54 protein-coding genes, 1 pseudogene and 1 riboswitch (2 of these 56 cut by a window edge) are annotated in these 57,671 nt (G+C 67.5%); of the genes and pseudogenes, 16 read left to right on the top strand and 39 right to left on the bottom strand.

The window, feature by feature from the left end:
• The 3 genes in view from FOE78_RS18150 to FOE78_RS18160 are tightly spaced (each overlapping or abutting the next) and all read right to left on the bottom strand, a layout consistent with a single transcriptional unit that may run on beyond the window.
• A protein-coding gene (locus FOE78_RS18150; RefSeq protein ID WP_143987537.1) for an RluA family pseudouridine synthase crosses the window boundary here: on the bottom strand, positions 1–93 show its start. It extends 834 nt beyond the left edge of the window; the window shows 93 of its 927 coding nt (coding positions 1–93); the start codon lies at positions 91–93; the stop codon falls past the left edge of the window.
• The gene (gene lspA / locus FOE78_RS18155; protein ID WP_143987538.1) at positions 90–764 is read right to left on the bottom strand and encodes a signal peptidase II; all 675 of its coding nucleotides are present in this window, start codon (positions 762–764) and stop codon (positions 90–92) included. Before lspA ends, FOE78_RS18150 begins: the two co-directional genes overlap by 4 nt.
• On the bottom strand, positions 737–1,138 hold the full coding sequence (locus FOE78_RS18160; protein WP_210415045.1) for a TraR/DksA family transcriptional regulator: 402 nt from the start codon (positions 1,136–1,138) through the stop codon (positions 737–739). Before FOE78_RS18160 ends, lspA begins: the two co-directional genes overlap by 28 nt.
• Before the next feature lie 196 nt (positions 1,139–1,334).
• On the opposite strand from FOE78_RS18160, the gene FOE78_RS18165 reads away from it, so the two are divergent.
• A complete protein-coding gene (locus tag FOE78_RS18165) occupies positions 1,335–1,769 on the top strand; it encodes a hypothetical protein (protein ID WP_143987540.1) in 435 nt (144 codons plus the stop codon).
• Between the two features lie 269 nt (positions 1,770–2,038).
• On the opposite strand, the gene FOE78_RS18170 is transcribed toward FOE78_RS18165, so the two are convergent.
• The 17 genes and pseudogenes from FOE78_RS18170 to mraZ all read right to left on the bottom strand — a co-directional run bounded on the left by FOE78_RS18170 (position 2,039) and on the right by mraZ (position 21,526).
• A complete protein-coding gene (locus tag FOE78_RS18170; RefSeq protein WP_143987541.1) occupies positions 2,039–2,875 on the bottom strand; it encodes a DivIVA domain-containing protein in 837 nt (278 codons plus the stop codon).
• 117 nt (positions 2,876–2,992) lie between these two features.
• The gene (locus tag FOE78_RS18175; RefSeq protein WP_143987542.1) at positions 2,993–3,298 is read right to left on the bottom strand and encodes a YggT family protein; all 306 of its coding nucleotides are present in this window, start codon (positions 3,296–3,298) and stop codon (positions 2,993–2,995) included.
• A gap of 130 nt (positions 3,299–3,428) precedes the next feature.
• On the bottom strand, positions 3,429–4,073 hold the full coding sequence (locus FOE78_RS24855) for a cell division protein SepF (protein WP_143987543.1): 645 nt from the start codon (positions 4,071–4,073) through the stop codon (positions 3,429–3,431).
• Positions 4,074–4,780: 707 nt separating this feature from the next.
• Positions 4,781–6,091: a cell division protein FtsZ gene (gene ftsZ / locus FOE78_RS18185; protein WP_143987544.1), complete on the bottom strand. Its 1,311-nt coding sequence runs from the start codon at positions 6,089–6,091 to the stop codon at positions 4,781–4,783.
• Between the two features lie 425 nt (positions 6,092–6,516).
• A complete protein-coding gene (locus tag FOE78_RS18190) occupies positions 6,517–7,257 on the bottom strand; it encodes a cell division protein FtsQ/DivIB (RefSeq protein ID WP_143987545.1) in 741 nt (246 codons plus the stop codon).
• Positions 7,254–8,774 (bottom strand): UDP-N-acetylmuramate--L-alanine ligase, encoded by a 1,521-nt coding sequence (gene murC / locus FOE78_RS18195; RefSeq protein ID WP_143987546.1) that lies wholly within the window; start codon positions 8,772–8,774, stop codon positions 7,254–7,256. Before murC ends, FOE78_RS18190 begins: the two co-directional genes overlap by 4 nt.
• A 1-nt stretch (position 8,775) precedes the next feature.
• On the bottom strand, positions 8,776–9,951 hold the full coding sequence (gene murG / locus FOE78_RS18200) for an undecaprenyldiphospho-muramoylpentapeptide beta-N-acetylglucosaminyltransferase (RefSeq protein ID WP_143987547.1): 1,176 nt from the start codon (positions 9,949–9,951) through the stop codon (positions 8,776–8,778).
• Entirely contained in the window at positions 9,948–11,267 is a 1,320-nt protein-coding gene (ftsW, locus tag FOE78_RS18205) for a putative lipid II flippase FtsW (RefSeq protein WP_228265880.1), read from the bottom strand. Before ftsW ends, murG begins: the two co-directional genes overlap by 4 nt.
• 5 nt (positions 11,268–11,272) lie before the next feature.
• Positions 11,273–12,745, bottom strand: coding sequence for a UDP-N-acetylmuramoyl-L-alanine--D-glutamate ligase (gene murD / locus FOE78_RS18210; RefSeq protein WP_407662595.1), 1,473 nt, complete (start codon positions 12,743–12,745; stop codon positions 11,273–11,275).
• Positions 12,746–12,773: 28 nt separating this feature from the next.
• On the bottom strand, positions 12,774–13,853 hold the full coding sequence (mraY, locus tag FOE78_RS18215) for a phospho-N-acetylmuramoyl-pentapeptide-transferase (RefSeq protein ID WP_143987549.1): 1,080 nt from the start codon (positions 13,851–13,853) through the stop codon (positions 12,774–12,776).
• Positions 13,854–13,856: 3 nt separating this feature from the next.
• Complete coding sequence (locus FOE78_RS18220; protein WP_143987550.1) at positions 13,857–15,296, bottom strand: UDP-N-acetylmuramoyl-tripeptide--D-alanyl-D-alanine ligase; 1,440 nt, start codon at positions 15,294–15,296, stop codon at positions 13,857–13,859.
• Positions 15,293–15,823, bottom strand: coding sequence for a glutamate ligase domain-containing protein (locus FOE78_RS24910; protein WP_456082852.1), 531 nt, complete (start codon positions 15,821–15,823; stop codon positions 15,293–15,295). The genes FOE78_RS18220 and FOE78_RS24910 overlap by 4 nt, the downstream gene beginning before the upstream one ends.
• Positions 15,824–15,856: 33 nt before the next feature.
• A pseudogene (locus tag FOE78_RS18225) lies at positions 15,857–17,080 on the bottom strand (Mur ligase family protein); the annotation flags it as partial.
• Between the two features lie 5 nt (positions 17,081–17,085).
• Positions 17,086–19,083 (bottom strand): peptidoglycan D,D-transpeptidase FtsI family protein, encoded by a 1,998-nt coding sequence (locus FOE78_RS18230; protein ID WP_143987551.1) that lies wholly within the window; start codon positions 19,081–19,083, stop codon positions 17,086–17,088.
• A gap of 6 nt (positions 19,084–19,089) precedes the next feature.
• Positions 19,090–19,776: a hypothetical protein gene (locus FOE78_RS18235; protein WP_143987552.1), complete on the bottom strand. Its 687-nt coding sequence runs from the start codon at positions 19,774–19,776 to the stop codon at positions 19,090–19,092.
• A gap of 85 nt (positions 19,777–19,861) precedes the next feature.
• Entirely contained in the window at positions 19,862–20,872 is a 1,011-nt protein-coding gene (gene rsmH, locus FOE78_RS18240; protein WP_143987553.1) for a 16S rRNA (cytosine(1402)-N(4))-methyltransferase RsmH, read from the bottom strand.
• 225 nt (positions 20,873–21,097) lie between these two features.
• Entirely contained in the window at positions 21,098–21,526 is a 429-nt protein-coding gene (gene mraZ / locus FOE78_RS18245; protein WP_143987554.1) for a division/cell wall cluster transcriptional repressor MraZ, read from the bottom strand.
• Positions 21,527–21,926: 400 nt separating this feature from the next.
• On the opposite strand from mraZ, the gene FOE78_RS18250 reads away from it, so the two are divergent.
• Genes FOE78_RS18250 through FOE78_RS18260 form a run of 3 tightly spaced genes read left to right on the top strand, consistent with a single transcriptional unit; the run spans position 21,927 to position 26,415 of the window.
• A complete protein-coding gene (locus FOE78_RS18250; protein ID WP_143988915.1) occupies positions 21,927–22,847 on the top strand; it encodes an AAA family ATPase in 921 nt (306 codons plus the stop codon).
• Positions 22,844–24,175: a DUF58 domain-containing protein gene (locus FOE78_RS18255; protein ID WP_143987555.1), complete on the top strand. Its 1,332-nt coding sequence runs from the start codon at positions 22,844–22,846 to the stop codon at positions 24,173–24,175. Before FOE78_RS18250 ends, FOE78_RS18255 begins: the two co-directional genes overlap by 4 nt.
• Positions 24,175–26,415, top strand: coding sequence for a transglutaminase family protein (locus FOE78_RS18260; RefSeq protein WP_143987556.1), 2,241 nt, complete (start codon positions 24,175–24,177; stop codon positions 26,413–26,415). Before FOE78_RS18255 ends, FOE78_RS18260 begins: the two co-directional genes overlap by 1 nt.
• A gap of 22 nt (positions 26,416–26,437) precedes the next feature.
• Here the strand turns inward: FOE78_RS18260 and FOE78_RS18265 are convergent, their stop codons facing one another.
• From FOE78_RS18265 to FOE78_RS18280, 4 genes are all read right to left on the bottom strand, one after another.
• A complete protein-coding gene (locus FOE78_RS18265) occupies positions 26,438–26,830 on the bottom strand; it encodes a DUF3040 domain-containing protein (RefSeq protein ID WP_143987557.1) in 393 nt (130 codons plus the stop codon).
• 234 nt (positions 26,831–27,064) lie between these two features.
• On the bottom strand, positions 27,065–28,237 hold the full coding sequence (gene dinB / locus FOE78_RS18270) for a DNA polymerase IV (protein WP_228265881.1): 1,173 nt from the start codon (positions 28,235–28,237) through the stop codon (positions 27,065–27,067).
• A 34-nt stretch (positions 28,238–28,271) separates the two neighbouring features.
• A complete protein-coding gene (locus FOE78_RS18275) occupies positions 28,272–28,994 on the bottom strand; it encodes a class I SAM-dependent methyltransferase (protein ID WP_143987558.1) in 723 nt (240 codons plus the stop codon).
• A 381-nt stretch (positions 28,995–29,375) separates the two neighbouring features.
• The gene (locus FOE78_RS18280) at positions 29,376–30,005 is read right to left on the bottom strand and encodes a PIG-L deacetylase family protein (RefSeq protein ID WP_266094984.1); all 630 of its coding nucleotides are present in this window, start codon (positions 30,003–30,005) and stop codon (positions 29,376–29,378) included.
• A 264-nt stretch (positions 30,006–30,269) separates the two neighbouring features.
• On the opposite strand from FOE78_RS18280, the gene FOE78_RS18285 reads away from it, so the two are divergent.
• The 3 genes from FOE78_RS18285 to FOE78_RS18295 all read left to right on the top strand — a co-directional run bounded on the left by FOE78_RS18285 (position 30,270) and on the right by FOE78_RS18295 (position 35,512).
• Positions 30,270–31,565 (top strand): cytochrome P450, encoded by a 1,296-nt coding sequence (locus FOE78_RS18285; RefSeq protein WP_143987559.1) that lies wholly within the window; start codon positions 30,270–30,272, stop codon positions 31,563–31,565.
• Positions 31,566–31,631: 66 nt separating this feature from the next.
• On the top strand, positions 31,632–32,897 hold the full coding sequence (locus FOE78_RS18290; protein WP_143987560.1) for a phytoene desaturase family protein: 1,266 nt from the start codon (positions 31,632–31,634) through the stop codon (positions 32,895–32,897).
• Between the two features lie 344 nt (positions 32,898–33,241).
• Positions 33,242–35,512 carry a HelD family protein gene (locus FOE78_RS18295; protein ID WP_228265883.1) on the top strand — a complete coding sequence of 757 codons (2,271 nt, stop codon included), beginning with the start codon at positions 33,242–33,244 and terminating at the stop codon, positions 35,510–35,512.
• Here the strand turns inward: FOE78_RS18295 and metF are convergent.
• Entirely contained in the window at positions 35,463–36,428 is a 966-nt protein-coding gene (gene metF / locus FOE78_RS18300; RefSeq protein ID WP_210414658.1) for a methylenetetrahydrofolate reductase [NAD(P)H], read from the bottom strand. The genes FOE78_RS18295 and metF overlap by 50 nt on opposite strands.
• An 83-nt stretch (positions 36,429–36,511) precedes the next feature.
• Here metF and FOE78_RS18305 point away from each other — a divergent pair, with 83 nt between their 5' ends.
• On the top strand, positions 36,512–37,645 hold the full coding sequence (locus FOE78_RS18305) for a polyprenyl synthetase family protein (protein WP_143987561.1): 1,134 nt from the start codon (positions 36,512–36,514) through the stop codon (positions 37,643–37,645).
• Here the strand turns inward: FOE78_RS18305 and FOE78_RS18310 are convergent.
• Entirely contained in the window at positions 37,581–38,363 is a 783-nt protein-coding gene (locus FOE78_RS18310) for a Stf0 family sulfotransferase (protein ID WP_143987562.1), read from the bottom strand. The two genes, FOE78_RS18305 and FOE78_RS18310, sit on opposite strands and share 65 nt — an antisense overlap.
• A 42-nt stretch (positions 38,364–38,405) precedes the next feature.
• On the opposite strand from FOE78_RS18310, the gene FOE78_RS18315 reads away from it, so the two are divergent.
• Positions 38,406–39,287 carry an alpha/beta fold hydrolase gene (locus tag FOE78_RS18315; RefSeq protein ID WP_143987563.1) on the top strand — a complete coding sequence of 294 codons (882 nt, stop codon included), beginning with the start codon at positions 38,406–38,408 and terminating at the stop codon, positions 39,285–39,287.
• Between the two features lie 142 nt (positions 39,288–39,429).
• The gene (locus FOE78_RS18320; RefSeq protein WP_168207580.1) at positions 39,430–39,987 is read left to right on the top strand and encodes a Uma2 family endonuclease; all 558 of its coding nucleotides are present in this window, start codon (positions 39,430–39,432) and stop codon (positions 39,985–39,987) included.
• A 5-nt stretch (positions 39,988–39,992) separates the two neighbouring features.
• On the opposite strand, the gene FOE78_RS18325 is transcribed toward FOE78_RS18320, so the two are convergent.
• Positions 39,993–41,105 (bottom strand): DUF4185 domain-containing protein, encoded by a 1,113-nt coding sequence (locus tag FOE78_RS18325; protein WP_228265884.1) that lies wholly within the window; start codon positions 41,103–41,105, stop codon positions 39,993–39,995.
• An 86-nt stretch (positions 41,106–41,191) separates the two neighbouring features.
• Here FOE78_RS18325 and FOE78_RS18330 point away from each other — a divergent pair, with 86 nt between their 5' ends.
• Entirely contained in the window at positions 41,192–41,527 is a 336-nt protein-coding gene (locus tag FOE78_RS18330; protein ID WP_143987565.1) for an ArsR/SmtB family transcription factor, read from the top strand.
• A complete protein-coding gene (locus FOE78_RS18335) occupies positions 41,520–41,996 on the top strand; it encodes an SRPBCC family protein (RefSeq protein WP_143987566.1) in 477 nt (158 codons plus the stop codon). Before FOE78_RS18330 ends, FOE78_RS18335 begins: the two co-directional genes overlap by 8 nt.
• A 137-nt stretch (positions 41,997–42,133) precedes the next feature.
• Here the strand turns inward: FOE78_RS18335 and FOE78_RS18340 are convergent, their stop codons facing one another.
• From FOE78_RS18340 to FOE78_RS18350, 3 genes are read right to left on the bottom strand one after another with little or no spacing between them, the layout of a single operon-like run.
• The gene (locus FOE78_RS18340) at positions 42,134–42,970 is read right to left on the bottom strand and encodes a sugar phosphate isomerase/epimerase family protein (RefSeq protein WP_143987567.1); all 837 of its coding nucleotides are present in this window, start codon (positions 42,968–42,970) and stop codon (positions 42,134–42,136) included.
• Complete coding sequence (locus tag FOE78_RS18345) at positions 42,967–44,151, bottom strand: dihydrodipicolinate synthase family protein (protein ID WP_143987568.1); 1,185 nt, start codon at positions 44,149–44,151, stop codon at positions 42,967–42,969. The genes FOE78_RS18340 and FOE78_RS18345 overlap by 4 nt, the downstream gene beginning before the upstream one ends.
• Complete coding sequence (locus tag FOE78_RS18350; RefSeq protein WP_228265885.1) at positions 44,148–45,293, bottom strand: Gfo/Idh/MocA family protein; 1,146 nt, start codon at positions 45,291–45,293, stop codon at positions 44,148–44,150. Before FOE78_RS18350 ends, FOE78_RS18345 begins: the two co-directional genes overlap by 4 nt.
• Positions 45,294–45,425: 132 nt before the next feature.
• Between FOE78_RS18350 and FOE78_RS18355 the strand changes: the two genes are divergently transcribed.
• The gene (locus FOE78_RS18355) at positions 45,426–46,514 is read left to right on the top strand and encodes a LacI family DNA-binding transcriptional regulator (RefSeq protein ID WP_228265886.1); all 1,089 of its coding nucleotides are present in this window, start codon (positions 45,426–45,428) and stop codon (positions 46,512–46,514) included.
• On the opposite strand, the gene FOE78_RS18360 is transcribed toward FOE78_RS18355, so the two are convergent.
• The 5 genes from FOE78_RS18360 to FOE78_RS18380 all read right to left on the bottom strand — a co-directional run bounded on the left by FOE78_RS18360 (position 46,515) and on the right by FOE78_RS18380 (position 49,569).
• Positions 46,515–46,889 carry a barstar family protein gene (locus FOE78_RS18360; RefSeq protein ID WP_143987569.1) on the bottom strand — a complete coding sequence of 125 codons (375 nt, stop codon included), beginning with the start codon at positions 46,887–46,889 and terminating at the stop codon, positions 46,515–46,517.
• Positions 46,886–47,269 carry a ribonuclease domain-containing protein gene (locus FOE78_RS18365; protein ID WP_143987570.1) on the bottom strand — a complete coding sequence of 128 codons (384 nt, stop codon included), beginning with the start codon at positions 47,267–47,269 and terminating at the stop codon, positions 46,886–46,888. Before FOE78_RS18365 ends, FOE78_RS18360 begins: the two co-directional genes overlap by 4 nt.
• Positions 47,270–47,346: 77 nt before the next feature.
• Positions 47,347–48,045 carry a thiamine phosphate synthase gene (locus tag FOE78_RS18370; RefSeq protein ID WP_143987571.1) on the bottom strand — a complete coding sequence of 233 codons (699 nt, stop codon included), beginning with the start codon at positions 48,043–48,045 and terminating at the stop codon, positions 47,347–47,349.
• Between the two features lie 97 nt (positions 48,046–48,142).
• Complete coding sequence (locus FOE78_RS18375; RefSeq protein ID WP_228265887.1) at positions 48,143–48,691, bottom strand: flavin reductase family protein; 549 nt, start codon at positions 48,689–48,691, stop codon at positions 48,143–48,145.
• Between the two features lie 2 nt (positions 48,692–48,693).
• A complete protein-coding gene (locus FOE78_RS18380; protein ID WP_168207581.1) occupies positions 48,694–49,569 on the bottom strand; it encodes a DUF1684 domain-containing protein in 876 nt (291 codons plus the stop codon).
• A 325-nt stretch (positions 49,570–49,894) separates the two neighbouring features.
• Positions 49,895–50,005: riboswitch (SAM riboswitch) on the bottom strand.
• Between the two features lie 128 nt (positions 50,006–50,133).
• Between FOE78_RS18380 and FOE78_RS18385 the strand changes: the two genes are divergently transcribed.
• Both FOE78_RS18385 and FOE78_RS18390 read left to right on the top strand, forming a co-directional pair.
• Entirely contained in the window at positions 50,134–50,997 is an 864-nt protein-coding gene (locus FOE78_RS18385; protein ID WP_143987573.1) for a hypothetical protein, read from the top strand.
• A 403-nt stretch (positions 50,998–51,400) separates the two neighbouring features.
• Positions 51,401–52,087, top strand: coding sequence for an SAM-dependent methyltransferase (locus tag FOE78_RS18390; RefSeq protein WP_143988923.1), 687 nt, complete (start codon positions 51,401–51,403; stop codon positions 52,085–52,087).
• A gap of 114 nt (positions 52,088–52,201) precedes the next feature.
• On the opposite strand, the gene FOE78_RS18395 is transcribed toward FOE78_RS18390, so the two are convergent.
• Entirely contained in the window at positions 52,202–52,702 is a 501-nt protein-coding gene (locus FOE78_RS18395) for an NUDIX hydrolase (RefSeq protein WP_168207582.1), read from the bottom strand.
• Between the two features lie 616 nt (positions 52,703–53,318).
• On the opposite strand from FOE78_RS18395, the gene FOE78_RS18400 reads away from it, so the two are divergent.
• Entirely contained in the window at positions 53,319–54,707 is a 1,389-nt protein-coding gene (locus FOE78_RS18400) for an IS1380 family transposase (RefSeq protein ID WP_323125687.1), read from the top strand.
• Between the two features lie 197 nt (positions 54,708–54,904).
• Here the strand turns inward: FOE78_RS18400 and FOE78_RS18405 are convergent, their stop codons facing one another.
• The 3 genes from FOE78_RS18405 to istA form a co-directional block, all read right to left on the bottom strand.
• Complete coding sequence (locus FOE78_RS18405; RefSeq protein ID WP_168207583.1) at positions 54,905–55,468, bottom strand: dihydrofolate reductase family protein; 564 nt, start codon at positions 55,466–55,468, stop codon at positions 54,905–54,907.
• Between the two features lie 761 nt (positions 55,469–56,229).
• The gene (locus FOE78_RS18410) at positions 56,230–57,057 is read right to left on the bottom strand and encodes an ATP-binding protein (RefSeq protein WP_143984871.1); all 828 of its coding nucleotides are present in this window, start codon (positions 57,055–57,057) and stop codon (positions 56,230–56,232) included.
• Positions 57,054–57,671, bottom strand: the end of a protein-coding gene (gene istA / locus FOE78_RS18415; protein ID WP_210414660.1) for an IS21 family transposase. Its footprint extends 1,077 nt past the window's final position; only the last 618 of its 1,695 coding nucleotides appear in the window; its start codon lies off the right edge, out of view; its stop codon occupies positions 57,054–57,056. Before istA ends, FOE78_RS18410 begins: the two co-directional genes overlap by 4 nt.

Here is a 57,671-nt window from a genome sequence, read left to right on the forward strand (position 1 = left end):
GTTGCGAGACAGGCCGAGCATCCGCGCCACCGCGCTGTCCACCCGTTCGCCTTCCAGACCTTCGGGCACCAGTACCGTCTTGGACTCGGTCACTGCTCGGTGCTCTTCTGCTCCGCTTCCGAGACCGTCGACGTGGATGTCTTGTCCATGCGTTCGGGTGCCAAAGGCTCCGCCGAACTCTGAGCAGACTCCGCCGAGTGGCCGGTGGATTTGCCGGTCCGGGCGTAGTGCTCGCCGCTGACCGCGACGTTGCGGAAGATCGCCAGGATCACGATCAGCACCGCGGCGCTGGTCACGCACATGTCGGCGAAGTTGAAAATCGCGTAGTGCGGCAGCTGGATGAAGTCGACGACATGACCGTGCAGCGGCGACGGCGGCCGGAAGATCCGGTCGGCGAGATTGCCCGCTACCCCGGCGACCAGCAGGCCGAGCGCGACCGCCCAGCCGACGTGGCCAAGCCGAGGCAGCAGCACAGCCAGAATGAAGATCAGCACCAGGCTGGCCAGGATGGTGAACAGCAACGTGTAGTTCTCGCCCATGCTGAAGGCGGCCCCGGAGTTGCGGATCAGCTGCAATCGGATCAGGCCGCCAAACAGCACCACCGGATCGGACGGGTCGAGAAACCTGACCGCCAGCTTCTTGGTGATCACGTCCACGGCCAGGCCGGCCAACGCGACGACGACAAACAGCCACCGGCTGCGTGCTCGCCGGCGGCCACGGTCAGGTGCGTTCTCGGTTATCGACGTTCCTCGCGTTGTTTGCATTCCACGCACAGTGTCGCACGAGGGAACGCCTGCAGCCGACCCTTGCCGATCGGCCGACCGCAGTTGTCACAGACCCCGTAGGTGCCGTTGGCGATGTGCCGCAGGGCCGAGCGGGTCTGATCGAGCAACTCGCGGGCGTTGTTGGCCAGCGACATCTCATGATCACGTTCGAAGTTGGTCGAACCGACGTCCGCGGGGTCCCTGCCGGCGCCCTCGCTGCCGTCGCGCAGCAGCCCGACCAGTTCGGTCTCGGAGATCTCGATCTGATCGGCCAGCCGTACGATTTCGGCCTCGAGCTCGGTCCGGATCTCCTTCAACTCCTTGGCGGTCCAGGGTTCCTCGCCCGGACGTACCGGCAGGTCACCGGCACGCATCGACCGGCCGGCGGCGACCGCTCGATCAAAGGTCGCGCCAACCGTCTCGGTGGCGACGTCGGATGCGACCGAACCGCCGGTCGCCGATGGTGTTTCCGTCACGCTTCCCATCTTCTTCGTCTCGGACACCTGCCGGGTCGAATTCGCTGATTCTGTCCCGGACCGGGTGTGACCATGATCATCTGCGGCAGTCTTGGTGGCTGCCGCCTTGGGGGCACTCGCCTTCTTCGTCGCTGTCGACCTGCGCGTCCCCGTACTGCTCGAAGCTGTCTTGGCTGCCGTCGTCTTCTTCGCTGCGGCCTTGCCCGGCGTCGCCGTCTTGGCCGATGAATTGCTGGCCGATGTCTTCTTGGCTGATGGCTTCTTGGCCGGGGCCGACTTGGTGGTGGCCGACTTGGTTGTGGCCGACTTCGTGGTGTTCTTCGCCACCGTCTTCGCGGTCGGCGCCTTCTTGGCCGGCTTCTTCGCGGCCTTGGCTGTGGCTGAGGACTTCGTTGCCGACGACTTCGCCGGGGCGGACTTCTTCGCCGGCGTCGTACGGTTCGACGCGGGCTTGCTCGAGGCGGTCTTCGAGGCCCGTGCAGTCCTCGTCGGCTTCTCGTCGGCGCCGGCGCCGGCCGTCTTCGCCTGACCTGCGGCCTTGGCGCGCCGACTCGCGGCGGTTGCTGTTGCGCTGGCTGTCATCATCGAGCCCCTTCTGCCCCGTGCTTCGGATGCGAGGAAGTCAGAGGAACAGTAGGGCCCAACTCCGGTTTCTTCAACGAACCGCGCGGACGATTCCCAGCTTTCGGCGAGTTTTTCCCTCCGATGGTCCCGTAGACGGCGTGGCGGCGAGCTCGGAAATGGCAATGGGCCCCGGCAGAACCGGGGCCCATTCGGGTCAGTGATCGATGCGATCGGTTATCGCTGATCGCCCAGCAGAGCGTCCAACCGCGGGGTGTCGCTGGGAGTCGCCTGGGACTGCGGCACGGACGGCTCCGCGTCCTGCTCGGTCGCCTTGGCCGGCTCGGACTTCGGCTGCACTTCATCAAGGATCTTCGGCGCAGAGCCCGGCTCGGACTTGCCGCCGGACAGCTTGTCGATGTGGCTGCGCAGTTCGCTGGTCAGATTCCGCCGGAAATCCGATTCGAACGTCCGCAGCTCGGCGACAGCACCGGCCAACTGATCGCGCTGCTTCTCCAGCTCACCGAACAGCTCGCGCCGCTTGTCCTCGGTGTCGCGGTCCAGTCGATCGGCGCGCGTCTGGGCATCGGTACGGATCCGCTCGGCGTTGACCCGGGCCTCGCTCTCCACCCGCTCGGCGCGAGTGGACGCATCGGTGGTCAGCTGCTTGGCGGTGCGCTCGGCGTCGGACTTGATCCGGCCGGCCTCCTGCTCGGCCTCCGTCACCAGATTCTCGGCCTGTTCGGTGGACATCTGCACCAGCCGCACCACGGCCGCGCTGGCCTCGCTGCTGGTGGTGACGACGATCCGCTCGCCGTTGGACGACTCCGCGGTCGCCGTCGGCTGCTGATCCGCCACCCGGACAGCGGGCTGCTTGCCGGTGTCGCCGTCGGCGGTGTCCGCGGTGACCTTGAGGGACTCGACCTGACGCTTCAGGTTCGCGTTCTCCTCCAGCAACTGCTCGAAGGATGCTTCGACTTGGTCGACGAACTCGTCGACGTCCAAGACCTCGTAGCCGGACCTCTTGGCCATCCGGAACTTGATGTTCCGGACCTCGTCCAGAGTCAGCGACATCGTTCACCTCGGGTTCTTGATCAGTTGCTGTTCGTGGCAGGCATCAACGCCTGCACTGCCGCACGGGGAAGCCGGCGCACCCGCCTACCGTACCCAATCCGAATGAGCGTCGGTTAATCAGGCCAGACGCAGGAAGACGTAGGCATTCGCCCACCTCAGAATGAGCACCAGCACCCACAGGCCGAGGAAGGCTATGTCGAGCATCATGGTGCCGATCCGAACGGGCCGCAGCACCTTGCGCAGAAGCCGCAGCGGCGGATCGGTGACGGTGTAGATCGCCTCGGCCACCACCAGCATGGCGCCGCGCGGCTGCCAGTCGCGGACCAGCACCGGCACCCAGGACAGGATCATCCGGGCGATCAGAACCAGCAGGAACAGCCACAGGATCCCGTTGATGATGTTGTAGATGATGAATGCCGTCATGCCCGCAGGTCCTCATGGCTTTCTAGCTCGTACGCCGTCGCATCGACGTCGCCAGCGTACTGACCGCCGATGTGGTCACCGGCTCTGTTGATCGGGGCTTTCGCCGGACGCTGCCCGGAATCGCGCCGCGCTAGCTCTGGTTGAAGAACCCGCCCGCGATCCGTTCCTTCTCCTCCGCGGTCACGTTCACGTTCTGCGGCGAGAGCAGGAACACCTTGCTGGTGACCCGTTCGATATTGCCACGCAGGCCAAGGATCAGGCCAGCGGCAAAATCGACCAGCCGCTTGGCGTCGGCGTTCTCCATCTGGGACAGGTTCATGATCACCGGGACGCCGTCGCGGAAGTGCTCGCCGATGGTCCGGGCGTCGTTGAACGACCGGGGATGAACCGTGACGATCCGGGACAAGTCGGCCCTTTCCGGTTGTGCTTGGGGTTGTTCGTACGGCGCCGGTGCCGGTGCTGCTGCGGTCGCTTCGCGGCCGGCGACGGGCTGCCGGGACACCTCCGGACGCCGACTCTCCAGCGGGGTCACGCTGGCCGACGCGGTCGGCTGCGAGGCAACCGCTGCCGAGCCGGTGTTGTGCGTTGTCCCGTTGCTGGTCGGGGCGTTGTTGACGGAGGCATTGTTGATCGAGGTCCCGGGGCGTTGCCCGGCTTCGGCCAGCAGCTCCTCCCGAGAGACGCCCTCGGTCGGCTCGGTGTCGTCGTACTCCGGGTAACGGTCATCAGTGACAAGCCCGAGCCACGCTGCGGCCCGCTTCAACCTATCCGCCATCTCTCCTGCGACCTCTCCGCTGCTGGTTATTCTCGCCCGACCCTACCGGGTCGCGACGAGGGTCTGATCCCGACACGCGGTCGAGTTACGTGCCCCGGGGCCTGGCCTGGCGGCCGACGTATGCCGCCGCGACCCGGTCGTCTTGATTCGCGGTCGAGCAGGCGCCGCTGCCGCGATCTGGTTTGGCGTCCCACCTTGCGAGGGACGACCCTCGCGCTCCCGCCGTGGTCACCACTGCCGACCATCTTCCGCCGGCACCTCCGCTTCGCTCCGGAGCCGGTCTCGCGCTGGGGCGCTCGACTGGCGATCGATCTGGCCTACAAGCGTTCGTTGTGGCAGGTGTCGTTGTCCGCCAATTTGCCGGCGAGACGGCTCCGAATCTGCGGGTTTCCGGTGCATCTTGCCGGCAGATTTTCCTTGCGGGGAATCGAAGTCGTAGCGGGTGGTCCTTCGACGAGCTCGGGACCCCGGGCGACGGGCAATCCGCTAGGGACGGTTCCCAAGTTGATCTTGGAACCCGGCCACCCGAACGCAACCTACGCATGCCCGTCGAGCGCGCCAGCGCGAGACCGCGCCCGAAGCGCAGCGGAGGTCGCGCGGCGAGGTGCTCTGTGGAGGTACCCACGCCCGGGGGTCTGGGGGTCGCCCCCCCAGAACGCGCCCTACAGCACCCAACTCGGCGGCAGCGGCACCCCGGCGGACGATATCTACTTGAGGAAGTCCGGCACGTCCAGGTCGTCGTCATCGTCGGGCGCGGGCTGCTTGCCGAAACCGTTGGAACCGAACTGGTTGGGACGGGTCTGGGTCGGTTGCGGCGGGCGGGTGCCGGCCGGCTGACCGTTGGCGGCGGGATGTTGCAGGCCCGAGCCCTGTGCCGGAGCCGGTTGTGCTTGGGCCTGCTGGGTCGGGGCCGACTGCTGCTGGGTCTGGGCCACCGGGGCGGGCTGCTGCTGCGGCTGTTGGTTCTGACTCGGGATCCGGGCCTGCTGGGTCTGCTGCTGAGCCTGGGCGGGCTGGCCGGTGCGGACCGCGGGCTGGCGGGTGACGCCGGGCTGGCGACGCGGCGGCTGTCCGTCCTCGAAGCCGGCTGCGATCACCGTGACCCGGACCTCGTCACCGAGCGAGTCGTCGATCACCGTACCGAAGATGATGTTGGCTTCCTCGTGCGCGGCGGCCTGGATCAGGTCGGCCGCGGCAGAAACCTCGAACAGACCGAGATCGGATCCGCCGGCGATCGCCAGCAGCACCCCGCGAGCACCGTCGATACTCTCCTCCAGCAGCGGCGACGAGACGGCCAGCTCGGCAGCCGACCGGGCCCGTTCCTCGCCGCGAGCAGAGCCGATGCCCATCAGCGCCGTACCTGCGTTGGACATCACCGACTTCACGTCGGCGAAGTCGAGGTTGATCAGACCCGGGGTGGTGATCAGATCGGTGATGCCGGAGACACCTTGCATCAACACCTGGTCGGCCTGCTTGAAGGCGTCCAGGATGGCGACCTGGTGATCGGTCATCGCCAGCAACTTGTCGTTGGGGATGACGATCAGCGTGTCGACCTCCTCGCGGAGGTGGCTGATGCCGTCGTCGGCCTGAACCGAACGGCGGCGGCCCTCGAAGCTGAACGGGCGGGTCACCACGCCGATGGTCAAGGCGCCCAGCGCGCGGGCGATCCGCGCCACCACCGGCGCACCGCCGGTACCGGTACCGCCGCCCTCACCGGCGGTGACGAAGACCATGTCGGCACCCTTGAGCGCTTCCTCGATCTCCTCGGCGTGATCCTCGGCTGCCTGCCGGCCCTTGTCCGGATCGGCGCCGGCGCCGAGACCACGGGTGAGATCGCGACCGATGTCGAGCTTGACGTCGGCATCGCTCATCAGCAGCGCCTGGGCGTCGGTGTTGACCGCGATGAATTCGACCCCCCGCAGGCCGGCCTCGATCATCCGGTTCACGGCGTTGACGCCGCCACCGCCGACACCGACCACCTTGATGATCGCCAGGTAGTTCTGTGATGCAGTGACCACTGGTCCGCCTCTTCTCCTGCCGTTGTGCAACTGCTGTCGGGTAGTTCTGGCTGCCCCATCTCGACCCTGGATGAACGGTGTCGACCGACGTCCGCCGATTCTGCGCGACGATAGGTCTCAACCTGAGGTCAACGGGGAAGAAGTCCTGAGTCCAGACCGAGGCGTGACCGTCAGGCTATGAGGTCGGCAACCGATAAGTCCACACGACATCCCCGCCGCGCCGATTCGGGGCTCCAGAGGGCCGATTTGTCTCAACTTCTACTTGAACTTCATGCCGAAGTTGATCATGGAACCTGCTGCGACCAGCGATCACGCCCGACCACCGAAACTCGTGTTGTCGCGACTTTGCGCGGTCCCCGGACAACCCTGAACCACCCGAACTCGTGTCGCGACTTTGGGTGATTTTGGGATCGTCGAACGGGCGGTCAGCGGACGGCCGGGTTCCCGGGGGCGGAGACGTCGTAGTGGCTGCCGGGCTGTTTCAGCAGCGCGACGATCACCTGGGCCTTGAGGTCGGATTGTTCCTCGCTGCCCCAGAACACGGTGTCGCCGTTGCGGAGCTTGAGCTGGATCGAGTCTCGGGTCGGTGCCTCGATCCGGTCGACCTTGCGGGCGAGATCATCCGGCAGCGCCGCGGCCACGACGGCCAACGATTTCAGCAGTTGCCGATTGCCGGGGTCGACCTCGACCTGCGGCAGCTTCGCCGGTGCGTTGTCCACGGTCTGGTAGCCGACCCCGTACCGATCGACCAGCAGGTAGCTGCCGCCCTCGCGGGCGACGTAGACGGGGGTCCGCTCAACGACCTTGATGTCGACCGTGTGCGGCCACTGCCGTTCCACCGACACCGACTCGATCTGACGGATCCCGGCCACTCGATCGTGGATGGCGGACAGGTCCACCCGGGCCAGCGGGGCGCCGACCGGGACCGCCGCGGTCTGCCGTACGGCGTCCTGCCCGACCAACTTCGCGCCGCTGACGCTGACCGACTGCACCGCCAGCAGGGTGGAGAAGCCGACCGCCCAGACACCGGCGGCGATCAGCACCAACGCCAGCAGCGGAATGGTGATCTTCAGCAGCAGCCGGCGGCGACGACGGCGCCGCCAGTCGGCGAGCGCGATCTCGTCGGCGTCGCGCCGGATCCTCAGGTCGGGCGGGCTGATCGTCATCCCGCCTCCCGGGCCACCGGCTGCTCTGCCGCAGCCACGCGATCGGTACGGCCCAGTTCATCGACGATCAACGGCGCGACCTTGGTCACGTCGCCGCAGCCGAGGGTGATCACCAGGTCGCCGGGTCGGGCGATCGCGGCCACCGTCGCCGCGGTGGCGTCCCAGTCCGGTTCGTAGGTGACGTGCGCCGTGCCCGCCGGTACGGCGTCGGCCACCAGCCGGCCGGTGATGCCGTCGATCGGATCCTCCCGATCGCCGCAGACGTCCATCACGACGGCTTCGTGCGCCGGCCGCAGCGCCTCGCCGAACTCCCGCCAGAAGTCCCGGGTCCGCGAATACAGATGCGGCTGCATCACCGCGACCACCCGGCCGGTGCCGCTCTCGTCGATCGCCGCGCGCGCGGCCCGGACCGTGTTGGCGACCTCGGTCGGATGGTGCGCGTAGTCATCGAAAACCCGTACCCCCGCCTGGGTGCCGACCAGCTGGAAGCGTCGGTACGTGCCGGGAAATCCCGCCAGCGCGGCGCGGACCTCGGCCGCCGGGTAGTCGATCCGCGTGGCGACGGCGTAGGCGGCCGCCGCGTTCAGCACGTTGTAGTCGCCCGGGACCTGCAGCCGCACCCGGCCCGAACCCGACACCGCATCGGTGAGCGTGAAGGTCGAGCCGAGACCCGCGTACGACTCGTCGCCGATGACGATGTCGGCTCCCGGACTGCGGCCGAAGGTGACGATCTCGGGCACCGGCTCGCCGTCGGTGGCTAGCGCCCGAAGCTGGTCGGTGAGCTGGACCGCGCCGGGATCGTCGGCGCTGATCACCAGCAGCTTCACCCGGGTGCCGAGACTCGGATGCGGCTGGCTGGCAAATCGCAGGAAGCCGGCCCGATAGTTCTCCGGGGTGCCCCAGTTGACGAGATGATCGGGATCGACGTTGGTGATCACCGCGATCTCGGTCGGATATTGCAGGAACGAGCCGTCGGACTCGTCCGCCTCGACAACGAACGCGTCGCCGCCGCCGAGATGGCCGCCTGTTTTGCCGATCTTGGCGCCCTCGCCGGGGTGGTAGAGCGCTCCGCCGATCACGTACGACGGATCGGCACCAAGCGCGGTGAGCAGGTAGGCGATCATCCCGGTGGTGGTGGTCTTGCCGTGGGTTCCGGCCACCGCGATGCCGCGTTTGCCCTTCATCAGCGAGGCCAGCGCGACACTGCGGTGCAGCACCGGCACGCCCCGTCGCCGAGCCTCGGCCAGTTCGGGGTTGGTTTCCCGGATGGCCGACGAGGCGACCACCGAACGGGCGTCGCCCAACTGCTCGGCGGCATGACCGACGTGGGTGCGTACGCCGATCGCCGCCAGCGACTTCAGGTAGTCCGAATCGGAACGATCACTGCCGCTGACCTCGATCCCGCGCTGGGCAAAGACGGTCGCGACACCGTTCATGCCGGAGCCGCCGATCGCGATGAAGTGCACCGGCCCGAGTTCGTCGGGGTCGGGAATCTCGGTCGGTTCGATGAGTGGCAATTCAATCCCCTGCAGTCTTCTTGTCGCTCGCCACCTCGAGGGTGAGCCGGGCCAGCCGCGCGGAGGCCTCGGACGAGGCTACGCTGCGGGCCGCCTCGGCCATCGCGGCCTGCCGGTCCGGGTCGTCCAGGATCGCCGGTACGGCGGTCAGCAGCACGTCGCCGGTGAGGGTCGAGTCGTCCAGCAGCCGAGCGCCGCCCGCCTCCACCACCGCGGTGGCGTTGCGGGCCTGTTCGCCGTTGCCGACCGCGTACGGGACCAGCAGCGAGGGCAGCCCGAGCAGAGCCTGTTCGAGGGTGGAACTTGCGCCGGCCCGGCTGAGCACCAGGTCGGCGGCCGCGTACGCCTTCTCCATCTCCTGGACGAAGCCGACCGGCTTGTAGACCGCCTCGGTCTGCGGATCGAACATTTCCACATCGGCCTCGGTGAGGTTGTTGCCGCCGAGCACGTGCAGGATCTGGATGCCCTCGCGCAACAGTCCGGTCCGGGCCTCGAGCACCGCCCGGTTGATCCGCACCGCCCCCTGCGAGCCGCCGGTCACCAGCAGCGTGGGCATGTCCTCGTCCAACCCGAGCTCGGCGCGCGCCCGGGTCTTGAGCGTCCGGCGTCGCTGCTCGTCGGCATCGGCCAGGTCGACGATCGAGGTGCGCAACGGCAGTCCGATCCACTGCGCATGCGGCAGCGGCGTGGACGGGAACGACGTCGCGACGTATGGGGTGAAGCGCGCGGCCAGCCGATTGGCCAAGCCGGGAAGGGCATTCTGCTCGTGGATGACGATCGGGATCCGCAGTCGGCGCGCCGCCAGATAGGCCGGTGTGGACACGTACCCGCCGAAACCGAGCAGCACGTCTGCCTCGGCCTTGCGCAGGATCGCTGCGGCGGCCGAGACCGCCTTGCCCATCCGGATCGGCAGCTTCACCAGATCGACCCCGGGTTTGCGCGGCATCGGCACCGGCGGGATCAGCTCCAGCGGCAGCCCGGCCGCCGGAATCGTCCGGGTCTCCAGACCGCGCGCGGTGCCGATCGCGGTCAGGGTGATGTCCGGTTCCAACGCGCGCAACTGCTCGGCAGTGGCGATCAACGGAGACGTGTGCCCGGCCGAGCCGCCGCCGGCCAGGACCACGCTGTGCGGCCTGCCGTGGCCGTGCGCCCCGGGATCGGGCTGCGGGTCGCTCATCGGCGCCCGCCCCGGCCGGAGCGAGTCGACCGGCCGTCGACCACGGTGGACATCTTCGGATGCGGCGGCTTCGTCGAGCGCGCAAGCACCTTGCGGGCGTCGGGTTCGTTACGGGCGCAGGCGATCAGGATGCCGACCGCGAACACGTTGGCCATCAACGCCGACCCGCCGTAGGACAGCAGCGGCAACGGCACACCGGCCACCGGCAGCAGCCGCAGCACCACACCGAGATTGATCAAGGTCTGCACCATGAACCAGGCGGTGACCCCGGCGGCCAGATAGCGGGAGAACTTGTCGTCGGACCGGGAGGCGATCCGCAGCCCGGCGTAGCAGAGCACCAGGAACAGCCCGAGCACGGCGAGGCTGCCGAACAGCCCGAGCTCCTCGCCGATCACCGCGAAGATGTAGTCGGTGTGGGCCTCCGGCAGGCTGCCCCATTTCTGCCGGCTGTTGCCGATCCCGACGCCCCACCAACCGCCGGACGCGATGCCACGCATCGCCACCGTGGACTGCAGGTTGGCTCCGGCCACGTCCGCCGACGGGTTGAGGAAGGCGAACAGCCGACCCATCCGGTTCGGGCTGGTGATGAACAACCCGACCACGCCGACGATGCCGACCAGGCCGATCGAGGCGAAGATCCGCAACGGCGCGCCGACCACCCAGAGGATGCCGGCGACGATGCCGGCCATCACCACCGCGGTCCCCGCGTCGCCCTGGAACACCACGAGCATGATCAACAAGCCGGTGACCGGCAGGAACGGGATCAGCAGATGTTTGGGCTGGTCGAGCAGTTTGTCCTTGCGGGCAAGGACATCCGCGGCCCAGATGATCATCGCGAGCTTGGCGAACTCGGACGGCTGGAACTGCAACATCGGGGACCCCAGCTGTACCCAGTTGCGGTTGCCGTTGATGTTCTGGCCCAGCGGCGTGTAGGTCAGGATCACCATCGCGGTGGCGATGAACAGGGACAGCCAACCGATGACCCGGAGCATCGAACGCGACATCCGGGTCAACACGAAGGCACCGATCACACCGACGACCAGGAAGACGGCCTGTCGCTTCAGGAAGTAGTACGCGTCGCCGTGCTCGGTTTGACGCGCGTACACGCTGGAACTGGACAACACCATCATCAGGCCGAGCGCGATCAGCATGCCGGCCGAGCCCAGCACCAGGTGGAAGCTGGCCATCGGTTTGTCCAGGGTCGCCTTGATGAAGTCCAGCCGGCCAGGTTTGCTTGCCTGCTGGCGATTTCGACCGGCCGCGGGCGATTCGGGTTTGGTCACGCCCTTCGCCCGTACGTCGCCGGTCACGCTCACGCCGTTCACTCCTCTCGGGCCGCCAGGGCCTGGACCGCCGCGGCGAAGGCGTCCCCGCGTTCGGCGTAGTCGGTGTACATGTCCCGGCTCGCGCACGCCGGCGCCAACAGCACCACGTCGCCCGGCCGTGCCAGCGACGCCGCCGCCTCGACGACCCGAGCCATGGCACTAGTTTCGGTGTCGCCGATGCTGATCACCGGGACCTGCGGCGCGTGTCGTGCCAGGGCCTGGGCAATCTCGTCCCGGTCGACGCCGAGCAGCACCGCTCCGCGCAGCCGGTCGCGGTTGCGGATCACCAGATCGTCGAAGGTGACCCCTTTGGCCTGGCCGCCGGCCACCCAGACGACGTCGTCGAATGCCGTCAAGGACGCCTGTGCGGCATGGGGATTGGTGGCCTTCGAGTCGTCGACGTAGCGGACGTCGCCGATCACCCCGACGGTCTGGATCCGATGTCCGCCGACCCGCATCGCCCGCAGACCGTCGCGGACCGCGGTCGGCCGGACTCCGAACGATCGTGCCAGCGCTGCGGCCGCCAGGGCGTTGGCCACGTTGTGGGGCGCACCGCCGGCGCCGCTCTCGTCGGGAGCGACATCGGCGATGGTGGCCAGCTCGACCGCCGAAGTCTGCCGCTGCTCGATGAAGGCCCGGTCCACCAGGATGTCCTCGACCAGGCCGAGCATCGCGACCTTCGGTACGCCGAGCGTGAAGCCGATCGCCCGGGCACCCTCGATCACGTCTGCCTCCTCCACCATCTTCCGGGTGGTCTCCTCGGCCACGTTGTAGACGCAGGATTGCTGTACCCGTTGAAAGATCTTGGCCTTGGCCGCCGCGTAGGCCTCCGCGCTGCCGTGCCATTCCAGGTGATCGAGATGCAGGTTGAGCACTGCGGCCGAGTGCAGCGACAGCGAATTCGACCAGTGCAGCTGGTGGCTGGACAGTTCGACCGCGAGCACATCGTAGGGTTCCGGGTCGAGGACGATCTCCATCAACGGGCGGCCGATGTTGCCGACCGCCGCGGTCCGGAGCCCGGCGGCGGTCAGCATCGAGGCCAGCATCTCGGTGGTGGTGGTCTTGCCGTTGGTGCCGGTGATGCCTAGCCACGGGATCTGCTTGTTCGGCTGCATCAACCGCCAGGCGAGCTCCGGCTCCCCCCAGATCGCGACGCCTTGCGCCGCGGCCTGGGCCAGCATCGGCTGATGCGGCGGCAATCCGGTGGTGATCACCAGGTCGGTGCCGGTGGGCAGGTTGTCGGTGCTGCCGGGTCCGATCCTGACTCCTGCGCCAAGGGTTTCCAGCAGCTTGGCCCGATCCTGCACCGGTTCGGAGTCGCCGTGGTCGAGCACGGTGACCTTGGCGCCGTACTCCAGCAGGCCGTCGGCGGCGGCGAACCCGGCCACTCCCAGCCCGGCGACGACGGCACTGACCCGACTCCAGTCGCTGGCGCCGTTGTAGTCGGCCAGCCATTCGATCGTGTTCACGCGTTCCACCTCATCATTGTCAGCATGGTCAGCCGACCAGCCACTCGGCATAGAAGATGCCCAGTCCGGCTGCCACGCACAGCCCGGCGATGATCCAGAACCGCATCACGATCGTCACCTCACGCCAGCCGACCATCTCGAAATGGTTGTGCAGCGGCGAATTCCTGAACAGCCGCTTCGGTGTCCCGGTCAGCCGCCGGGTCGCCTTGAAGTAACTGGTCTGCAGCACCAGCGAGCCGACCTCGATCACCATCAGTCCGCCCAACAGGATGAGCAGCAGCTCGGTCCGGCTGAACACCGCGAACGCGGCCAGTCCGCCGCCGAGCGAGAGCGCTCCGGTGTCTCCCATGATGATCTTGGCCGGTTTGGCGTTCCACCAGAGGAATCCGAAGCAGGCGCCGGCGACCGCGAGCGCCACCGCTGCCAGATCGTACGGGTCACGTACCTCGTAGCAGTTGGGTCCGGCCGAGGCGACGCGGGCGCAGGACTGGTTGTACTGCCAGATGTTGATCAACGCGTACGCGCCGAAGATCATCGTGCAGGCGCCCGCCGCCAGGCCGTCCAATCCGTCGGTCAGATTCACCCCGTTGCTGGCTCCGACGATCATCAGCAGGGTCCAGATCACCGCCAGCGCGATCGGCAGCTGGGGTGAGAAGTCCCGCAGGAAGGAGATGAACGGCGAACCCGGTGTCATCCCGCGAGCGTCCGGGAAGTGCAGCGCCGCGACCGCGAAGATGCCGCCGATGATCACCTGTCCGGCGATCTTGAACCAGCCCGGCAGGCCGCCCGAGTGCTGCCGGCTGATCTTGAGCCAGTCGTCCAGGAAACCGACCATCGCCAGCCCGTTCATCAGGAACAGCACCAGCCAGGCCGAGACACTCGGCTGTTCCGTGGTGATCAACTTCGCCAGCAGGTAGCCGAGGTCGACGGCGATGATGATCACCACGCCGCCCATCGTCGGGGTGCCCCGCTTGAGCTGATGCGTCTGGGGCGTACCGTCACGGAACGGCTGACCGTATCCCCTTCGGGCAAAGGCATTCACCGCGATCCGGGTGCCGAGCAGGGAGCCGAGCAGGGCCAGCAGACCGGCCGTCGCAATAGCGATCACGGGCTACTCCGTCGACAGCTGATCGCCGAGGCTCTCCAGGCCGACATCGCGGGAGGCCTTGATCAACACCGCGTCGCCCGGATGCAGTGCACCGAGCGCCGGGATCACCGCCTCCTTGTCAGGAACCTGACGAATCGAACCGGCCGCGGACTGTGATCGCGCGCCGTCCGCGATGGCGCCCGCGGCCTCACCGACCACGATCAACTCGTCGACCCCCAGCTCGGCAGCCGTCCGGCCCACGCCGCGATGCAACTCCTCGGAGTCGGGGCCGAGTTCGAGCATCTCGCCGAGCACGGCGATCGTCCGAGCCTGCGATCGGGTGCTGGACCGGCGACGGCCGATCTCGGTCAGGGTCGACAACGCGGCCTGCATCGAGGCCGGGTTGGCGTTGTACGCGTCGTTGATCAGCACCACGTCGCCGGCCAGTTCGTGCAACTCCATCCGCCAGCGGGACCGGATCCCCACCCGGGTCAGCACGTCGGCGATCTTCTGCGGCTCGACTCCGACGCTGTACGCCGCCGCGGCGGCCGCGACGGCGTTGCCGACCTGGTGCCGGCCGAGCAGCCGCAGCCGGACCGGATGTCGCCGGTCGTTGATGATCAAGGTGAAGCTCCAGCGATCCAGTTCGTCGGCAGCGAGATCGACGGCGTACACCTGCGGGATCAGGCCGGCCGGCAGGTCGTCGCCCTCAACCCCGTACGACAACACCGGCGCGCTGGTGCGTTCGGCCATCCGCCAGACTCGTCGGTCGCCCGCGTTCAGTACCGCCCGGCCGTCGGTGGGCAGGGCCTCGACCAGCTCACCCTTGGCGGTGGCGATTGCGTCCTGGCTGCCGAACTTGCCGAGGTGGGCCACGCCGACGTTCAGCTCCAGACCGATGTCCGGCGGTGTGATCTCGCACAGGTACTTGATGTGCCCGATGCCCTTGGCGCCCATCTCGGCGATCAGGTAGTCGGTGTCGGTCGTCACACAGCTGGCGGTGACCGGCAGCCCGATCTCGTTGTTCATCGAACCGCGCGGCGCGACCGCCGAGCCGTGCGTCTCCAGCAACTGGGCCAGCAGGTCCTTGGTGGTGGTCTTGCCGGCCGAACCGGTGATGCCGAGCACCGTCAGGCCGGTCTTCTTGGCGATCTTGATCACGTGCCGGCCGATCACGCCCATCGCGGTCTGCGGGTCGTCCACCACCAGACACAATCCGCCCGGCACCGGACGGGACGTGATCGCGGCCACTGCGCCGGCCGCCCAGGCGTTGCGCGCGTAGTCGTGGCCGTCGACCCGTTCACCCGGGAAGGCCACGAAAAGGCTGCCCTGCTTGACGTTGCGCGAGTCGTACGCCAGGTCGACGACCGGGGCGTCGAGTGCGGCCGCGGTGGGTGCGGCACCGTCGATCTCGGCTCGGGCGCCGATCAACTCGGCCAACTCGCGCACGGTGTTGTTGATCATGCCTGCTCCCCAGCGTCCCGTACGTCCTGCCAACCGGTCAGCAACTGCTCGACGTCGTCGAACGGCAGCACCCGACCGGTGATCTCCTGCCCTCGCTCGTGTCCCTTGCCCAGCAGGGCGATCACGTCGTGCGGCCCGGCCTGTCGCAGCGCCGTACGGATCGCAGCTGCGCGGTCGCCTCCGTCGAGCACCACGACCGGCCGGGACTGGTGCGCCGCCTGCTGCCGGGCGCCGTCCAGTGCAGCGGCGCGGATCGACGCGGGATCCTCGGTCCGCGGGTTGTCGTCGGTGATGATCACCATGTCGGCCAACTCCGCCGCCACCGCGCCCATCGGTCCGCGTTTGGCCGGATCCCGATCCCCGCCGCAGCCGACCACGCAGATCAGCCGCGGTGACTGTTCATCAGCCGCACCACTTCGGGTCAGCCGCACCCGTTGCAACTGGTGCGGCTGCACGGAAGTGGTGCGGCTGTGGGAAATGCCGGGCGCCGGGGCTTGGTTGACGGTGGCGCGGAGTTCGGTCAGCACCGAGGAGATCGCTTGCGGGGTGTGGGCGAAATCGACGAAGGCGCGCGGGGCGTCCGGACCAAGATCAACTCGCTGCAGCCGGCCGGGGACGGTGGCCGTCGCCAGGCCGGCCGCGGCGGTGGGCAGATCGAGACCGGCGAGTTGCAGCATGCCCAGGGCGGTGATCGCGTTGGCCACGTTGTAGCCGCCGGGCAGGCCGAGGCGGAAAACCAGCTCCGCTTGGGGTGTGGCGATTCGGACCGCGGTCGGGTCTACCGTCCGGTCGACGCCCAGACAGCGGAAATGATCATGCTCGCCGTCACCGTCCGCACCGGCCAGGCTGGTGGTCAACACCCGAAGCCCGGCTCGATCCGCACGGGCGACCAGTTCCGGACCGCGAGCGTCGTCGGTGTTGATCACCGCGGCCCGCGCCCGCTCGGCGGTGAACAGACTCGCCTTGGCCTCGAAGTACGCCTCCAGGCTGCCGTGAAAGTCGAGGTGATCGCGGCCGAAGTTGGTGAAGCCGGCTACGTCGAAGACGATTTCGTCCGCCCGGCCGAGCGCCAGCGCGTGGGAGGAGACCTCCATCACCACGCAGTCGGCACCCCGCTCGACCAGGATCGCCAACAGGGCCTGCAGGTCCGCGGACTCGGGAGTGGTGACGGTGGTCCGGTCGGCGACGATCTCTTCCCCGTCGAGGAAGTAGCCGAGCGTGCCGATCACACCGCAGCGACGACCTACCGCCCGCAGCCCGGCCGCCAGCAGGTAGTTGGTGGTGGTCTTTCCGTTCGTCCCGGTCACGCCGAACATGGTCAGCCGGGTCGCCGGTCGCCCGTACACCTCTGCCGCCGCGGCGGCCATCGCCTGCCGTGGATCGTCCACCACCAGCACCGGTGCCGCACCGGTGATCTCGCGCGAATCGCTGCCCTGCAAGAGATCCGCTCCGGCGCGGTCGCTCAGCACCGCCACCGCACCGGCCTTCAGCACGTCGGCGGCGTAGCGAGCTCCATGAGTGTTGGCCCCCGGCAGGCCGACATAGAGGTCGCCGCGACGCACCGTACGGGAGTCGAAGGCGACCCCGGTCACGCTCACGCCGTCGAGCTCGCCCGAGACCACATCCGCACCGAGGGTCTCGGCCAGCCGTCGCACCGGATAGGGCGTCGTCGATGCCGGGCGTAGACCAGGTGGGTCTTGACCGGGAACGACGGATGCGGCTGACACGGCGCTGACGCTACCCGGATCGGTCGCCGGCTCCGCAACCGACCGTTGCTCCTGCATCCTGCTCACCAGGTGAGCGGACGGTCCATCTGGGCGGCTCCCCAGCGCTTGTTCTTCTGATCCGGCGCGATGCCGTAGCGCGGCAACGCGAAATCCATGATGTCGGTGTAGACCGGCGCCGCGGTGCCGGTACCGGAGTCACCGTGCTTGGGGTTGTCCAGCACCACGTAGGTGAGGATCTTCGGGTCGTTCAACGGGGCGATGCCGACGAACGAGGTGACGTAGCCGCGGTAGCAGCCGCAGGATGCGTTGTAGCGCTGGGCGGTGCCGGTCTTGCCGCCGGTACGGTAATGATCGAGCATCAGGAACTGCTGACTGATCTCGTTCCGGGTGACCACCGCCTCCATCATGTCCCGGACCTCGGCCGAGGTCTTGGCCGAGACCACCCGGCGCGGTGACGTCCGGTTGATCGCCACCGAGCTGCCGTCGGCGTTGGTCGCGGACTTGATCACCGTCGGCGCGTGGTAGACACCGCCGTTGACGATGGCCGAGATCGCCGCCGCTTCCTGGATCGCCGTCACCGACAGGCCCTGACCGAAGGCGATCTGGTCGCGGGTGTAGTCCTTCATGTCCGCACCGGGCAGCACTCCGGACGCCTCACCAGGCAGCTCGATCCCGGTCTGCCGGCCGAGGCCGAAGCTGCTCAGGTAGTCGTGCAGCGTCTTCTTGTCCATCTGCCGGGTCAGCATCAGGGTGCCGATGTTGGACGAGTGCGCGATCACTCCGCGCATGGTGTAGTCGACGGTTCCGTGCGGTTCGGCGTCCTTGATCCGGCCGCCGCCGGAGGCGATCGTCGGCGGCACCTGCACCTTGGTGTCCGGATCGGCTGTGCCGCTGTCGATCAGCGCCGCCGAGGTGAGCACCTTCTCCACACTGCCCGGTTCGTACGTCTGGCTGACCAGCCGGTTGCCCAGGTTGTCGGGATCGGTCTTGCCGGGCTCATTGGAGTTGTAGCCCGGCGACTGCGCCATCGCGAGCACCTGTCCGCTGGTCACGTCCATGGTGATTGCCATCCCGGACTGCGATCCGGTCTTGGCGACTGCGGCATCGAGTCGCCGCTGGGCCACCCACTGCAGCTCGGAGTCGATCGTCAGCTGGTAGTTCACCCCGTTCTTGGCCGGAGTGATCTTGCTCTCCCCCAACGGGATCTTGCTGCCGTTCGGGGCGCTCTCGTAGCTCTCCTTGCCCTCGGTGCCGGCCAGCGACGAGTTCTCCGAATACTCGAGTCCGGCCTGGCCCTTGTTCTCGCCGTTGACGAAGCCGACCACGTTGGATGCGACGGCGCCGGCCGGATAGGTCCGGATCGGATCGTTCTCGCGGTAGATACCGGGCAGGCCGGCCGCATCCAACTCGGTGGCGATGTCGGTGTAGATGTCGGCCGGCACCTTCTTCTTCACGTACACGAATCGGGTGTCGTGGCGCATCAGGGTGGCGATGGTCTGCTGCTTGTCGATCTTGGTGTGTTTGCCGATGATGTCGGCGATCTTGGTCGCCTCGGCCAGGCCGCAGAGCTTGCCGTAGACCTGATCCGGCTCACCGCAGTCCTGACTGGTCAGGGTCGGATCCGCGGTGATGTCGAAGGCCGGCGTTGTCCCGGCCAGCACCTCGCCGTTGCGATCGGTGATCTCTCCGCGGGCCGGCAGCAGCGGTTTGCTGGTGGTCAGGCTGGCAGTCGCGATGGCCCCGTACGCCGCCGAGTCGAAACCCTGCAGTTGCAGCAGTCGACCGGCGCACAGCGAGATCGCGATCGCCATCGCGATGCCGATGATCTGCACCCGGCGCCCGGCCGAACCGAGCGGGATCCGCAGCGTACGACGCCGCTTGCGTTGCCGCGAGGACTTGGGCTGAGGTGCGGTCTTGGACCGCTGTGCGGGCTTGCGCCGCGCGATCGGGCCCTGCTTGCTCGGTTTCCGAGTCTTGGTCCGCGGGTTCCGCGCCTGCTGACTGCTCGCCCGCTGGTTCGGGGTCGCCCGCTTCGATGGATGCTGTCGTCGCTCGCCCACTGCAGATCAGCCCCGCCCGTTCGATTCCTGCTGCTTCGATTCCTGCTGCTTCTGGCCCGATTCCTGACCGGTCTGACCGGATGCGGTCTGCTGGTTCTGCTCGGCCTGCTTCTGTTCGGCCTGCTTCTTCTGGGCCGCTTGCTTGTCGGCTTCCCGGCGGGCCTGTTCGGCTTGCTTCTTCGCCTCGGCGGCCTTCTTCTTCGCCTCTTTCGCCTCACGCTCGGCCGCGATCTGTTCGGGCGACTTCACCAGGCCGGGCACCTCGTTGCCGCGGACGACCGTCGGCTTGCCGATCACCTTGCCGTTCGGCAGTTTCAGAAACGCCGGCTCCGGATTCGGGCGCATGCCCAAGCCGAATGCGCGGGCCGCCAGCTTGTCGGCCGACCGCAGGTCGTCCACCTGCTGCGCCAACGCCGCCTGCTGGTAGGTCAGTCGATTCGCCTGCTGATGCAGCGCCTGGGCCTCGAACGCCTGCCCCTGCAAGGTGGTGTTCAGGGTCAGCAGGCCGGCCATGCCGACCCCGAAGATCCCGATCAGCACCAGCACGAACGGCACCCGGCCGAGTCGCCGACGGCCGGCGCCGCCCTCGATCACCGAAGGGCGCACCCGACCGGTACCGGATGCATCGCTGCCGGGGACGTCCGGACTGGAGTCCGCGGAATCTCCGGACGTGTCGGCCCACAGGGCACTCATCGCTTCGCCTCCTCGGTCGATCGGCTGATCTTCGGCTTGTTCTGGCCAGCCTTGTTCTGGCCCGCCTTGCCCTTGCTCGTGCGATTCATCCGGCCCGCCCGCGGGGCGTGCTGCGGTGAGCCGGGGCGATGCGTTCGGCCGCACGGAGTCGTGCAGACCGGGCGCGCGGGTTGGCTGCCGCCTCGCGGTCGTCCGGCCGGTCGGCGCCGCGGGTGAGCAGTCTCAACTCCGGTCCGAGCTCCGGCGGCACCACCGGCAGGTCCCGCGGCGCCCGGTCCGAGGACGCCACCCGCAGCACCTGCTTGACCTGCCGGTCCTCCAGCGAGTGATAGGCCAGCACCGCGATCCGGCCGCCGACGGCCAACACGTCGACCGCGCTCGGCAGTACGCCCTTGAGCGCTTCGAGTTCGCGATTGACCTCGATCCGGAGCGCCTGAAAGGTTCGTTTGGCCGGATGTCCACCGGTCCGTTGCGCGGCCATCGGCACGGCGCCGGCGATGATCTGCACCAGCCGTGCCGAGTTGGTGATCGGCGCGGATTCGCGCTCGCGGCAGATCGCCGTTGCGATCCGGCGGGCATTGCGTTCCTCGCCGTACTCGAACAGGATCCGGGTCAGGTCGGCTGCCGAGTACGTGTTCACCACCTGCTCGGCGGTCAGCGGCTCGCTGCGATCCATCCGCATGTCCAGCGGCGCGTCCACGCTGTAGGCGAAACCGCGTTCGGTGCGGTCGATCTGCAACGAGGACAGGCCCAGGTCGAGCAGCACCGCCTGGACGTCGTTGATCCCGCGATCGGCCAGCACGTCGGAAAGTTCGTCGTAGACCGCGTGCACCAACTCGATCCGGTCCGCGTACGGGGCCAGCCGCCGACGAGCGGTGTCGAGGGCATCGGTGTCGCGATCGAGCCCGATCAGCCGGGCCTGCGGGCAGTTCTCCAGCAGCGCGGCCGCGTGGCCGCCGAGTCCCAGGGTGCAATCGACCAGGATCGGCCGATCGTCCGCGCTCGGGCGGTTGGTGAGAGCAGGACCGAGCAGGGCGACGATCTCGTCCAGCATGACCGGGACGTGGACGGCACCCTGATCCGGCGAGTCAGCCATCGAGGCGTACCTCGTCGCCGTCCAGCGCTGCCATCTCGACCCCAACCTCGCGCGTCCGTCGGTACTCGTCCGGGGGCTGCTCGTGTCTTCAGGTTTCAGCCCTGGATCTGCGGGAAGTCCTACCTGGCGCCGGGGAAGTTGCGCCAGGGAGTCAGATCCCAGGACTGAAGCCTGAGGGCACGAGCAGTGCCCCTACTGCGGTCCGGACGATGCGAGTCGGTGCGATCACATGCCCGGGAAGACCTCTTCGTTCATGTCGGCGAATGCCGGTTCCTGCTGGCTGGAGTAGTCCTCCCAGGCCCCGACATCCCAGACCTCGACGCGGTTGATCGCACCGACCACCACGACGTTGACCTCCAGCCCCGCGTAGCTGCGGAGCTGCTGCGGAATGGTGATCCGCCCCTGCTTGTCCGGCTTCTCATCGGACGCACCGGCGGCGAGCATCCGCTGGAAGTCGCGTACCTGCTTGACACTGGTCGGTGCCGCGGAGATCGACTTGGTCATCTCCACGAAGGTGGCCATCGGATAGATGGCCAGACACCGGTCCTGCGCCCTGGTGATGACGAGCCCTTCCGCCAACTCTTCGCGGAACTTGGCGGGAAGGATCAGCCGGCCCTTGTCGTCGAGCTTCGGGGTGTGCGTACCGAGGAACACGGCTCACACCTCCCAGCTCCAGAACGGATCCGAACTGCGTCATCTCCACCCGATCTCCTCCATTTCGCGCCACCTTACTCCATTTCGCCCCACTAGAGCCAGTTTCCGCCCCACGACTTCTCCACTCCGCCGCCACGGCGGATCTGCAGGTGAACGATTGACTCGTCGCGACCGTCTGCGTAGGTGACCGGGGCCGCATAGCATGTAGCTCGACCGCCTGCGGAAGGACAGTCCCGTGACCCTGAGGTACGACGACCGTGCGGGTGCGTACGGCCACGATCGACCGAGCGCCACCTCGGACGGACGCCTGCTGCGGGCCGGTACAGCCGGCGTCGAAGCGCCGGACGCGAGTGATCGCGACGGCCACGACGGCTTTCAGCTGTCCGACGTGGTCGAGGTGATGGGAAACGTCCGGGCCGCGATCGAGCAGGTGATCGAGGGCAAACGATCCTCCATCGACCTGGCGTTGGTCGCGCTGCTGGCCGAGGGGCACCTGTTGGTCGAGGACGTGCCCGGCGTCGGCAAGACCATGCTGGCTAAGGCGCTCGGCCGCTCGATCGACTGCACGGTGCGGCGGGTCCAGTTCACCCCGGACCTGCTGCCCTCCGACATCACCGGGGTGTCGGTGTTCAACGGCGAGAGTCGTGAGTTCGAGTTCAAACCCGGCGGCATCTTCGCCAACATCGTGGTCGGCGACGAGATCAACCGCGCCTCACCGAAAACCCAGTCGGCGCTGCTGGAGTCGATGGAAGAACAGCAGGTCTCCGTCGACGGCACCACCTACCGGCTGGAGACACCGTTCATGGTGGTGGCGACCCAGAACCCGATCGAGATGGAGGGCACCTACCCGCTGCCCGAGGCGCAACGGGACCGGTTCATGGCCCGGATCGAGATGGGCTATCCGACCCCCAGCGCCGAGTTGGACATGCTGGACACGCACGGCAACTCAGACCCGCTGGCCGCGATGCAGCCCGTCACCGACGCGGTCACCGTACGGGGCCTGATCGCAGCCACCAAGAAGACATACGTCAGTCAGGCGGTCAAGGAGTACATCGTCGGAGTGGTGAACGCCACCCGGCATTCTCGTGATCTCCGGCTGGGCGCCTCGCCGCGCGCCACCCTGCAGCTGCTGCGTGCCGCCCGCGCCCAGGCCGCGCTGTCCGGCCGCGACTACGTCAGTCCCGACGACGTCAGCTCGCTGGCCGTGCCGGTGCTCGCCCACCGCGTACTGCCCTCGACCGAGGCGCAACTGGCCCGGCACAAGCTGCCGGACATCGTCTCCGCGGCGGTCCACACGGTCGCCGTCCCGGACCGGAGATGAGCGATCGTCGGGACCGCCGACCGGCTCACCGGCTGACGGTCCGCGGACGACTGATGCTCGGGCTCGGCATCGCCGTGGTCGTGGTCTCGATGATCGCCGGGCAGCGGGACGTGATGCGGATCGGATTGCTGCTGCTGGCGTTGCCGGTGGTCGCGCTGATCCTGCTCGGTCTGTCCCGGCTGCGGCTCAGTTCGCAGCGGGCGATCGTGCCCGGCCGGGTGCAGCTCGGGTCGCCGATGGTCGGCCGGATCACCTTGTCGTTGGAGAGCCGGCTGCCGATCGGCATGGTGATGCTGGAGGACCAGATCCCGCCCGAACTCGGCGAACGTCCGCGCTTCACCATCGACCGGGCCGGGGTGACCTGGCGCCGGGAGGTCGAATTCCCGTTGCTCGGCCGGGTCCGCGGCCGCTGGATCTGCGGACCGCTGCTGGTGCACACCGTCGACCCGTTCGGGTTGGTGCGCCGCGATCAGCAGTTCGTCGCCACCTCCGAGGTGTTGGTCACTCCGCAGATCGTGCAGTTGACCTCGATCACCGGCTCGGGCGGGGCCGGCAGCTCGGGCGAGTCGCAGCCGCATCGGATCGGCATCGTCGGAGCCGATGACGTGCTGATCCGCGAATACCGGCATGGCGACGACGTACGCCGGGTGCATTGGCGCTCGACCGCCCGCCGGGGCGACCTGATGGTCCGCCGGGAGGAGCAGGCCTGGGATCCGGCCGCACGAATCATCCTGGATTCCCGGTCCGGCGCGCACGCCGGCCAGGGCATGCGCAGCTCACTGGAATGGGCCGTGTCGGCCGCCGCCTCGATCGGGCTGCGGTTCATCGACGACGGCTATCGGCTGGACGTGTTCGAGGCCGACGGCACCCTGGATCTCGGCGCCGTGAGCGGGCTGAATCGTACGGTGACCGGCGATCTGCTGATCTCCCGGCTGACCGATCTGCACCCGCGCCGGACGTACAGCCTGCGCTACGCACTCGAGGCCGCGGCCACCGACCACGGCGAGTTGCTGGTGGCGATCATGGGGCGACTGTCCGCCGACGACGCGCATGCCCTGCTGCGTACCCGCGGCCAGCACACCCATGGACTGGCGCTGCTGCTGGACGTCGACTCGTTCGACCGGGCGGCCCATGCCGAACCGGGCGCCGAGGAGGCACCGGCGGATCCGCGCCGCGTTGCCGAGTTGAACGCGACCGCGGAACTGCTGGCCGGACACGGCTGGCGGGTGGTCCGGGTCGACCGATCGATGTCGGTCGCCGACGCCTGGGCAGCTCTCGACGGCTCGTCGCGGGCTCCTGTTGAGCAGACCGTTGCCGGGGCCTCCTGATGCGTCCGACCGATCGGTACGCGATCGCCATCGCCGTGTCCGTGGTGCTGGCCAGCTTCACGCTGTCCCCACTGACCGCGGATCCTTCGTACCTGGGCGCCAGCTGGTTGCTGATCCTCGGCATCTGCCTGATCGGGGCGCTGGCCCGGCGGACCCCGCTGGGTTCACCGGGCACGCTGGTCGCTCAGCTGCTGGCGATCACCGGCTATCTCTTCTGGCTTTCCGGACGCGCGGCCGAGGTGGCCCAGCTGGGGTTCGGCCGCCGGATCGTCGAGTTGCTGGCCAGCGCCGGCGAACACATGCGGACCGAGGCGGCGCCGATGTCGGCGAACGCCGGGGTCAGCCTGCTCTTCATCGGATCGCTCGGCCTGATCACGGTGATCACCGACCTGCTGGTGATCACGGCGGCCAAGCCGGCGCTGGGGCTGGCGCCGCCGTTGACGGTCTTCCTGGTACCGGCCATCGGCTTGGGCACCGACATCGGCGTACGAGCTTTCCTGTGCATCGGCGTCGGTTATCTGGCGATCCTGATCGCCGAGGGGATGAACACCAACGCCCGCTGGACCCGCGGGCTGAGCAAGGACAGTGCCGGCGGTTCGATGCCGGAGCAGACCCGGGCGGTGGTCTGGCGGGCGGCCGCCTACATCGCGGTGCCGGCACTGGCGTTGTCGCTGGTGGCGGGCTCGGCGTTGCCGACGTTGGCGTTGAGCGGCTGGGGGTTCGGCGAGGGCAACGCGGGCAACGGGCCGCTGCGGCTGTCCGATCCGACCCTGGACCTGAAGCGGAACCTGACCCTGCCGGCGAACCGGGTGGTGCTCACGTACCGGACCAACAAGCCGACCGGGCAGTATCTGCGGATGGCGTCGCTGCCCTCCTTCAGCGACGCCGGCTGGCGGAACGCGCAGACCACCATCGATCAGGGCAACCGACTGCCGCAGCCGCCCGGGCTGACCGCGCCCACCGGCAAGGACCGCAAGACCACGATCACGATCAAGAACCTGGACAGCGAGTATCTGCCGCTGCCGTTCGCTCCGCGGTCCTTCGAGGCCGCCGGCCAGTGGGGCTACGACCCGAACTCGCTGGTCGTGATCGCCTCCGACCGGGACCAGGACCGGACGCAGGCAACCCACGACCTGACCTACACCGTGGACAGCAGGGACATCATCCCGAACCCGCAGACGCTGGCCGGCATCGTCACCGGCGACCCGCCGGACGCCAACCTGACCACGGCCGTCCCGGCGGACCTGCCGAACAACATCCGTCAACTGGCCCGCCGGATTACCGTCGGCGCCGATTCTCCGGCGGAGAAGGCGGCAGCGATCCAGGCGTACCTGCGTAACAGCGACAACTTCACCTACAGCACCGATCCGCGGCCGGGCAGCGGCTATCAGGCGCTGGAGAACTTCCTCTTCCGGGACAGGCACGGCTACTGCGAGCAGTTCGCGGCGTCGATGGCGATCCTGGCACGCATCGTCGGGATCCCGAGCCGGGTCGCGGTCGGCTTCCTGCCGGGCACCCGCAACGGCGACGTCTGGACGGTGACCGCGCGGGATTCGCATGCCTGGCCGGAACTGTACTTCAGTGGTTACGGCTGGGTGCGGTACGAACCGACGCCGTCGTCGGTCACCGGGTCGGCACCGGCCTGGTCGATCGCCCAGTCCGTCCCGGCGAGCCAGGAGTCGGCACCGGCGACGAACAGCCAGGTGCCGTCCACCGAGGCTCGGCCGCGGAATCGGGCCGAGGAACAGGCGGCGCATCAGAGCGCCGGCACGACGGCGCAGCAGCCGTCCTTCCCCTGGGTCAAGGTCCTCGGCTTCGGTGGCGGCGGGCTGCTTCTGCTGGCGTTGCTGGCAGCACCGGCGACCATCCGGATCGGTCGTCGTCGCGCCCGGCTCGGCGGCGGTATCGCCGATCCGGCCGATCGGATCGAGGCCGGCTGGGCGGAGGTCCGTGACACCGTACGGGATCTGCGTCGGCCGTGGCCGAAGGCGTCGCCGCGGGCCATCGCCGGACAGGTGAGCCGGCATGCTGACGACTCCGCGAAGGAGGCGTTGGCCGAGTTGGCGGTGTTGGTGGAGCGGGAACGTTACGCGCGGACGTTCACCGATGCAGCGGCTGCTGCCGCAGTGGCTCCGCTGGTTCGGTCGGTGCGACAGGGACTGCTGCAGGACAGGTCCCGGCGGGCTCGGGCGGCGATCACACTACTGCCCCGCTCGGTGTTCCGGCGGGGCAGCAGCTGAGATCTCGATCGGGACGTGCGGGTCAGAACCCGGACTCGTCGCGGCGCTTGCGCCAGCGCTCCTCCATCTTGTCCATGAACCCTTGCGCGTTGGGCGCCGACTGCGGCGTCTTCGGCCGGTCACCGCGACCGGTGTCGGAGGGCGCGTCATTGACGTGTTGCCAGGAGTAGATGGCCGTAACGGCAGCGGCCAGCATGACCACGAAGCCCAGCACGCTGAAGAAGATGTTGGTGGACATGCCGAGGATCAGCAGGGCCAGACCGGCGAAGAAGCCCAATCCGGCGATCGCGGCGCGTCTGCGGTGGACGCGACGGCTCCCCTTACCGCTGAGCGTGTGTGACAGCTTCGGGTCCTCGGCTGCCAGCGCCGCCTCCATCTGATGGAGAAGTCGCTCTTCTTCATCTGAGAGGGCCATGGGCCACCTCCCACTGTTTTGTGTGTCCGCCTCTTCCACGCAGGGAACGTGGATGCCAAACAGTCTAGGCGTCAAGGGGGTTGGGCGAAACCTGAACCTGGAATCACCCTGGTTCCTCCCCGACCCGACCTTGCCCGATGGACTCGGCGAACCGGCGCTCCTGCGCGCTGTAGGCCGAAGGTTACGTTCCCGCTCGGCGCGCTGGCAAGACGTCTCAGCGTTGGATCTGCCGGATCAGCCGGCTGGGCGGGCGGGTCGAACCAGTGCGAGTCGTTGCACCGCCTTCGATCCGAACTTGGCGCCGGCGGCGTCCATCGCCTGCTCGACCTCACGCCAACCCCGCTCGGGATCGGTGAGCAGCGGCTGCCGGTAGGTGTTGCCGGCCGGCACCATCTGCTCGCCACGCACTCCGACCCGGCGGATCCGCTTGCCACGCGTCGCCAGCCGCGCGAACAGCCGGACCGCCACCGCATGCAACTCACCGGTGACGTCTGACGGGGTCGGCAGCACCGCCGATCGCGTCACCGTGGAGAAGTCGGAGTAGCGGATGGAGATGCTCAGCGTGCGTGCGAGCTTGCCGCTGGTACGCAGCCGGTGCGCGACCCGGGCGGACATCCGCAGCAGCTCGCGTTCGATGATCCGCGGGTCGGCGGTGTCGACGGCGAACGTCTCCTGCGCTCCGGTGCTGTGTTCCCGGGCGCCCAGGGTGACGCGCCGGCCGTCCCTGCCCCACGCCAGGTCCGCGAGCATCGCTCCGTACCGCTGGCCGAAGGCATGCTGCAGCACCGGCCGCGGCATCCTCGCCAGGTCGGCGACGGTGAAGATGCCGAGCCGATGCAGACCCTCCGCGGTGGAGCGGCCGATCCCCCACAGCTCCTCGACCGCCAACGGATGCAGGAAGTCGGCCACCCGGTCCGGGGTCACTTCGACCAGGCCGTCGGGTTTGGCCTGCCGTGAGGCGACCTTGGCCACGAACCGGGTCGGGCCGATGCCCACCGAGCAGGTGATCTGTTGCTCGTCGGCGACGGTGGCCCGGATCTGTTCGCCGATCTGGGCCGGCGGGCCGAGGCGGCGGATCGCCCCGGTGACATCGAGGAAGGCCTCCTCGATCGAGCCGCGCTCGACATGGGCGGTGATGCTGTCGAAGATCGCGAAGATGCCGGCCGAGACCGTACTGAAGGCGTCGTAGTCCGGCGGCACGGTGATCAGCCCCGGGACCAGTCGTCGCGCCCGCATGGCCGGCATGCCGGAGCTGATGCCGAGCCGGCGGGCCGGGTAGTTGGCAGCCAGTACCACGCTGCGGTGCGCGCCGCCGACGATCACCGGGACGTCCCACAGCTCGGGTCGGTGCCGCAGCGCGACCGAGGCGAAGAAGGCATCCATGTCGACGTGCATGATCACGCTCACCGGGTGCCCCCGATCCCGGTCGCCGACTGCCGGATCAGCGCGTGGCGAAGATGTGCGCCCACGGCGCGATGGCGCGGAAGGCGACGTCCGTGCTGATCCTGGTCTCCAACTCGTACAGCGCCTCGAGCAGACCCGGTTCGGCCTCCAACGCGGCCTGCGGTACGTGATTGGCCAAAATCCCGATGCCGCTGATGTCGCTGATCGCGAAACCGGCCCGCTCCACCAGGTCGACCACCTGCTCCAGGTCGAACCTGGCCGGATCGTCGAGGATCTGCAACGCAACCGGGATGTGTCCCTGCAGGGCTTGCGACAGCACGGCTGCCCGCCGTTGCGGAACGACCAGGCTGAGCACACCGTCGGGCCGGACCACCTCGGCCATCGCGGCCAGCGCCGTACCCGGATCGTCGACGACCTCCAGAGTCCGATGGCAGACCATCACATCGGTGGAGTCCGTGCCGAGCAGCGCGACCATCTCCGAGGCGTCGCCCTGGATGCCGCGCAGCCGATCGGCCAGTTGACGCTCGGTGATCCGCCGCTGCAGCGAGGCCAGCGCATCCAGGCTCGGGTCGATCACGGTCACCGGATGGCCCGCCTCGGCGAGCCTGATCGCCAGTGTCCCGGTGCCACCGCCGAGGTCGGTGACGCTGTATTCGGCCAGGCCGCGCCGGGTCTGCCAGTCCCGTAGCTGGGTGCTGAGCAGGTCGTCCAGCAGCGCACCCGCCACCGATCGAGACCGATTGCGCCGGACCTCGGCCATCGTGATCCTCCTGTGCTCTCTCGGCCACCGCCTGCCCAGGAAACCGCCGTTCACCCCTGGTGGTGTGGCCCAAGTCTTGCAACCGTCTCCCCCTTCTCGCGCAGCAACCCACCCCCGGCCGAAATACCGGGGCGGTCGCCGGGAGCTCCGACCGGAACGGGGGTCGAGGTCCGTCCGGCCGAAGCGGCCCGGATCCGCGACGCCGCGAACGTCACGGGTCACCACGATCGTCCGATCGGGCCCTTGCCTGTGGCGGGTGTCAGACACCCCGCCGAGCACCGTTTTCGAACAACCATTCGACAATCGGCAACGTTACCCGAGAGCTCCGACAGTCGGAAGAGATCGAGCCCTCCCTGGCCCGGTGATCAGCAGAAGCGCGGCTCAGGAGAACCGGTAGACCTGAGCGAGTGCCGCGAATCTGGTGCCGAAGCGGGTGCCGGCCTGGCGGGCGAAACCCTCCAGGAATTCCTCCGGATCGATCTCGTAGCTCAGCCCGGCCAGGTAGGCGGCGTGCGCCTTGAGCGCCGCGACGCCGGCGTCGAAGGTGTCACTGATGTCGACCGCGTGCCCTGCCTGCGGCGAATTGGCCTCCCAGACCTGCCGTACGCCGTCCCAGGGCTGCAACCCGGACTCGACCTGATCATGGAAGACCCACCGGTTGGCGGCGTCGCGGACCGCGTCCAGCACCGCGCGGCCGGCCGCGATGTGGTCGGCCTGATTGAGCCGGTCGCCGCCGAAGGTGTCGTGGAAGTTGCCGGTGATCACGATCTCGGGCCGACAGCTGCGGATCGCGGCGCAGATGATCTTGCGCAGGCCGACTCCGTACTCCAGCACTCCGTCGGGTTGGCCGAGGAAGTCGACCCGGTCCACTCCGACCACGTTGGCCGAGGCGATCTGCTCGGCTTCGCGGATCGGCCGGCACTCGTCGGGCGTGATGCCGTCGATGCCGGCTTCGCCGCTGGTGATCATGACGTAGCGGAGTTGCTTGCCCTGACCGGTCCATCGAGCCACCGCGGCCGACACCCGAACTCAAGATCATCGGGGTGGGCGACGATGCAGACGGCTCGTTGCCAGTCCTCGTCCAACGGTTCGAGCGCACGTTCCGGCGGCTCGACCGCCTTTGGGGTAGCTGTCATGGAACGAAACTAGAACAGACAGTGGTCAAGATTCTTCGCCTTCGTTGCGGTGCTGGTTCGCCGGTCGGTCGTACCGGGCCGGATAGGGTCTGGCTGTGACCTGCCCAGGGGTGGCAGGCCTGACAGACTTGGATGGGTGATGGGTCTTCGTTCAACGATCCGGGCATGGCTCGGCCGGCGGCTGCTGGCCCGCACCGGCGGCCAACTGGACCTCTCTCAGCTGTCGGCGGTGCCGAAACAGTTCCAACTGCCCTTCATGCGCGACGGGATCGATCCGGTGCCCGAGCTGGCGCAGCGCCGTGCCGAAGAGCCGGTGACCCGGCTGGGAAAGCTGTTCGGGCTGAGCATCTGGATGGTGTCCGGCTACGAGGAAGCCAAGCAGGTGCTGGGCAGCCGGGACGGCTACAGCAACGACGTCCGGCCCTATGTCGGCAACCGGGACACCTCGGATGCGCATGACATCGGCGGTCTGGGTTTCACCGATCCGCCGGACCACACCCGCCTGCGCAAGATCCTGACACCCGAGTTCACCCGGCGTCGGTTGCAGCGGCTAGAGCCGAAGATCAGCGCCACCATCGAGCGACAACTCGACGATGTGGCCGGCAAGGGGCCGGTGGTCGATCTGGTGCCCGACTTCGCGTTCCCGATCCCGTTCACGGTGATCTGTGACCTGCTCGGGTTGCCGATCGAGTCCCGGGCCACCTTCCAGGAGCTCGGTCCGGCCCGGTTCGACGTGACCAGCGGCGGGATGGGAGCGCTCAACGCCGGCGTGGAGTCTCGCAGCTTCCTGATCGAGGCGGTTCGCCAGCAGCGGGAGAATCCGGGCGACGGCCTGATCGGCCAGATCATCAAGGACAACCGCGACGACGTCACCGACCTGGAGCTGGCAGGCCTGGCCGACGGGGTGTTCACCGGCGGCTACGAGACCTCGGTCAGCATGCTCTCGTTGGGATCCCTGGTGCTGCTGCGCAATCCGGAGGCGATGCGGATGCTGGCCACCGAGCCGGACAGTGTCGACGCGATCGTCGAGGAGATGCTGCGCTACCTGACGGTGGTCCAGATCGGTTTCCCCCGCTTCGCAAAACAAGATCATCTTCTCGGCGGCAAGCAGATCAAGGCGGGCGATCCGCTCCTGGTCTCGCTCAGTGGCGCGGATCGCGACCCGGCCATGTACGCGGACCATCCGGAGGCGTTCGACCCGCACCGCAACCCCGGCCAGTCGCACTTCGCCTTCGGCCACGGGCTGCATCGCTGTGTCGGCGCGGAGTTGGCCCGGATGGAGCTGCGGGCGGCGTTTCCTGCGCTGGCCAAGCGATTCCCGGAGATGACCCTGGCGATCGAGCCGGGCGCGCTGCAGTTCCAGGAACTGTCGATCGTGTACGGGTTGAAGTCACTGCCGGTACGACTGAACGCGGACCTGCCCGCGACCGTCTGAACACGACCCCGGGCGGGATCACCGTCGCTGCTGTGCCGGCCGACGGTTGGCGTAGGGTCTGCGGCTGTGGCTGAGCTGGTGGTGATCGGAGGCGGACTGGCCGGGATGGCGGCGGCCGCACGGCTGGCCAAGGCCCGGCATCACGTCGTACTGCTGGAACAACGCGATCGACTCGGCGGGGCCTGGGCAGCACGTGATCTTGACGGAATCCCGGTGGACGCCGCGCCGCCGATCTTCTCTTTCCCTGCCCCGTGGCGGGATCTGTTCCGCAAGAGCGGCCGCTCGTTGGAGGCGGAGTTCGCGCGCAGCGGCGACGAGTTGGTACCGGCGCCGCCGACCCGGCACCTCTTTGCCGACGGCACCGAATTCGTGCTGCCGATCGGCCGCGGCGATCAGGACGAGGCGATCGCGACCAGGTTCGGCCGGCCGGTCGCCGATCGTTGGCGCGATCTGGTCGACAGCCTCGGCGAGGTGTGGCAGACGCTGCGCCCGTTGGGCATCGAGGCCGAACTGTCCGGTCGTGATCAACTCCCGCGTATGGTCCGGAAAACCCTTCTGCACAAGCAATCCCTGGCCGACGTCGCCGATTGCCTCGATCATCCGCAGCTGTCCATGATCATCCGTGATCTTGGTCATCCGGCCGGTGGGCCGCCGGAGCGGGTGCCGGCCTTCTGTGCGGTCCAGTTGTATCTGGACCGCACCTTCGGCCGCTGGACGGCCGGATCCGGGACGACCATGATCAACTCGCTGCAGCAGCGGCTGTCGCTGCGCAAGGTCGAGGTCAGGTTGCAGACGCCCGCCACAGCCATCGAGACCGACCCGCTCGCCGTGATCGCCGACGACCGTCTGGCGGCCGACGCGGTGATCGCCACCTGCGATGCCGACCAGCTCTACCACCGGCTGCTGCCGGGTAGGACTGCCCGCAAGGAGCGCCGGCGGCTGGAGCGGCTGCCCGAGGCGTTGGCTCCGAGCATCGAGGTGCGCTGGGACGACGCGGGACTGCCGGCCCGCGGCGAGCCGACCGAGACGATCCGGCATACCGCCGGCGTCGGCCCGCGGATCGAATACACCCGTCCGGTCGACGGTCGGACCCTGCGGATCGTGCACGACTACACCGAACCGCGCACCGATCCGACCGCCGGCCTCGGCTGGCGCGGATTCGCCGGTTGGCTGAAGCGCCCGCCGATCAGCAGCGAACTGACCGGCCTCTACACCGCCGGCCCGTTCTCCCGCGGCGGGCCGGCCCCGTCGATGCAGGTGCTCTCCGGCGCCCTGGCCGCGTACGCCAGTCAGCGTCTGGTCGCCCCCGACCGCCCCCTCGAACCCCGCTGAGCGTCCCGTCCTGCAACGGGTCGCGTCGCAGTCCTTCGACACGCTCAGGACCCTTGAGGCCGCGTCATGCGCGCGGTCGGATTCCGGTCCTTCGACAGGCTCAGGACCCCGATGCCGTCACCACGAGCGCTTGAAACTCGGATTGAACGCCCCCTCGAGCGCCCCAGCGCGAGACCGCGCCCGAAGCGCAGCGAAGGGCGCGGGTTGAGATCACCGTGAAGGTGATCAAGGCGGGGGTCCGGGGTCGTCCCCCGGAAGGTAGGACGCCAGATCGCATCGCGGCAGCGGCACCCATTCCGACCGCGCTAACATATCGAGTTCGACCAATGGAGTAAGGAATCTTCTTGTCAACTCCCGGTGAGAGCAGTTCCACAGCAGCAGCCGATACAGCAGACGATGCACAGACCACGGCCGGCAACGGCCGGCAGGGCGGCAGTCGCGGCACCACCTCCCCCGAGGTGATCGCCGCCGAGATCGCCGGAGAACAAGCCCACGTCGACCAGGTGTACGCCCGGTTGGGCGAAGCGACGCGCTCCGCCCGGCAGGTCGCCTCCGAAGGGCGTTCGCGCTATCAGTCCGACCGGCAGAGCTACGTCCGGGAGGAGGACGGCACCGGGCTGTACGAGCGCGACGTGTTCGCCTTCCAGGCCGCCAAACGGCTGGCCACCCTGGACGCCGAGCACGAGGGCCTGGTCTTCGGCCGGCTCGATCGGGCCGACCGGCAGACCCACTACATCGGCCGGATCGGGGTCCGCGACGAGGATTACGAACCGCTGGTGATCGACTGGCGGGCACCGGCCGCCGAGCCGTTCTATCGGGCCACCCCGACCAAGCCGATGAACGTGATCCGGCGCCGAGTGCTGCGCTCCCGCGGTCAACAGGTGATCGGCATCGAGGACGACCTGCTGGACGACGAACATGCCGACGACACCCTGGTGGTGGTCGGCGAGGGCGCCCTGATGGCGGCGCTGTCGCGGGCACGGGGCGCCCAGATGCGCGACATCGTGGCCACCATCCAGGCCGAGCAGGACGAGGCGATCCGGGCGCCGTACCAGGGCGTGACGATGATCACCGGCGGACCCGGCACCGGCAAGACCGTGGTGGCCCTGCACCGCGCGGCGTACCTGCTCTACTCCAATCGGCGTCGGTTCGAGTCCGGCGGTGTGCTCGTGGTCGGCCCGAGCAGGGTGTTCATGAACTACATCGAACGGGTGCTGCCGTCGCTGGGTGAGGAGTCGGTCACGCTGCGGCCGATCGGCGCGGTCGCCTCCGACGTGGTCAAGCTCAGCGGCGAGCGGACCGACAGCGCCGAGGTCGCCGGGATCAAGGGCCGGCTGGCCATGGTCGGCGTCCTCAAGCGGGTGGCCGCGCTGCCGACCAAGGGCGCGCCGGACATCCTGGCCGTCACGATCAAGGGCGAGCCGCTGGTGCTGCGAGTCGACCAGCTGAACCGGATCCGTACCGATGTGCTGTCGCGTTATCGGGTCAACCAGGGCCGGGCCGCGGCCGAGTCGGCGTTGCTGAACGCGTTGTGGGCGTTGAAGCCGGCGCAGATCGAGTTGGATCGCGATCAGTTCGACGAGCAGATCGGCTCGATGGCGTCGTTCCGGATGTTCTGCAACGCCTGGTGGCCCTACCTGTCCGCCGAGGAGGCGTTGGCCCGGTTGGGTGATCGCGACACGTTGCGTCAGGTCGCGGCCGGCAGCCTCTCCGATCATGATCAACAATTGCTGGCCGACAGCTTTGCCGGCGGCGGTGAGCCGACGATCGCCGACGGCGCGCTGCTGGACGAGTTGATCGACCGGATCGGCCCGGTGCCGCAGACCGAGACCGAGCCGAACATCTTCCTCGACGACGAGGGCTCCCAGGTCAGCGAGTTGGTCACCGTGGCCGATCGGTTGTCGGTGCAGCGCGAGGTGGATCCGTTCGCCGAGCCCTACCAGACCTACGCGCACATCCTGCTGGACGAGGCGCAGGACATCTCGCCGATGCAGTGGCGGATGCTCCGCCGTCGCGGCCAGCACGCCAGTTGGACCATCGTCGGTGATCCGGCGCAGAGCTCCTGGCCGGATCCGGACGAGGTGCAGCGGGCGATCCAGCAGGTGATCGGCAAGGCACCGCATCGCGAATTCCACATGAGCACCAACTACCGCAGCCCGGCCGAGGTTTTCGAGCTGGCCGCCAAGGTCGCGCTGCATGCCTACCCGAAGGCCGATCTGCCGAAGGCGGTCCGATCGGTCGGCATCGAGCCGGAGTTGCGCGTCGCACAGCGCGGCGATGATCTTGGTCCGGACGCCGTCCGAGCGGTACGAGATCTGCTCACCGTGGTGGAGGGCACGGTCGGCGTCATCTGCCCGCCGTCGTTGCTGGACAGCGTCGAGACCAAGATCAACTCCGAGATCGACGATCATGATCTGCGGCGGGTGATCGTGGTGACAGCCTTGCAGGCCAAGGGACTTGAGTACGACGGCGTGCTGGTCGTCTCCCCCGATGATCTTGTCAGTCAGACGCCGGGCGGCGAGCGGGTGCTCTACGTCGCGCTGACCCGACCGACCCAGCGGCTGATCACGCTCGACCGAACTCCCGGCGCAACCTGGCGTAGACCTCTCGGGTAGCCAGCGACCGATTCATCGTGTAGAGGTGCACGCCGGGGGCTCCGCCGGCGAGCAACTCGGCGGCCAGCTCGCCGGCAATCTCCACGCCGACCTTGCGAACCGCCTTCGGCTCGTCGCCCTCTGCTTCCAGCCGGCCCACGACCGAGGCGGGCAGCTCGGCCCCGGACAGCTCGGCGAATCGCTGGATCTGGCTGATCCGAGTGACCGGCTGGATGCCCGGGATGATCGGGATGTCGCAGCCGAGCGAGCGAACCCGATCCACCAGCTCGAAGTAGCGAGCCGGAGTGAAGAACAGCTGGGTGATCGCGAAATCTGCCCCGGCCGCGGCCTTGGCGGCCAGCACCCGGGCATCCAGATCGGCGTCGCGTTCTTGCGGATGGATGTCGGGGAAGGCACCGACGCCGATGCAGAAGTCGCCGAGTTCGCGGATCATCGCGACCAGTTCGGTGGCGTTGGCGAGCCCGTCGGGATGGCGTTCCCACGGCACGGTCGGGCCGCCCGGCATGTCGCCGCGGATGGCCAGCACATGGCGGATCCCGGCGGCCGCGTACGAGCCGATCACCTTGCGCAGTTGGGCTTTGCTCTGTGAGGCGGCGGTCAGGTGAGCCATCGTCCGTAACGTGGTGGTGGCTGCGATCTGCTCGGTGATCTTGATCGTCCGATCCCGAGTGGTGCCGTTCGCACCGTAGGTCACCGAGACGAAATCGGGAGCCAACGACTCCAGCCGGCGAACGGTGAACCAGGCCCGTCGTTCCTCCTCCTCGTTGCGTGGCGGGAACAACTCGAACGAGAACAACGGCCGATCCGCACGCGCCAACAGGTCGGCGATCGAGGGCGCACGCATGCTCGACGCGGCACTGCGCGTCGGGGTACGGGCAGCCCCGGTCGGGCTCGACGAGGTGGTGTGCACGGCCATAGCGGCCAAGCCTAACGGCGCGACCGCCCGAGGTGGTCGAACCGTCCGCAGATGACCGGTGGCCGACACGTAGGCTCAGGGCCGTGACCCATCCCGAGCCCGGATCCCCTCTCGGCCCCGACTTCATCGACGCGGTGTCGGTGGCGATCAAGGACTTCCTCGATCGGCAGGCGGCGGTGCTGAAGCCGGTCGGTACCGAGTTGGAGCCGGTGCATCGGATCGGCGCCGAGTTGGCCGCCGGCGGCAAGCGGCTGCGTCCCGCCTTCTGTTACTGGGGTTACGTGGCCGCCGCCGATGATCCGGGCGAGCTCGGGCCCGCGCTGATCAAGGCCGCGGCCAGTCTGGATCTGTTGCACATCAGCGCTCTGGTACATGACGACGTGATGGACGCTTCGGATCTGCGCCGAGGAAAACCGGCCGCCCATCGCCAGTTCGAACGGTTGCACACCGATCTCGGCTGGAGCGGAGATCCGGCCGTCTTCGGCCGAGCGGGTGCGATCCTGCTCGGTGATCTGTTGCTGATCTGGTCGATGCAACTGCTGCACGAGTCCGGGCTGCCGCTGAGTGTGCTGGACCGCGGGCTGCCGATCGTGGAGGTGATGCGGACCGAGGTGACGGCCGGCCAGTTCCTCGACGTGGTTGCCCAGGCGCAGGATCACGCCAGCTACCTGCCGGAACAGGCCGACGACTCCCGCCTGGTGCTGGAGCGCGCGCTGGACGAGGCGAGCCGCGTGGTCGAGTACAAGTCGGCCCGATACACCGTACGGCGGCCGTTGCAGTTCGGTGCCGCGCTGGGTGGCGCGGACTCGGCGCTGCAAGATCAACTCGCCGCCTTCGGCTCACCGATCGGCCGTGCCTTCCAGTATCGCGATGACCTGCTCGGCGTGTTCGGCGACAGCGCGGTGACGGGAAAGCCCAGCGGAGATGATCTTCGCGAGGGCAAGCGTACGGTGCTGGTCGCGCAAGCCCTGGCGCGAACCGATCCGGGCGGTCGCAAACTGCTGGAATCCCAACTGGGCAACAAGAATCTTGATGCTGCCGGTGTCGCCGAGCTGCAACGGGTGATCATCGACTCCGGTGCCCGGGATGCGGTGGAGCAGATGATCGATCATGATCAACACGTGGCGATGCAAGCGCTGGAGCATGCCGACCTCACCGATGCCGGCCGGACGGCCCTGACCGCCCTGGCCTCGGCCGCGATTCGTCGCAGGTTCTGAACTGCCGCAGCCAGCCCTCGTTCAACTCGTCGGACTGCCTGCGATCCGGCGCGGCGATCCGTGTACCAGTTGGGATTTCGATGCCGAGTTGATCAAGCAGGTCGCGCACCGTACGGACGGGATCGGCGACCAACTCCTCGTAGGCGATCGCCAGCGGTCGCACGCCGGCCGCTGCGAACCATGATCGCCAGGCGGCATTGTGTTCCTCGATCGTCTGCCCCAGCAGGTCGATCTGCTCGGGGTCGAAGTGCGGTTCGCCGGCGGCGACATCACCGGTCTGCCAGTAGGCGGTCTGTTCAGCGCGAGCCCAGGAGACCGCCTGCGCGAGCACGTCCTGCCTGCTCAGGTAGACGAAGGTCAAACCTGGCTCGAAGGCGCGTTGCAATAACCCAAGATCAGCTTGTGGGCTGTGGACCGCGATGCTCGGATCGATCTTGGCGACGACGTTGTCCAGGCTGCCCCACATCACCCGACAACCGAAGATCCCGTTCGCGGTACTGCCGGCAGCGATAGCGGCAGCCACGAAGGCCCCCTGATCCACGCACCCATCGGTTTGGTCGATGCTCCACTGGCGGGCGTAGTCCGACTCGTTCTGAATCCGAAAGTAGGACTCCGGCCGGCCGACCGCCCCGGTCGAGGCCAGCAACCCGCACAGGAATGTGCTGCCGGTGCGCGGCGTACCGCAGATGAGGTAGGAACGCTCCGGCACTGGGGCCACACCAGCACCCTATTGTCAGTGGCTGGTGCGACTGTTGTGCACATGCAGATCTCGATGATGCCTCTGCGGACCACGAAGGTCTCGGTGGGTGGACACGATGTGGTGGCGGATGTGGGTGGCGACGGTCCTCCGGTGCTGCTGTTGCATGGGTTCCCACAGACCCGTCTGACCTGGCGTTCGGTGGTTCCTCTGTTGGCCGACCGCTTCCAACTCGTTTGTCCAGATCTACCCGGCTACGGAGACAGTGCCCGCCTTGGCGACGCCCCACAGTCGTTCGATGAGGCTCTCCTCGGCAGGCATATGGTCAAGCTGATGCATCAGTTGGGCTATGAGCGTTTCGCTGTTGTTGGACACGATCGTGGTGGTCTGGTCGCGTTTCGCGCTGCGCTTGATGATCCGGACTCGGTTACCCATCTCGGAGTGCTGGACATCCTCCCCACTGTCGACAACTGGGCCGCCCTACAGGGCCCGGGCGGTGTGTTCGCCTTCCACCTGTATCTGCTTGCTCAACCCACTGACCTACCCGAGCGGCTGATCGGCGCTGATCCCGACGTGTTCTTCGGGCATTTCCTCGATACGTGGACCGAGGTGCCCGGAGCGATCCCGCCGGATGTCCGAGCTCACTACTTGAGCGCCGCCGGTCGACCTGAGGCCATACATGCCATCTGTGACGACTACCGAGCCAGCGCATTCATTGACGGAGTCCAGGACGAACGTGATCAGGCCGAGGGGCGACGCCTGACAATGCCCGTCCTCGCCGCCTGGCAGGATCCGGGCGAAGCGCGGCTGCCCTTCGATCCAGTGCGGATCTGGGAAAGCTGGGCCGCCGACGTGCATACCGTTGCCCTCCGGTGCGGACACTTCCTTCCCGAGGAACTACCAAAACAGGTTGCAGATGCGGTGACGCAGCTGATCGCTTCCTAGGGTCCAGCGCCCACATCGTCTCGCGTCGAACACACGACCGACATGACGCCAGTCGGCCACCACCACCTCGAGCCGATACCGCGGCTAGGTCCCCTCAGCTCGGCAGTGCCTTTTGTCGGCTGCCCCGATTAGTCTGGCGGACGTGACCAGTGCCGCGGACCAGACCTACCGGTGGAGCCCGAACGGCTTCCTGCGCGCCTACGAGGCCGGTGCGTTCGACGCTCGGGTCGAGCTGATCGACGGGGAGGTGGTGCCGGTGGTGATCGGAGAATGGCATGGAGAGACCGCATTTCGGATCGGCGGAATCCTGCGCGACGTCGCCGGCGGCATCGTCACCGGGTCCACTCTGTCGGCCGGTGATTCGCTACCTGACCCCGACTGCTGGGTCCGTCGGGCGGGAGCCGAACCAGCAGGACAGCTGAGCGATCGGCTCTCTGTCTGGAAACCTGCCGACGTACTTCTCGTCGTCGAGGTGTCCGACGAGTCGGTGATGCGCGATCTCACGGTCAAGCCGGCGATCTACGGCTCGGCCGGCTACCCGACGTATTGGGTGATCACGCGGGACGCGATCTACGAGCACACCGATCCCACGGCTGCCGGTTACCGCACTCGTACCGAATATCGGCGCGGGGAGCGGATCGGCTTGCGGTACGCCGGCACTGAGCTCTCGGTCGGCGAGCTCCTCGGCCCCGTCGACTGATCGTTTTACAACCAGCGGCCGAGACCGCGGAATCGGTACTGCGAGACGTGATAAACGCTGTTGTCGCTGGTGTTCCACTGGCTCACGGTCAGGTGCAGGTCGTCCAACCGGGAACCGGGGATGACGTAGCTGCCGTAGAGCTGGGCCACGTGGTTGGTGTCCTGCGCGTCCCAGCTGGTGCCGTGCAGCAGGGTGACGGATTCGGTCTGCCGCAGGTCCTGGCTCGGATGATCAAGAACCATCGCGTCGATCCGATACTGGTCCGGATTGAACCAGGTGAAGACCCAACGATCTCCCAACTGTCGTAGCGACATCTCGCCGATGATGCCGTCCGTCACCGGGTCCGGGCCGGCGCCCCATTGCCACCGACCGCCGGCGACTCCCCACGGTTCGTACGCGTCGGGATCGGTCAACCGCTCGGGCCGCACCCGATGCAAGATCATCGGGCTCGCTCGGAGGAACTTCGCCGAATACACGTAAACCCAGCCGTCCGACCCGAGCGCCCAGGTGAAGAGCTGCCACATCTGGTTGTGCGCCGCGCCGGGGAAACGCGCACCCGAATCCTGCCAGGTCGCCCCGTTGTCGGTGGAGGTCCAGATCCCGCTCCAGATCACGTTGCCGAAGCCCTGGTTGACCACCGCCTGCAGGTAGATCGTGTCGCCGATGGTGATCAGATCCGACGGGATGATGGTCGAGATCTCGTCGCCGTGCTGGTACGGGATCAACTGGGTGGCCCAGTTGCCGCCGACCGCCTGATCAACACGGACGCCCGACGGCAGGCCGCGAGTACGGGACCAGGCTGCGGTGGGCGATCGCCAGTTCTCTCCCCAGGCCGGCCCGAAGCTGTCCCCGAACACGTACAACGTTCGACCGTCCGGGCAGCGCACCGGAATGCCGAGATCAACCCAACTCAAGCCGAATCGGCCGGTCAGGTCCGGGCCGGTGATGTCGGTGATCTTGCTGATCGTGATGCCGTCCGCCTTCACCGGTGGAACGGCGGCGGCCGGCGTCAGCTGTCGCGCCGCGATCCCGGTGCCGAGGGTGGCGGCGGCACCGCCGATCAGGAGGCGTCGAGAAAGTCGTGATGATCTTGGTGTTGACGGCTGCGTGGCGTCCACGGGCTCACTCCTTCGTGATGGCCGAAAGTCAGACCTGAACCTACACGGGATTGACACCAACGTGCATAAGTGCAACCTTATGATTCGTGACCACTTATCAGGTCGACGGGTGGACGGCCCTCGGCGATCCCAGGCGGCGGGAGATCTTCGAACGCCTGGTCGAGCGGCCGCGTACGGTCGCCGAACTCACCGGGGAACTGCCGATCAGCCAACCGGCGATCTCCCAACACCTGAAGGTGCTGCGGGAGGCGGACCTGGTCGGGTTCCGGCCGGACGGCGCCCGTCGCGTCTACCGGGTGAAGCCCGAGGGCATTGCCGCTCTGCGGGCCGATCTCGACCGTTTCTGGGCCAGCACGTTGGCCAACTTCAAACAACTCGCGGACGCCGAAGCCGCGCAGCGGAAGGACAACGATCATGACTGACACCACGACCGAGCCGGCGATCCGGCATCACGTCGTCGTCGACATCCCGGCCGATCGCGCCTTCGCGATCTTCACCGAGCAGTTCGACAAGATCAAACCGCGCGAGCAGAACCTGCTCGACTCCCCCATCGCCGAAACGATCTTCGAACGCCACGTCGGCGGCAACGTGTACGACCGCGGCGAGGACGGATCGGAATGCCGTTGGGCCCGAGTGCTCGCGTTCGAGCCGCCGGCACGGTTCGTGATCAGCTGGGACATCGGACCGAACTGGCAACTCGAGTCCGATCCGGCCCGCTGCAGCGAGGTCGAGGTGCGCTTCGTCGCCGAGACGCCCGACCGCACCCGGGTCGAGCTGGAGCATCGCAACCTGGATCGGCACGGCGACGGCTGGCAGGCTGTCGGTCGAGGCGTGTCCGCTCCGAACGGCTGGCCGCTCTACCTCCAGCGCTTCGCCGAGTTGACCCGCTGACTCCGCTGCCCGTCACCGCTTCCCGCGCACTTCCCTGCCGCCGGGCACTCTTCCCGCGCACCCACGGCGCTCCCGCGCAAGTTCGTACCTGCGCGGCTGCGCCAACGGTGCGCGGGAACGCCGAGGAGGCGGCGGGATCAGAGGTCGGGTTCGATCAGCCGGTGGTAGCGATCGGCGACCTCGGCGGCCACCTCCGCGTACGGCCGGGCCCAGACGTCGGCGTGGAAGACCTCGGTCTCGATGTCGCCCGTGTAGCCGGCCGCGACCACGGCCCGGGTGATCGGCGTGAAGTCGATGTGACCGTCACCGACGATGCCCCGGGACAGCAGGTTGTCGGCCGGCAACGGGGTGATCCAGTCGCAGACCTGGTAGCTGGTGATCCGGCCACCGGCGCCGGCGCGCGCGATCTGCTCCAGCACCTGCGGATCCCACCAGATGTGGAAGGTGTCCACCACCACGCCGGCCACCTCGGCCGGGAACTGCTCGGCGATGTCAAGAGCCTGACCAAGGGTGTTGATCACGGCCCGATCCGCTGCATACATGGGATGGAGCGGCTCGATCGCCAGCCGGACACCCGCTGCCCGGGCGTCGTCGGCGAGCTCACCGATGGCGTCGCGGACCCGCTCCCGGGCTCCGGCAAGATCACGATCACCCTCGGGCAACCCACCGGCCACGAGCACCAGGGTGTCGGTGCCGAGCCGACGAGCCTCGTCCAGGGCTCGCCGGTTGTCGTCCAGCGCGGCGTCGCGGACCGGCCCCGGCTGGCCGGTGAAGAAGCCGCCGCGGCACAGGCTGGAGACCCGCAGACCGGAGTCAGTGACCAGCTCGACGGCCTTGTCCAGCCCGACCTCCTGGACCGGCTCACGCCACAGCCCGATCGACTCGTAGCCGGTGTCAACGGCCACCTGCAAAGCCTCGGCCAGGGACGCGTACTTGATCGTCGCCTGGTTGAGGGAGAACCGTCCGTGCGTCACCGTCCTGCCTCGATTCCGTTCAGGGACAGCAATCCGTGCCACCGAGCGGCAGCAAGATCGGGATCGGACAGCGCGTTAGCCTCGGCCGCGAGTCGGACGATCTCGGACAGATGCGGCAGGCTGCGGGCGCTGTGCAGTCCGCCGATCATGGCCGGGCTGGGCTGGTGGCCGTTCAGCCAGGACAGGAAGGCGACACCGGTCTTGTAGTAGAAGGTCGGCGCGGCGAAGATCTGCCGGGACAGGGCCTCGGTCGGCCCGAGGATGGACCGATACCGATCATGATCACCGGCGTCCAGCGCCTGGATCGCCGCGGACGCGTTCGGGCCGACCGCGGCGAAGGCGCCCAGCAGTGCATCGGAGTGTCGCTCGCCGTCGCCCTCGATCAGTCCGACGTAGTTGAAATCGTCGCCGGTGAACAGCCTGACGCCGTCCGGAAGCTCTGCCCTGACAGCGATCTCGGCGTTGGCATCCAGCAGGCTCATCTTGATCCCGCGGACCTTGTCGGCGTGTTCGCCGATGATCTGCAAGACGATCTTGCTCGCCTCCGCGGCGTCGGAGCTGCCGAAGTAGCCGGCCAGCTGCGGATCGAACGCCTCCCCCAGCCAGTGCAGGATCACCGGCGACTCGGCCTGCTCCAGCAACGCGGAGTAGACATCGACGTAGTCCTGTGGTGACTGCGCTGTCCGGGCCAGATGCCGGCTGGCCATCAGCACCACACCCGCGCCCTGCTGCTGGGTGAATTCGAGTTGATCAAGGTAACCGGCCTTGATCCGATCGAGGCTGATCTCCGGCTCGTCGAGGTGATCGGTGTTGACACCCACCACCACGGCGTCGGCAAGATCATCAAAGCCGGACTCGGTCCTCGCCTCGGCCGCACTGCGGGCGATCAGCTCGCGGGTCGCGGCGGCATCGAGACCCATGTTGCGTTGCGCCGTGTCCATCGCGTCGGCCACGCCGAGCCCCCAGGACCACAGATGCCGACGGAAGCCGAGGGTGGCGTCCCAGTCGATCTCGGCCGGCGCGCCGGGCACGTTGTCGGACCAGGCGTACGGCACCACATGTGCTGCCGCATAAGCGATCCGGCTCCTGAACCGCCCGGTCGGCCGGGTCAGCGGTTCGACCGCTCCGGACTCGTACGAGGTCAGTCGACCATGATCATCAAGCAGCGAGAAGGCGGTCATTCGGCCGGCACCTCGATCCGCTTGCCGCCGGCCGAGCTCCGCAACGCCAACTCGGCCAGCCGGACGCCGCGTGCCCCGGACCGGAAGTCGTACGGGTGCGGGCCGTCGTCCAGCACGTGCCGGATGAAGTCCTCCCACTGCGCCCGGAAGCCGTTGCCCATCGGGGTGGTCTCCGGCACCTGATGCCAGTCGGCCAGGTAGTCATGATCATCTTTGACGTCCGGATTCCAGGTCGGTCGCGGGGTCGCGGTCCGTGGCTGGATCTCGGCGCCGAACAGTCCGACTACCGCACTGCCCAAGGTGCCGTCCACCTGGAATTCGACCAGTTCGTTGCGATGCACCCGGACATCCCAACTGGAGTTGAGCTGCGCGATCACTCCGCCCTCCAGTTCGAACACCGCATAGGCGGCGTCGTCGGCGGTCGCGGTGTACGGCTTGCCCTGCTCGTCCACCCGCTCGTCGATGTGGGTTACCGCCTGCGCGTACACCGAACGGACCTGACCGAACAGACCCTCCAGCACGTAATTCCAGTGCGGGAACATGTCGGAAACGATGCCGCCGCCGTCCTCGGAGCGGTAGTTCCAGCTCGGCCGCTGGGACGGGATCCAGTCCCCCTCGAAGACCCAGTAGCCGAACTCGCCACGGACCGACAGGATCCGGCCGAAGAAGCCGGAGTCGATCAGCCGACGCAGCTTGCGCAGACCGGGCAGGTAGAGCTTGTCGTGTACCACCCCGTTCTTCACCCCGGCTTCCTCGGCGAGCGCGATCAGATCCCGCGCCTCCTCGGAGGTCTCGGCGATCGGCTTCTCGGCGTAGATGTTCTTGCCGGCCGCGATGGCCTTCTTGACCGCCGGCACCCGGGCGCTGGTCAACTGGCTGTCGAAGTAGATGTCGATCCGGGGATCGGCCAGCGCGGCGTCCAGGTCGGTGGTCCACTCGGCGATCTCATGCCGCTTGGCGATCTCGGCCAGCTTCTCGGCATTGCGACCGACCAGGACCGGGCGGATGCCGACCCGCCGGCCGTCGGACAACTCGACGCCGCCGTCGGCCTGAATGGCCAGCAGCGACCTGACCAGATGCTGGCGGTAACCCATCCGTCCGGTGACGCCGTTGACGATGATGCCGACCTCATTGTGTGCCACGGTGACCAACTCTCTAAGGCTCAGAAATGGAAAGCGCTTGCCACACTAATCGGAGCAATGAGCGTTCGTCAATCATGACTTTCCGACTTTGGGCGGTGGCCAGAAGGGAAAGCGCGTGTCTAGGGTAGTGCCGTGAACCAATCCGACGATGCCGCCGGATCCGGCGGATCAACGACCGGACGCCCCGGTCATCCCCCGGTGCGCCGAAGCGCGACGCTGAGCGACGTGGCCCATGAGGCCGGCGTCTCCCTGGCGACCGCGTCACGGTCGCTGAACGGGAGCACCCGAACCGTGCGCGAGGAGTATCGCCAGCGGGTGCTGGCGGCGGCCCGCAAGCTGAACTACTCGGCCAACCATTCCGCCCAGGCGGTGGCCCGCGGCACCAGCAACACCGTTGCGCTGGTGGTCTCCGACATCGCCGACCCCTACTTCTCCTCGATCGCCTCCGGTGTGATGCGCGCGGCGGAGGACGAGGGACTGGTGGTCACCATGTCGATCACCGAACGGCGGCCGGAGCGAGAGGCCGAACTGGTCCGGGCGCTGCGCGGGATGCGGCCACGCTCACTGATGCTGGTCGGCAGCCGCCGTACCGATCCGAGGGCCGCCGAGGAACTCGAGGCCGAGTTGACCGCGTACGAGCAGGCCGGCGGTCGGGTGATCGTGATCGCCCAGCCGACGATGCCGTTCCGTACGGTGGCCATTCGCAACGAGGAGGCAGCCGCCGACCTGGCCGAGCAGCTGATCGGGCTGGGGTACGAGTCGATGGCGGTGCTGGCCGGTCCGGATGGACTGCTGACCGCCCGGGAACGAGTCCGCGGCTTCGTCGACCGGTGCACCGAGCTCGGCGTGCAGGTCCCCGAACGCAAGATCGTGCACGGCGAATTCACCCGTGACGGCGGCTTTGTGGCCGCGGCCGAACTGCATCGGCGTGAGTTGTCCGATGTGGAGTTGGTGTTCGCGGTCAATGACGTGATGGCTGTCGGGGCGATGGCCTACTTCCGCACCACCGGAATGCAGTTGGGTCAGGACATCGCAATCGCCGGCTTCGACGACATCGAGACCCTGCGCGACGTCTCCCCCGCGCTGACCACGGTCGCGCTTCCGCTGCAGCAGATCGGCCGGGTCGCGGTCACGCTGGCACTGACCGAGGACCCGGACAGCGAGGTGGTGCCGGTCGACGGCTCGGTGATCATCCGGGAGAGCACACCCCGGCGGAAGTGATCAGCCTCGCTGGTCCAAGATCACGGCGAATTCGGGCCCTGCTTGTGTTCGGTCGGTCAGTACCGCGCGCGCCCGATCGGCGTAGGCGGGGTCGGTGGCCGCGAAGTCTTGCCAGAAGATGATCACCGCGGTCTTCGGCGGCACCGCCCGCAGCGAGTCCCACAGTGCGTCCAAGTTGTGACCGGAGTAGGCCGGAAAGTCAAGCCCGCTTGCGATGTTGCGGTAGAAGCCCTGCCGGTCGCTGAAATGATCAAGGACTCGTACGTTCCAGCCGGCCAGACGCAGCCGCTGCTCCAGTTGCGTGCTGTCGGACACCTCGACAACTCCGCCGGAGGCAATCCGGCGGATGGTCGACTCGAGATCGTCGCCGGTCATCGGCGAACCCTGGAGAAGCTGTCGTAGTGATCATCGGTGTAGTAGAAGATCGTGTCGTGATCACCGGTGACGATCCGGCGCGCACCGCGATCGCTCTCGCCCGGCGTCGGCACCGTGTACTCGTGGTAGTAGTCGTTGGGCTCCTGTGGCAGGATGCCTTCCCGATTGCCGAAGACCGAACCGTCCTCGTCGTACGGGTAGGGCCCGCCGGCGTCGATCAGCTTGATCGTCTGCCTTGCCTGCGGCGGAAGTTGATCTTGATCGAGGTACGGCAGCCCGGACACCGGATCGACGCTCGCGCCGGAGGTCGGATGGCCCGCCGTGGTCGCCCCGCAGCCCGACAACAGCACCAACACCAACAGCAGCACCCCGACCAGCACACCCCTCCCCGACTTGTCAGCGGCAGGGCGCGCTCCAGCGCCTTCTACCGCTGACAACTCGGCGGAAGTCACGGCGTTCAGGCCTGTTCGGCCAGGGCGGCGAAGGTGAGACGGGTGAGGTCCGGGTCGGCGGACCAGAATTCGCGCAGCCGTTGCGACAGCTCGCGCGCGGCCGTACGAGGGTCGTCGGCCTCGGTCAGGGTGCGGCTGACGGCGATCCGACGGACTCCGGCCGCGATCGCCTGCTCCAGCCGCGCGGCGTCGTACTCGCCGACCGCGAACCAGGGCTTGGAAGCCACCTCGGCAACCGGGGCCGCCGCGGCCGCCTGCTCGGCGAGCGCGAAGTCGTCGGCGGCGTCGACCAGCAAATAGTCGATCGCCGGCTCGTCCAGCAGCCGCTGGAGCTCCGCTCCGGTCGCCACCTCGGCGCCGAGCCGGGTGAAGCGTCCCAGCCGAGCCTTGAAGTCAGCCAATTCGGCGCTGTCTCCCGGGTTGCTCAGCTGGACCACGTCGGCGCCGAAGTCGGTCGCCAGTCGATCCGAGTCGGTGACCACCACCAGATGCCGATGCCGGGCGGCCACATCCCAGGCCGTACGCAGCGCAGCCAGTTCGGTTTCATGATCAAGTCCCGGCTCGCGGATCTGGACAAGATCAACACCGCCGGCCACCGCCGCCTCCAGGAAGGGGCCGAGATCGCCCCGTACGGATCGCGTGTCGGTGGTCAGCATCAGTCGGGCCAGCTTCACCTGAGCTCCGACGCCGATCAGCACGTTCACCCGGATACTTTACCGGGGCGCGAGCACCCAGCCTTCCAGCAGCCGGCCGACCACGCCGGCGCGGGCGACGATCCAAGACGTGAGTGCCGCCACCACCTCAGCCACGGACGCTCCCGTCGCGCGCGGTCAAGGTGTGGTGCCGACGATCGTGATAGACCAGCGGCGCCGCCTCACTGCGGATCACGGTCTGCAGCACGTCGACGATGATCAAGAAACTCGGGCCGACCGGTATCCGTCGATTGACCTGGCCGCGCAACCAGCTGTGTCCACCGTCGAGCACCGGCTCACCGGTGTCCAACACGCTCCAATCGCCGTGGGCAAAGCGATCCACGTCGGTGGCAGCGAAGCGTAACGACGCGTCTGCCTGGTCGGCGGTGAGGAAGTTGATCACCAGCGACTCGCTGCGCGCCACCGACGGCCAGGACCGCGAGGTCGCGGCCAGCGAGAAGGCGACGGAAGGTGGCGCAGCGGCCACCGAGATCACCGAGGTCGCGGAGAATCCGACCGGTCGGGCGTCGCCGGTGCGCAGCGTGATCACCGACACCCCGGCCGGATGGCGGCGGAAGATCTGCTTGAAGTCGTCGACGGTGACCTGGTTGATCTCTTCGTCGAGCATCGGTTCGGCGGTGGTGCTGATCTGGGACACCCTCATGCTGCATGCACCGCCGTCGAGTCCAACGATGTCGTCGATACCGGCTGATCAAGATCAACTGGGTACGGTGCCTGCTCGCCGGCGGTGACCGCGAGGTCCATCCGGTTCTCGGCCAGTGGTTGCGGGCAGGTGCCGAAGTTGTTGAATGCGTACGGGAGATCGACCGCCTGGTTGAAATCCAGCACGACCTCGCTGCCGTCGTCGCCGACCACTACCGGCAACACCCGCCAGGGTGCGGTCTCGGCGCCGCTGGTCACGTCGGAGAACAGAATGCTGGTCCGGGCGCCGGTGACCACGGTCAGCCGATGCTCGACCCCACCGCGGCGGAACGACACCTCGCCGATCGCCTCCTGACGATGCCGGAGGCCCGGTTGAGCGCCCGCCACGGTGATCGTCCGCGGCGTGCCGAATCGGCGGAATTCGGCTCGGATCACCCAGCCCGGATCGAAGGCAAAGGCTGGCACGCCTCGGAACGCGGTCCGGCTCACGGCCTGTGGATCGTAGACCCGCAAGGCCAGACTGGCGGTCCGCTTGATCAACTCGATCCGTCTCGCGGTCTCGTCCAGTCGGCCGTATTCGGCAATGATCACCGACCCCGCCTCGCCCACCGACTGACGGATGGTGCCGGTGATCAACTCCTGACTGACCGGCCTGCGCAGACTGTCGCCCTCGTCCGCGTACCCGAGAAGCTGATCATCCTGAACCGACCACTGACCGGGGACCTCCGGAAACCGTAGCGGCGACTCGGTCAGCCAGTACAGCCCGGTCTGGGCCAATGGCGAATCGGGACGGCTCAGCTGGCGGAAGCGCTCGGCCCGCAGCTCATGCCAGCTCCGTTCGTGATCGACTAGGCCGGTATCGATGACGGTCATGACTGTGCTCCTTCTGCAACGTGGTTGCGCGGTGCGCTGCTGCCGGGTGTGCCAGTGCCCTGCGCGGTGATCGGCGCCGAGCCGGCCACGCCGGGATTGAGGTGCTGTTCGGTCCAGTAGGTCAAGCAGCGGAAACGTCGGCTCGTGTCGGATGGTTCTCGGACCCTTAGGTGTCGACCGTGCCTGCCTCCGGGGCCATCGTGGGAGTCGTCCTCTCATGATCAGGTTCCAAACTCAGATATACCCTAGTGATTCACTAGGATGTATAGGAATTGAATCGCCAGGTGTCTCGGTCCTCTCATCAGGGACCCGGATCTTGGGGATGGGTCCGCGCTTGCCCGGCGGTCCAGTCGGGCCATGTCTCCACCCGGGGCACCCCGCCGCGGAGGAGGGTTGCCGGCCAGCAAGCCGGGACTTGACACTGGCGCTCTTGACGCACCGAACGCTACCTCAGCCCCGGCTGCACGCTGAGCGCCTCGTCCAGAATGTGAGCAGGATCCCATCGGTGATTCAACCGGTCGATATCCGAGTGCTGATCCGGCCGGGATGTGCTTGTCTGATCCGGTGACCACGGAGCCAACGCAGGCGGCTGTCGTCCTCCGCGATCGCGAACTCGGCCGGCTCGTACGTGATCTTCGCCCGGATCCACCGGATCAGGCGCGCCTGTTCCGAGGACGGCTGATCAGCTCCGACGCTTCGTGTTACCTCAAGGTCGGGCCCGGAGAACTCGAAGCCGTATGGATGCCGGCCATCAGTGCTCGCGCCGTCGACATCGTCGCCCGCGTCCTCGCCACCGGCACATTCGCAGAGAACAACCAGCAGTGGCTACTCCTCGAAGATCTCCCCCTCCGAGCGAGGTCCGATCGGCTCGAAGACGTCCTGGGCGTGATGCGCTGCGCTGCCCGGTTTCAGCAGGTTGCCGCCGATGTGTCACTGCCCACCTACCCGATCGACGCCGAGTTCGTCACGACCTACACCCGGAAGGCGATCGAAGCCGACTGTCCCGGAGCGGCGGCGGCTGTCCTCACGCGAATCGACGCCGATGATCAATGGCTTCGTTCATGGGGCGGCCACACGATCGGCCACGGTGACGTCCACTTCTGGAACGCCGTCTCCGCGACCACGGCGGGTCCATGGCGGCTGATCGATCCGATCCCGCGCAACGCACATTGGGCCTGGGACGCCGCATACGCCCAGTTGACCTCGGGCGTGCCCGAGACACCAGACCTGATCGCCGTCCTCGCCGACCAACGACATCGTCTCGGGCTGCCGATTGAGGACGCAGAGCGGATCGACCAGATCCGCACTCAACTGCTCGGCTGGTCCTCACTGCTGTGGTGGGCGCTTCTGCCTGCCCGGCGGTACGAGCCGTGGTGGCGGAGCGAGGTCGAGCGCAACGTCGACGCCCTGGCCACCCTCCGACACTGAACGCGACGCCTTCCGAGCAGAGTTGCAGGAGGTTACGCACCCATACCGGGGCCCGGTCTCGCCCGAGACCCTGATATTGAGGCGCCAGTCGAGCAATTTGGCGCCCAGCAGCTGATATCCGCAACCTGGCGCCTCAATCGCAGGGTTTCGAACACGTCGCCGGGCAAGTCCCCTCTAGCCCGCCGATCTCCCCACCTCAGGGCAAAGGTCGTTCTCGGAATTGGAAAGTCGCTGGCCTTATCCGCAGAAGGCTGACACGGTGCAGGTGATCAGGCCGCCCGGAGCACGTTGACCCGGGCAGCGGAGTTCGCATAACTCGAGCACGGAGGCAGGCTTGCAACCCGAGCTGTTGTCGTTGCCGGATCGGTACCCAAGATCATCGACCTACGATCCGGAGTGGGTGATGTCGCTCGACATGGGACCCAATCCGTTGTGGCAGCTGGAAGAACTCTGGACCGATCTCGATCTGAAGCCGGGACAAAAGGTGCTCGACGTCGGCACCGGCCGCGGCGCCACGGCAGTGTTCCTCGCCCGCGAAGCTGGGGTCAGAGTGGATGCGCTCGACTTGTGGATCGCCACCGACGAAGCCGCCCAGACGTATCGGGATGCGGGCGTCGGTCAGCTCGTCAGGCCGCTGCAGGGCGACATTCGCACGCTCGAGCTTCCCGAAAGCGAGTACGACGCTGTCGTTAGCCTCGACGCCTGGGAGTACTTCGGGACCGACGTGCACTTCCTGCCACGTCTGGTTCGCGCACTCAAGCCCGGCGGTGTGCTGGCCTTCGCAACCCCGTCGCTGCGCGAAGACCCGTACATCAGCGACCCGCTTCCGGCGCTCGTCGACCTCGCCGCGTTCGAGGTGTTGAGCTGGCATCCGGCCGACTGGTGGGCCAAGCACACCGCGTTGACTGGCAAGCTGATCGACGTCCGAGCCTGGGTACCGCAGGACAGCCTGGATCTGTGGCTGCGCTGGGAACGTGCGGTCGACGGCAACCCCGAGATGCGCAGCGTGATCGCGGCCTATCAACAGCTCGGTGGCGATCCGCCGGCACTTGGACTGGTCCACGTGACCGGTCGGAAGCCGCCCCGGTGATAACGCCGTGCGCTCAGACCGGTGACTCCGCCGCCAGTTCGCCGTGGCGCAACCGGTGTTGATCGGCGAAGGGACTCAGCACCGTGACGAATTCCCCGGCAACTCTGTAACGGTCTACCGACGAAAGAGCCGCGGCGGATGCCACCGAAATACCGGCTGATCGCTCGTGTCATCGGTGAGTTCGAACGTCCAGTGCAAGCCACGCTCCCCGTTGAGGAATCTGATCGCCGGCTCGCGGATTGGATCGTAACGATGCAGGGCGAGCAGTTCGACGGCTCGGTCGACTTCGAACCATTGCGCATCATCGACGGTGCCGTCGGGGTCAGCCGGTTCAAGGTGTGGATCGGTCGTCGTGGCGGTGAAGTTCCAACTCTGTGACAGCTGAACGCCGCCGCGCCGGACCTCTGACGTCGCGATCAGCTGGAACTGCGCTGGGTCGAGCGTGCAGCCGGACTCCTCGACCAACTCGCGCGCCGCCGCAATTGCCGGCGTCTCGCCCTCCTCAATGCCACCGCTCGGCAACGTCCACAGCGGCTGATGGGTGAAGAAGTCGTGATCCCGTACCAGAAGGACTGCTTCTGCCAAGAACACGATGCTTCCCACGTAGCCGCGCACGAAGGGCAGTCAACCAGGCTGGCGTCCGATGCGCGATCGATAGCCCGACCGGCGGCTTCAGACTTGATCCTGGGCCGGCCGGAAGAATCCCGGACTCGTAAGCGGTCAGCTCCCGACGCCAGTAGGCCCAGTGATCTCGCCGGCGCGAGTGCTTGGCATGCGGGCCTGAGCGTAGCGGCCGAAACGTCTTTCGGACCAGCTGCAGCGCCAGACCATCACCGCGGTTGACCGTGACCAAACGGAGGTCTCCTGAAGCCGCGCCCGTGCCGTTCCCGAGCGGCCGATCCACTATCGCCGTAGCGCCGACTTCATCAGGGTCGATCATCCCCGAAGGATCACCCCAGGCATAAGGTCAGTCGTTGACACCCCAACACCGTCCCAGACGCGCGATGCTCCCCGCGACTGGAATTCGCGTGCACCCGACAACACACCCCGTTACCCCTGCCCCGGAGCCGGATGGTCGACCGGGCAGGTGCGGAGTGCTGTCGCCTCTAGCCTCGATATTTCGTGATCTTGGTGTTGTGACCGTGGGTTGAAACACGGAAGTGCCTGTCCTGCTTGGAAGACTAGCGATTGTCTGAGTCGTGAATCATCCAAGGGGAAAGGCACTCCGCAGGTGAAGCGTAACCGAGGTGGCGGACTGGTTCTTGATCCCAGGCGTGAGTCGTTGATTTCGTCGTCGGGTGCGTTGTTGTTGACCGAGACGATCCGGGCTGCCGGTCTGGATCGGGCCTTGTCGAGGGCGTTGGCTCGGTGGCGGGCCGATCGCTACGTGCATGATCCGGGCAAGATCCTGCTCGATGTGACTGTCGCGGTCGCCCTGGGTGGGGATTGTCTGGCCGATGTGGCCGCGGTCCGGGCCCAGCCTGAGGTGTTCGGCCCGGTGGCCTCGGACCCGATAATCTCACGACTGTTCACAACACTGGCCGCCGATGTCGATGAGGTGGTGACCGCGATCCGCTCGGTTCACGCGACGGCCCGGGGCCGGGTCTGGGCCCGGCGGCGGCCGGTGTCGGGACCGTCCGGGCAGCGCGATGGCGGGCAGGTGATCATCGATATCGATCCCACGTTGGTGACCGCGCATTCGGACAAACAAGGCGCCGGCCGGACCTATAAGCGGGGTTACGGGTTCCATCCGATCTGCGCGTTCGTCGATCACGGCGAACACGGCACCGCCGACACGCTGGCCATCGATCTGCGGCCGGGATGGGCCTCGGCGATGGACAGTGCCGACCACATCAACACCCTGGACCACGCCCTGGCTCAACTCCCGCCCGGTGAACGCGACGCGGTGCTGGTGCGGACCGATTCCGGACCAGGCAACAAAGACTTCCTCGACCACGTCATCGCTGCCGGTCTGGAATACAGCGTCGGGTTCAAGGCCAGCAACCGGGTCGCGGCCGCGATCGAGACGATCCCGGACCAGGCCTGGCAGCCGGCCCTGGACAGCAACGGTGATCGGCGTGAGGGTGCCGAGGTCGCCGAACTCACCCGGTGGATGCCACCCCTGACCCGTGGCCAGGACGAGTGGCCGGCCCAGATGCGGGTGATCGCCCGCCGGGAACGGCCCCATCCCGGCGCCCAGCTGAGGTTGACCGATCACAACGGCTGGCGGGTCACCTGCTTTGCCACCAACACCCGCGGCCCGGGCTGGACCATCCCGGTGCTGGAAGTCCGACACCGCCAACGCGCCCGCTGCGAAGACCGGATCCGCGCCCTGAAAGACACCGGACTACGCAACCTGCCCTTCCACGGCTACAACCAGAACCGGATCTGGGTCGAGATCGTCGCCCTGGCAGCCGACCTCCTGGCCTGGACCCAGACCCTGGCCTTCGAACCCACCGCCGACATCCGCCGGTGGGAACCCAAACGACTCCGCTTCCGCATCCTCGCCGTGGCCGGACGCATCATCCACACCAGCCGCCGACACCTCCTGCGACTCCCACGCGGCTGGCCCTGGAACCACTACATCGACCACGCCTGGACCAGCCTGAGCACCGCCTGACCAACCAGCCCCTACCCCAACGACCAAGGACCACGGAGAACCGGCGGACACAGCGCCGGAGCCCACCCCTGCCCACACCATCGATCGAAGCCTCAACCACTACAACCATGATCAACAACGAGCCAGACGAAAGATCGAGGCTAGGTTGAGCTCGCGGCTAGACCCTCACCGCCGGATTCCGTCGCCGACCGATGGTGCTACGGCGTCCGGGTGGCGGTATCCGGACGGGTGTAGGTCAGCGCCAAGTTGCCTCGCGGGAATGATCTCGCCTCGACCAATCTCAGCGTCGTGAACTCGGTGAACAATTGACTGCCACTGCCGTGCGCAACCGGCGTGATCAACAGGTGGTACACGTCGACCAGATCAGCCCGGACGAACGCCTGCGCGAAACGTACGCCGCCGTGGGCAAGGATCGGCCCGCCCTCTTCTGCTTTCAACGCGGCGATCTCAGGGGCCAGATCTCCCGAGCACACGGTTGTGGTCGCCCACGGCGTCGGGATCGGGTTGCGGGAGAACACGACCTTCGGGATCCGGTTCATCGCATCGGCCTCCGGCCCATCCTGGAACGGCCAATGCCCCGCCATGTCCTGATAGGCCTGAGCACCCATCACGTGTACGCCCGCGCTGCCGAGCACCTCGGCCATATGTGTCACGAACTCCGGATCGTTGTCGTACTCCACGAAGAAGTCTTCAGGCACCCCTGGCGGCGGGGCGCTGTAGCCGTCGAGGGACAAGCTGTGACGAAGGATGAGTGGTCGCACGGGATTCTCCTGAGGTCGATTCGAATGATTGTGGTGCACCAAGGCGGCGACCTGGCCCGCTACGCCGGCCTTGTGATCTGGGCCGGGGTCAAGGCCGGTAGATGACCAGGATCGAGCCGCCGGCGAAGGATGTGACATCGACGAGTTGCAGATCTGTCCGAGCGTCAAGGTGGTCGAACAGACGCCGGCCCTCATGGACCACGACCGGATGTATTCCGCGTGATTCAGCGCCCTTCCTGCCGCCACGATGGATCAAGGCCCAGTCGGCCCTCCACCCTCCGTCGAACAGAACGCCCACGGATCGACAGCATGCCGCCGCAGTCCGCAGTGGATCGATCGCCGGGCGGCCGGTTGAGTGACCACGGATCTGTTGCGTTCCCGCTGGAGCGTGCCGAACCGCTCGCCGCGGACCGGCTCGCCGCGGACCGGCTCGTCCGGCGTCGATCCCTGGGATCAAGGCGTCAGATCGCGAAAATCGCGGTCCGCAGGTGATTTTGACCATCTGGCGCCTCATATTCAGGTTCCCGGACCCGCCAACGTCCCCGGCCCCAAGGTGCGCTGCCCGCCCGGAAGTCGTTCCACCAACGGGACACCCGGCTCAGCCGACTCCACGCGGCGCAGGAACTTCGGCCAGATCGGACGGATAACAGCTTTGTCGCCTGCCAGGAGGAAGGGACCACCGGTTTGCCATGAGGATGGGACCGGGTTCGTCCCCGGTGGTCGACCGTGGGACCGATGATTGCTGATGGGTGGGGTTCTGGTCAATCCTGCTGGTCGGACTCGGCTGGTTTGCCGCGTCGGGGCCGTTGTCGTTGGCGGTAGGACTCGCCTTCGACGACGAGTTCGTAGGCGGCTGATTGGAACCGGTCCATCGCGGATTGGGCGAGCAGCGGGTCGGCCATCATGGTCAGGATTTCGGGTGGCTCGCGGTTGCTGGTGATGATCATGGAGCCTTTGCGGTGTCGTTCGACGATGAGTTCGTAGAAGTCGCTGGTTTCGGTGGTTTCGAGGCGGTGCAGGGCGAGGTCGTCCATGATCAACAAGTCGACGCGGTGGAGTTTACGCATCTCGTCGTCGTAACTGCCGTCGAGCCGGGCGCCGCGGAGTCGTTTGAACAGTTTGTCGGCGCGTTCGGCGTGCACGCTGTGGTGACGTCTGACGGCGATGTGGCCGAGTGCGTTGGCCAGGAACGTCTTCCCGACGCCGACGGGTCCCATGATCAGAACGTTGTAGGCATCGGCCAGGAACCTCAGTGAGGTGAGTTCCTGCCATAGGTCCTGATCGAAGCTGGCCGGCGTGGTGTCGTCCCAGGCCTGGAGCTGCATCTGCGGGTCGAGGTGGGCTGCTTTGGCGCGGCGTTGGGCGGATTGGCGGTCGCGGCGGGTGACTTCGTCGGAGAAGATCATTTCCAGGAAGTCGTGGTGCGGCATCCGGTTCGACCGTGCCAACGCGAGCCGGTCGGGCAGGGTGTCGAGGAGTTGACCGAGTTTCAACCGACGCATCAACGACTTCAACTCCGGGGTGACCTCGATCGGCTTGACCGCAGGCTCGGCATCCGGTCGACGACTCGCGCGCTGGCTCGTGCTCATGGCAACCTCCGGACCGTCTCCGACGACGAGTCGGAACCTGCTGTTGATCTTGAAAGTGTTGGTCTCGACGTTGATCTTGATGTTGACGTTGATCGCCGGATGGCGAAGTCGCCGGTGTCTCGGACGAACCGGGACGGCGCTGACACCGATCTCGCTGGACCCGGTGTCGCCGAGTCCGCTGTTGCTGGCAGCAGCGTGGGCTGGGCCTGGATGGCTTGGGTGGTGGCGCGGGTGAGCATGCGGTCGATCAGGCCGATGTCGATGACTTCGGCTTCCAACGCCCGCCGGCAGGCGTCATCGACCGCTTCTGGGCCGTGGCGTTTGACCAGGCCGAGGAGCCGGTAGACCTGCCGCATCTTGGTCCACGGCAACGGATGCTCCAACACCTGCGCGGCATAGACACCGATGTGGTCGCCGTGGATCGCGGCTTTGCGTTGCAGGGCGTCGATATCACGCATCGCATAGACCGACTGATGCGCCGGCAGATCAGCCGGATCGGTCTGCCGACGACCAGGTCCCACCCTCGGGTGGACCTTGATCAACTCGGCCCGCCAGTACAGCTTCACCGTCGCCGCATCGGCGCGGGCGGTGATCCGTTGCCCGATCAGATCGCC

Origin of the sequence: Microlunatus elymi, assembly GCF_007362775.1 — a bacterium.
Taxonomy (GTDB): domain Bacteria; phylum Actinomycetota; class Actinomycetes; order Propionibacteriales; family Propionibacteriaceae; genus Microlunatus; species Microlunatus elymi.

Excerpts from the sequence above, each read along its gene's own strand:
- lspA (WP_143987538.1), bottom strand. The coding sequence starts at position 764 with ATGCAAACAACGCGAGGAACGTCGATAACCGAGAACGCACCTGACCGT.
- FOE78_RS18160 (WP_210415045.1), bottom strand. The coding sequence starts at position 1,138 with ATGCGTGCCGGTGACCTGCCGGTACGTCCGGGCGAGGAACCCTGGACC.
- FOE78_RS18170 (WP_143987541.1), bottom strand. The coding sequence starts at position 2,875 with ATGTCGCTGACTCTGGACGAGGTCCGGAACATCAAGTTCCGGATGGCC.
- FOE78_RS18175 (WP_143987542.1), bottom strand. The coding sequence starts at position 3,298 with ATGACGGCATTCATCATCTACAACATCATCAACGGGATCCTGTGGCTG.
- FOE78_RS24855 (WP_143987543.1), bottom strand. The coding sequence starts at position 4,073 with ATGGCGGATAGGTTGAAGCGGGCCGCAGCGTGGCTCGGGCTTGTCACT.
- FOE78_RS18190 (WP_143987545.1), bottom strand. The coding sequence starts at position 7,257 with ATGACGATCAGCCCGCCCGACCTGAGGATCCGGCGCGACGCCGACGAG.
- murG (WP_143987547.1), bottom strand. The coding sequence starts at position 9,951 with ATGAGCGACCCGCAGCCCGATCCCGGGGCGCACGGCCACGGCAGGCCG.
- FOE78_RS18220 (WP_143987550.1), bottom strand. The coding sequence starts at position 15,296 with ATGATCAACAACACCGTGCGCGAGTTGGCCGAGTTGATCGGCGCCCGA.
- FOE78_RS18235 (WP_143987552.1), bottom strand. The coding sequence starts at position 19,776 with ATGAGTGCCCTGTGGGCCGACACGTCCGGAGATTCCGCGGACTCCAGT.
- rsmH (WP_143987553.1), bottom strand. The coding sequence starts at position 20,872 with ATGGCTGACTCGCCGGATCAGGGTGCCGTCCACGTCCCGGTCATGCTG.
- FOE78_RS18250 (WP_143988915.1), top strand. The coding sequence starts at position 21,927 with ATGGGAAACGTCCGGGCCGCGATCGAGCAGGTGATCGAGGGCAAACGA.
- FOE78_RS18255 (WP_143987555.1), top strand. The coding sequence starts at position 22,844 with ATGAGCGATCGTCGGGACCGCCGACCGGCTCACCGGCTGACGGTCCGC.
- FOE78_RS18260 (WP_143987556.1), top strand. The coding sequence starts at position 24,175 with ATGCGTCCGACCGATCGGTACGCGATCGCCATCGCCGTGTCCGTGGTG.
- FOE78_RS18265 (WP_143987557.1), bottom strand. The coding sequence starts at position 26,830 with ATGGCCCTCTCAGATGAAGAAGAGCGACTTCTCCATCAGATGGAGGCG.
- FOE78_RS18275 (WP_143987558.1), bottom strand. The coding sequence starts at position 28,994 with ATGGCCGAGGTCCGGCGCAATCGGTCTCGATCGGTGGCGGGTGCGCTG.
- FOE78_RS18285 (WP_143987559.1), top strand. The coding sequence starts at position 30,270 with ATGGGTCTTCGTTCAACGATCCGGGCATGGCTCGGCCGGCGGCTGCTG.
- metF (WP_210414658.1), bottom strand. The coding sequence starts at position 36,428 with ATGGCCGTGCACACCACCTCGTCGAGCCCGACCGGGGCTGCCCGTACC.
- FOE78_RS18315 (WP_143987563.1), top strand. The coding sequence starts at position 38,406 with ATGCAGATCTCGATGATGCCTCTGCGGACCACGAAGGTCTCGGTGGGT.
- FOE78_RS18335 (WP_143987566.1), top strand. The coding sequence starts at position 41,520 with ATGACTGACACCACGACCGAGCCGGCGATCCGGCATCACGTCGTCGTC.
- FOE78_RS18345 (WP_143987568.1), bottom strand. The coding sequence starts at position 44,151 with ATGACCGCCTTCTCGCTGCTTGATGATCATGGTCGACTGACCTCGTAC.
- FOE78_RS18360 (WP_143987569.1), bottom strand. The coding sequence starts at position 46,889 with ATGACCGGCGACGATCTCGAGTCGACCATCCGCCGGATTGCCTCCGGC.
- FOE78_RS18380 (WP_168207581.1), bottom strand. The coding sequence starts at position 49,569 with ATGACCGTCATCGATACCGGCCTAGTCGATCACGAACGGAGCTGGCAT.
- FOE78_RS18390 (WP_143988923.1), top strand. The coding sequence starts at position 51,401 with ATGTCGCTCGACATGGGACCCAATCCGTTGTGGCAGCTGGAAGAACTC.
- FOE78_RS18410 (WP_143984871.1), bottom strand. The coding sequence starts at position 57,057 with ATGAGCACGAGCCAGCGCGCGAGTCGTCGACCGGATGCCGAGCCTGCG.